56 protein-coding genes and 1 other annotated feature (2 of these 57 cut by a window edge) are annotated in these 57,671 nt (G+C 40.5%); of the genes, 6 read left to right on the top strand and 50 right to left on the bottom strand.

The window, feature by feature from the left end; translation table 11 throughout:
- From AC1Z3S_RS01865 to AC1Z3S_RS01740, 26 genes are all read right to left on the bottom strand, one after another.
- Nucleotides 1-492: the 5' portion of a transketolase gene (locus AC1Z3S_RS01865; protein ID WP_461738931.1), read on the bottom strand. The gene continues 339 nt to the left of window position 1, outside the view; only the first 492 of its 831 coding nucleotides appear in the window; it begins with the start codon at nucleotides 490-492; the stop codon falls past the left edge of the window.
- The gene (locus AC1Z3S_RS01860; protein WP_461738930.1) at nucleotides 489-1,901 is read right to left on the bottom strand and encodes an L-fucose/L-arabinose isomerase family protein; all 1,413 of its coding nucleotides are present in this window, start codon (nucleotides 1,899-1,901) and stop codon (nucleotides 489-491) included. Before AC1Z3S_RS01860 ends, AC1Z3S_RS01865 begins: the two co-directional genes overlap by 4 nt.
- 13 nt (nucleotides 1,902-1,914) lie before the next feature.
- Nucleotides 1,915-2,229 (bottom strand): PTS sugar transporter subunit IIB, encoded by a 315-nt coding sequence (locus AC1Z3S_RS01855; RefSeq protein ID WP_461738929.1) that lies wholly within the window; start codon nucleotides 2,227-2,229, stop codon nucleotides 1,915-1,917.
- A 226-nt stretch (nucleotides 2,230-2,455) separates the two neighbouring features.
- On the bottom strand, nucleotides 2,456-3,475 hold the full coding sequence (locus tag AC1Z3S_RS01850) for a LacI family DNA-binding transcriptional regulator (protein WP_461739415.1): 1,020 nt from the start codon (nucleotides 3,473-3,475) through the stop codon (nucleotides 2,456-2,458).
- 352 nt (nucleotides 3,476-3,827) lie between these two features.
- Nucleotides 3,828-4,475: a FusB/FusC family EF-G-binding protein gene (locus AC1Z3S_RS01845; RefSeq protein WP_461737129.1), complete on the bottom strand. Its 648-nt coding sequence runs from the start codon at nucleotides 4,473-4,475 to the stop codon at nucleotides 3,828-3,830.
- A gap of 160 nt (nucleotides 4,476-4,635) precedes the next feature.
- The gene (locus AC1Z3S_RS01840; RefSeq protein WP_461738928.1) at nucleotides 4,636-5,271 is read right to left on the bottom strand and encodes an endonuclease III domain-containing protein; all 636 of its coding nucleotides are present in this window, start codon (nucleotides 5,269-5,271) and stop codon (nucleotides 4,636-4,638) included.
- Between the two features lie 392 nt (nucleotides 5,272-5,663).
- On the bottom strand, nucleotides 5,664-6,314 hold the full coding sequence (locus AC1Z3S_RS01835; protein WP_461738927.1) for a CBS domain-containing protein: 651 nt from the start codon (nucleotides 6,312-6,314) through the stop codon (nucleotides 5,664-5,666).
- A 3-nt stretch (nucleotides 6,315-6,317) separates the two neighbouring features.
- Complete coding sequence (locus AC1Z3S_RS01830) at nucleotides 6,318-7,019, bottom strand: ABC transporter ATP-binding protein (RefSeq protein WP_461737132.1); 702 nt, start codon at nucleotides 7,017-7,019, stop codon at nucleotides 6,318-6,320.
- Nucleotides 7,019-7,795, bottom strand: coding sequence for an ABC transporter ATP-binding protein (locus tag AC1Z3S_RS01825; RefSeq protein ID WP_461738926.1), 777 nt, complete (start codon nucleotides 7,793-7,795; stop codon nucleotides 7,019-7,021). The genes AC1Z3S_RS01830 and AC1Z3S_RS01825 overlap by 1 nt, the downstream gene beginning before the upstream one ends.
- The gene (locus AC1Z3S_RS01820; protein ID WP_461738925.1) at nucleotides 7,795-8,751 is read right to left on the bottom strand and encodes a branched-chain amino acid ABC transporter permease; all 957 of its coding nucleotides are present in this window, start codon (nucleotides 8,749-8,751) and stop codon (nucleotides 7,795-7,797) included. The genes AC1Z3S_RS01825 and AC1Z3S_RS01820 overlap by 1 nt, the downstream gene beginning before the upstream one ends.
- Nucleotides 8,752-8,760: 9 nt before the next feature.
- Nucleotides 8,761-9,639: a branched-chain amino acid ABC transporter permease gene (locus tag AC1Z3S_RS01815; RefSeq protein WP_461738924.1), complete on the bottom strand. Its 879-nt coding sequence runs from the start codon at nucleotides 9,637-9,639 to the stop codon at nucleotides 8,761-8,763.
- Between the two features lie 108 nt (nucleotides 9,640-9,747).
- Complete coding sequence (locus tag AC1Z3S_RS01810; RefSeq protein WP_461738923.1) at nucleotides 9,748-10,956, bottom strand: ABC transporter substrate-binding protein; 1,209 nt, start codon at nucleotides 10,954-10,956, stop codon at nucleotides 9,748-9,750.
- Between the two features lie 253 nt (nucleotides 10,957-11,209).
- Nucleotides 11,210-12,151 (bottom strand): glycosyltransferase family 2 protein, encoded by a 942-nt coding sequence (locus tag AC1Z3S_RS01805; protein ID WP_461738922.1) that lies wholly within the window; start codon nucleotides 12,149-12,151, stop codon nucleotides 11,210-11,212.
- Between the two features lie 42 nt (nucleotides 12,152-12,193).
- Nucleotides 12,194-13,771: a hypothetical protein gene (locus tag AC1Z3S_RS01800; protein WP_461738921.1), complete on the bottom strand. Its 1,578-nt coding sequence runs from the start codon at nucleotides 13,769-13,771 to the stop codon at nucleotides 12,194-12,196.
- A gap of 716 nt (nucleotides 13,772-14,487) precedes the next feature.
- Complete coding sequence (locus AC1Z3S_RS01795) at nucleotides 14,488-17,106, bottom strand: YfhO family protein (RefSeq protein WP_461738920.1); 2,619 nt, start codon at nucleotides 17,104-17,106, stop codon at nucleotides 14,488-14,490.
- A 23-nt stretch (nucleotides 17,107-17,129) separates the two neighbouring features.
- Nucleotides 17,130-17,801: a signal peptidase I gene (gene lepB, locus AC1Z3S_RS01790; RefSeq protein WP_461738919.1), complete on the bottom strand. Its 672-nt coding sequence runs from the start codon at nucleotides 17,799-17,801 to the stop codon at nucleotides 17,130-17,132.
- Nucleotides 17,802-17,812: 11 nt separating this feature from the next.
- Nucleotides 17,813-18,469 (bottom strand): hypothetical protein, encoded by a 657-nt coding sequence (locus tag AC1Z3S_RS01785; protein ID WP_461738918.1) that lies wholly within the window; start codon nucleotides 18,467-18,469, stop codon nucleotides 17,813-17,815.
- A 21-nt stretch (nucleotides 18,470-18,490) separates the two neighbouring features.
- Nucleotides 18,491-19,579: a WxL protein host-binding domain-containing protein gene (locus AC1Z3S_RS01780; protein WP_461738917.1), complete on the bottom strand. Its 1,089-nt coding sequence runs from the start codon at nucleotides 19,577-19,579 to the stop codon at nucleotides 18,491-18,493.
- A gap of 85 nt (nucleotides 19,580-19,664) precedes the next feature.
- Entirely contained in the window at nucleotides 19,665-20,444 is a 780-nt protein-coding gene (locus AC1Z3S_RS01775) for a WxL domain-containing protein (protein ID WP_461738916.1), read from the bottom strand.
- 30 nt (nucleotides 20,445-20,474) lie between these two features.
- A complete protein-coding gene (locus AC1Z3S_RS01770; RefSeq protein WP_461738915.1) occupies nucleotides 20,475-21,227 on the bottom strand; it encodes a WxL domain-containing protein in 753 nt (250 codons plus the stop codon).
- Entirely contained in the window at nucleotides 21,224-21,592 is a 369-nt protein-coding gene (locus tag AC1Z3S_RS01765; protein ID WP_483548161.1) for an LPXTG cell wall anchor domain-containing protein, read from the bottom strand. The genes AC1Z3S_RS01770 and AC1Z3S_RS01765 overlap by 4 nt, the downstream gene beginning before the upstream one ends.
- 14 nt (nucleotides 21,593-21,606) lie before the next feature.
- Complete coding sequence (locus AC1Z3S_RS01760; RefSeq protein ID WP_461738913.1) at nucleotides 21,607-23,613, bottom strand: WxL domain-containing protein; 2,007 nt, start codon at nucleotides 23,611-23,613, stop codon at nucleotides 21,607-21,609.
- Between the two features lie 240 nt (nucleotides 23,614-23,853).
- Nucleotides 23,854-25,851, bottom strand: a complete 1,998-nt coding sequence (locus AC1Z3S_RS01755) for a pectate lyase-like adhesive domain-containing protein (protein WP_461739414.1) — start codon at nucleotides 25,849-25,851, stop codon at nucleotides 23,854-23,856.
- A gap of 253 nt (nucleotides 25,852-26,104) precedes the next feature.
- The gene (locus tag AC1Z3S_RS01750) at nucleotides 26,105-26,827 is read right to left on the bottom strand and encodes a winged helix-turn-helix domain-containing protein (protein WP_461738912.1); all 723 of its coding nucleotides are present in this window, start codon (nucleotides 26,825-26,827) and stop codon (nucleotides 26,105-26,107) included.
- 1,042 nt (nucleotides 26,828-27,869) lie between these two features.
- Nucleotides 27,870-28,772: a homoserine O-succinyltransferase gene (locus tag AC1Z3S_RS01745; protein WP_461738911.1), complete on the bottom strand. Its 903-nt coding sequence runs from the start codon at nucleotides 28,770-28,772 to the stop codon at nucleotides 27,870-27,872.
- A gap of 27 nt (nucleotides 28,773-28,799) precedes the next feature.
- Complete coding sequence (locus AC1Z3S_RS01740) at nucleotides 28,800-30,071, bottom strand: O-acetylhomoserine aminocarboxypropyltransferase/cysteine synthase family protein (protein WP_461738910.1); 1,272 nt, start codon at nucleotides 30,069-30,071, stop codon at nucleotides 28,800-28,802.
- Between the two features lie 114 nt (nucleotides 30,072-30,185).
- Nucleotides 30,186-30,442 (bottom strand) — a binding site (T-box leader).
- Nucleotides 30,443-30,708: 266 nt separating this feature from the next.
- On the opposite strand from AC1Z3S_RS01740, the gene AC1Z3S_RS01735 reads away from it, so the two are divergent.
- Complete coding sequence (locus AC1Z3S_RS01735) at nucleotides 30,709-30,876, top strand: hypothetical protein (RefSeq protein WP_461738909.1); 168 nt, start codon at nucleotides 30,709-30,711, stop codon at nucleotides 30,874-30,876.
- On the opposite strand, the gene AC1Z3S_RS01730 is transcribed toward AC1Z3S_RS01735, so the two are convergent.
- From AC1Z3S_RS01730 to pplA, 11 genes are all read right to left on the bottom strand, one after another.
- Nucleotides 30,877-32,391, bottom strand: coding sequence for an MFS transporter (locus tag AC1Z3S_RS01730; protein WP_461738908.1), 1,515 nt, complete (start codon nucleotides 32,389-32,391; stop codon nucleotides 30,877-30,879). It abuts the gene before it with no gap.
- Between the two features lie 18 nt (nucleotides 32,392-32,409).
- Nucleotides 32,410-32,796 carry an HsmA family protein gene (locus AC1Z3S_RS01725; protein WP_461738907.1) on the bottom strand — a complete coding sequence of 129 codons (387 nt, stop codon included), beginning with the start codon at nucleotides 32,794-32,796 and terminating at the stop codon, nucleotides 32,410-32,412.
- Nucleotides 32,797-32,982: 186 nt separating this feature from the next.
- The gene (gene gndA / locus AC1Z3S_RS01720) at nucleotides 32,983-34,395 is read right to left on the bottom strand and encodes an NADP-dependent phosphogluconate dehydrogenase (protein WP_461738906.1); all 1,413 of its coding nucleotides are present in this window, start codon (nucleotides 34,393-34,395) and stop codon (nucleotides 32,983-32,985) included.
- Entirely contained in the window at nucleotides 34,392-35,354 is a 963-nt protein-coding gene (locus tag AC1Z3S_RS01715; RefSeq protein ID WP_461738905.1) for a Gfo/Idh/MocA family protein, read from the bottom strand. The genes gndA and AC1Z3S_RS01715 overlap by 4 nt, the downstream gene beginning before the upstream one ends.
- An 8-nt stretch (nucleotides 35,355-35,362) precedes the next feature.
- Nucleotides 35,363-36,520 carry a PTS fructose transporter subunit IIC gene (locus tag AC1Z3S_RS01710; protein WP_461738904.1) on the bottom strand — a complete coding sequence of 386 codons (1,158 nt, stop codon included), beginning with the start codon at nucleotides 36,518-36,520 and terminating at the stop codon, nucleotides 35,363-35,365.
- On the bottom strand, nucleotides 36,520-36,828 hold the full coding sequence (locus tag AC1Z3S_RS01705; protein WP_265456489.1) for a PTS fructose transporter subunit IIB: 309 nt from the start codon (nucleotides 36,826-36,828) through the stop codon (nucleotides 36,520-36,522). Before AC1Z3S_RS01705 ends, AC1Z3S_RS01710 begins: the two co-directional genes overlap by 1 nt.
- Entirely contained in the window at nucleotides 36,816-37,286 is a 471-nt protein-coding gene (locus AC1Z3S_RS01700; protein ID WP_461738903.1) for a PTS sugar transporter subunit IIA, read from the bottom strand. The genes AC1Z3S_RS01705 and AC1Z3S_RS01700 overlap by 13 nt, the downstream gene beginning before the upstream one ends.
- Nucleotides 37,287-37,300: 14 nt before the next feature.
- Entirely contained in the window at nucleotides 37,301-39,229 is a 1,929-nt protein-coding gene (locus tag AC1Z3S_RS01695; RefSeq protein WP_461738902.1) for a BglG family transcription antiterminator, read from the bottom strand.
- Nucleotides 39,230-39,357: 128 nt separating this feature from the next.
- On the bottom strand, nucleotides 39,358-40,314 hold the full coding sequence (gene menA, locus AC1Z3S_RS01690; protein WP_461738901.1) for a 1,4-dihydroxy-2-naphthoate polyprenyltransferase: 957 nt from the start codon (nucleotides 40,312-40,314) through the stop codon (nucleotides 39,358-39,360).
- A 22-nt stretch (nucleotides 40,315-40,336) separates the two neighbouring features.
- A complete protein-coding gene (locus AC1Z3S_RS01685; RefSeq protein ID WP_461738900.1) occupies nucleotides 40,337-41,449 on the bottom strand; it encodes an FAD:protein FMN transferase in 1,113 nt (370 codons plus the stop codon).
- 289 nt (nucleotides 41,450-41,738) lie between these two features.
- Nucleotides 41,739-42,674 (bottom strand): extracellular electron transfer flavoprotein PplA, encoded by a 936-nt coding sequence (gene pplA, locus AC1Z3S_RS01680; RefSeq protein ID WP_461738899.1) that lies wholly within the window; start codon nucleotides 42,672-42,674, stop codon nucleotides 41,739-41,741.
- 462 nt (nucleotides 42,675-43,136) lie between these two features.
- Between pplA and AC1Z3S_RS01675 the strand changes: the two genes are divergently transcribed.
- From AC1Z3S_RS01675 to AC1Z3S_RS01655, 5 genes are all read left to right on the top strand, one after another.
- Nucleotides 43,137-45,107, top strand: coding sequence for an NAD(P)/FAD-dependent oxidoreductase (locus AC1Z3S_RS01675; RefSeq protein ID WP_461738898.1), 1,971 nt, complete (start codon nucleotides 43,137-43,139; stop codon nucleotides 45,105-45,107).
- Between the two features lie 109 nt (nucleotides 45,108-45,216).
- The gene (locus tag AC1Z3S_RS01670) at nucleotides 45,217-45,648 is read left to right on the top strand and encodes a NusG domain II-containing protein (RefSeq protein WP_461738897.1); all 432 of its coding nucleotides are present in this window, start codon (nucleotides 45,217-45,219) and stop codon (nucleotides 45,646-45,648) included.
- Between the two features lie 9 nt (nucleotides 45,649-45,657).
- Nucleotides 45,658-46,206, top strand: a complete 549-nt coding sequence (locus AC1Z3S_RS01665; protein ID WP_461737158.1) for a Gx transporter family protein — start codon at nucleotides 45,658-45,660, stop codon at nucleotides 46,204-46,206.
- A gap of 153 nt (nucleotides 46,207-46,359) precedes the next feature.
- On the top strand, nucleotides 46,360-47,346 hold the full coding sequence (locus AC1Z3S_RS01660; protein WP_461738896.1) for a polyprenyl synthetase family protein: 987 nt from the start codon (nucleotides 46,360-46,362) through the stop codon (nucleotides 47,344-47,346).
- Between the two features lie 141 nt (nucleotides 47,347-47,487).
- The gene (locus AC1Z3S_RS01655) at nucleotides 47,488-47,979 is read left to right on the top strand and encodes a helix-turn-helix domain-containing protein (protein WP_461738895.1); all 492 of its coding nucleotides are present in this window, start codon (nucleotides 47,488-47,490) and stop codon (nucleotides 47,977-47,979) included.
- A 216-nt stretch (nucleotides 47,980-48,195) separates the two neighbouring features.
- Here AC1Z3S_RS01655 and AC1Z3S_RS01650 read toward each other — a convergent pair whose 3' ends face one another.
- The 13 genes from AC1Z3S_RS01650 to AC1Z3S_RS01590 form a co-directional block, all read right to left on the bottom strand.
- Nucleotides 48,196-48,864 (bottom strand): phosphatase PAP2 family protein, encoded by a 669-nt coding sequence (locus AC1Z3S_RS01650; RefSeq protein ID WP_461738894.1) that lies wholly within the window; start codon nucleotides 48,862-48,864, stop codon nucleotides 48,196-48,198.
- A 192-nt stretch (nucleotides 48,865-49,056) separates the two neighbouring features.
- Nucleotides 49,057-49,671: a helix-turn-helix domain-containing protein gene (locus tag AC1Z3S_RS01645; protein ID WP_461738893.1), complete on the bottom strand. Its 615-nt coding sequence runs from the start codon at nucleotides 49,669-49,671 to the stop codon at nucleotides 49,057-49,059.
- Nucleotides 49,672-49,731: 60 nt separating this feature from the next.
- The gene (locus AC1Z3S_RS01640) at nucleotides 49,732-50,082 is read right to left on the bottom strand and encodes a DUF3427 domain-containing protein (protein ID WP_461739413.1); all 351 of its coding nucleotides are present in this window, start codon (nucleotides 50,080-50,082) and stop codon (nucleotides 49,732-49,734) included.
- A 122-nt stretch (nucleotides 50,083-50,204) separates the two neighbouring features.
- Nucleotides 50,205-50,813, bottom strand: a complete 609-nt coding sequence (locus AC1Z3S_RS01635) for a response regulator (protein ID WP_461738892.1) — start codon at nucleotides 50,811-50,813, stop codon at nucleotides 50,205-50,207.
- Between the two features lie 84 nt (nucleotides 50,814-50,897).
- Nucleotides 50,898-52,064 carry a sensor histidine kinase gene (locus tag AC1Z3S_RS01630; protein WP_461738891.1) on the bottom strand — a complete coding sequence of 389 codons (1,167 nt, stop codon included), beginning with the start codon at nucleotides 52,062-52,064 and terminating at the stop codon, nucleotides 50,898-50,900.
- On the bottom strand, nucleotides 52,061-52,822 hold the full coding sequence (locus AC1Z3S_RS01625) for an ABC transporter permease (protein WP_461738890.1): 762 nt from the start codon (nucleotides 52,820-52,822) through the stop codon (nucleotides 52,061-52,063). The genes AC1Z3S_RS01630 and AC1Z3S_RS01625 overlap by 4 nt, the downstream gene beginning before the upstream one ends.
- A complete protein-coding gene (locus AC1Z3S_RS01620) occupies nucleotides 52,815-53,711 on the bottom strand; it encodes an ABC transporter ATP-binding protein (RefSeq protein ID WP_461738889.1) in 897 nt (298 codons plus the stop codon). The genes AC1Z3S_RS01625 and AC1Z3S_RS01620 overlap by 8 nt, the downstream gene beginning before the upstream one ends.
- Nucleotides 53,712-53,846: 135 nt before the next feature.
- On the bottom strand, nucleotides 53,847-54,887 hold the full coding sequence (locus AC1Z3S_RS01615; RefSeq protein WP_461738888.1) for a hypothetical protein: 1,041 nt from the start codon (nucleotides 54,885-54,887) through the stop codon (nucleotides 53,847-53,849).
- A 1-nt stretch (nucleotide 54,888) separates the two neighbouring features.
- Nucleotides 54,889-55,224, bottom strand: a complete 336-nt coding sequence (locus tag AC1Z3S_RS01610) for a PadR family transcriptional regulator (RefSeq protein WP_461737170.1) — start codon at nucleotides 55,222-55,224, stop codon at nucleotides 54,889-54,891.
- Nucleotides 55,225-55,337: 113 nt separating this feature from the next.
- Entirely contained in the window at nucleotides 55,338-55,751 is a 414-nt protein-coding gene (arr, locus tag AC1Z3S_RS01605) for an NAD(+)--rifampin ADP-ribosyltransferase (RefSeq protein WP_461738887.1), read from the bottom strand.
- A gap of 13 nt (nucleotides 55,752-55,764) precedes the next feature.
- Nucleotides 55,765-56,322 (bottom strand): GNAT family N-acetyltransferase, encoded by a 558-nt coding sequence (locus AC1Z3S_RS01600; RefSeq protein WP_461738886.1) that lies wholly within the window; start codon nucleotides 56,320-56,322, stop codon nucleotides 55,765-55,767.
- Nucleotides 56,323-56,418: 96 nt separating this feature from the next.
- Nucleotides 56,419-57,126 carry an ABC transporter ATP-binding protein gene (locus tag AC1Z3S_RS01595; RefSeq protein WP_461738885.1) on the bottom strand — a complete coding sequence of 236 codons (708 nt, stop codon included), beginning with the start codon at nucleotides 57,124-57,126 and terminating at the stop codon, nucleotides 56,419-56,421.
- A 48-nt stretch (nucleotides 57,127-57,174) separates the two neighbouring features.
- Nucleotides 57,175-57,671, bottom strand: partial view of an FtsX-like permease family protein gene (locus AC1Z3S_RS01590; protein ID WP_461738884.1) — the end only. It continues 886 nt past the right edge of the window; only the last 497 of its 1,383 coding nucleotides appear in the window; the start codon falls outside the window, past its right edge; the stop codon is at nucleotides 57,175-57,177.

Raw genomic sequence — 57,671 nt, 5'->3', positions numbered from 1 at the left:
ATTAGCGGCCGCCATCGCCGCTTCCCAGACGGAGCCTTCCGCTAATTCGCCATCCCCCATCAAGGTATAAGTTTTATAATTTTTTTGATCCATTTTACCGGCTAAGGCAATGCCGGTGGAAACAGCCAAGCCATGACCCAAGGAGCCTGTATTCATTTCGATACCATCCACTTGATTATTGGGATGGCCAATCAAACGGGATTTGAATTGAGAAAAAGTTTTTAATTCAGCTTCATCAATAAAGCCCTTCGCTGCCAAAGTTGTCCACAAAATTTCAACAGCGTGGCCCTTACTTTGAATGTAGCGATCACGATCAGGATTCTCAGGATTTTTGGCGTCTACATTTAACACTTGAAAATACAAAGCCGTTAAAATATCGGCACAGGATAAATCAGAGCCGGTGTGGCCAGTTTTCCCTTCATAAACTAATTGGAACGTCCGCTTACGCAGCTCAACAGCTTTTTTTTCTAACGCCTTCACATCAGCGGTCATACAGTATCTCCCCTTAAGTAAGCCTTGACATCTTCTTCAATCGGATCATAGAAGTCCGGTGCCACGCCTAAATATTTACACGCTTCATATAAAATCGGCACAACATTTTTTCTGACAGCCGCCACATGGTGAATGTAAGGCCCTTCGACAAATTTAAATTCCATGCGATTCAGGTTTTCAAATTCCAAATACAGATAAGTTCCTTGATTATAAGGGCCATCTGTTCCATTGGCCGTCCCCATTAAAAGAGAATACTCGCCGTTATCACCGTCAAAACGGCATAAGGTATATTCATCTTTAATGGCTCTAAAGGCAACTGAGCCAGGATAATCAAACACAAAATGACGCGGCGGTAAAATCGGTTTAGTCTCAGCTGTTTGATAAGCAAAGACACCTAAGTGCTGCAATAATTCGGCATTTTCATTTTCTGGATGGCGACAGTTAACATCAGCGAAGATAGCCCGATGCTCGCCTAAAGAAGCGGCCTCCACCAATAATTCTGAAATAGCCCCGTGAACATCAGTCTCACAGACAAAGGGAATTCCTTCCTCCTGCAGTAAAGACAGCGAAGCATAAGGCAAAATCCCAATTAAATCCTGTAAAGCCGTCCAGCACTGAATCACACCGGCATTACAACCATATTTTTCACAGAGACTTTGCAAGGCTACTTTTAAAGCTGCTACCATTTCTAATTGTTCAGCGGTAATTTGCACTTCCGTATTTTCCGCAAAATAATCAATCGTCTGTTGGACTGCCGGATAATTTTCTGCCTTCACCCGCTTGATTTCCTCCATTAATTCCGGCAATGGAATCGGAGAGAGTTGGATGTTAAACCGTTCCAATAATTCACCTTCATTACAGATAACCGTCCAAAAATCAAAAGGTCTTGGTCCCACTTGTAAAATGCGGGTATTGTTAAAAGTTTTCACGACATTACAGACTTTGATGAAATCTTGGACGCCTTGAGCAAAGGCTGCCGAATCAATTTCTGAATTTTTAATATAAGTAAATGGTACTTTGAAGCGGCGCAACACTTTGCCGATTGCAAACAGGCCGCATTGGGTATCTCTTAAACGGGAACCGTCTTCAGCCGGCGGTTCGTCCATTGGTCCCCAAAGCAATACCGGCACATCAAGTTTTTTTGCTAAACGAGCAACAGCGTATTCCGTCCCAAAATTTTCATTGGCGATAAACAATCCGTCAATTTTGGCGGCCTTAAATTTCTCAGCGGCTTTTTCAACACCTTGATCATCGTAAATGAGACCGTCTTCATTAATGTCTAAAATATCAACAAAGTTTATCTTCAATTCCTTGAGCTTTTCTCTTGTTAAATTTGCATATTCAATCGCCGCTTCAGCGCTGAATAAATTTCTGCGGGTTGGCGCAAAGCCAATCGTTACTTGATCCAAATTTTCCATCTCCTTATTTTGCCTGTCTGATAGTTAAACTTGCCATTAGTTGATTCACAATATTTTCAGTGTTCATTTTTTGATAATCCTGATTCTTCATTAACAGGATTGGCTTATCCGGATAAACGCTTTCAACCTTTTTGAAATTAAAACGGGCATGGGGGCTCAATAAAATCACATCCATCTGCTGACCTTTTGAAAAAACATCGGCAATCGGGGCCGCTAATAATTCCGCTTTCAAATTCCGTGCAGATAATTCGTTTTGAAGTTTATGGAGGAGCACTGCTGTCGAGACACCTGCTACACAAAAGACACCAATTTTCAACACAAATTATCACATCCTTTTCGGTTACATTTTTTTGTAACCCTTTACTTGATGAACTAAGAATACCATCACTAAATTTATTTTGCAATATAAAACTAAAAATTTATCTAAAAAATTTAGTTGAAATTTTGTAAAATAATTTTCTAGTAGATTTTCGTGACAATAAAAAAGCTGTACAACCAGCGCTAGAATCTGGTTGCACAGCTTATAAATAGCAATGAATTAATCTTTAATCTACTAAAATTTTTTGAACGCTTTGCCGTTCAACAATCGAAGTACCAACTAAAATTTTTAGTGACGAACTCGTTTGGCCATCAATTTTAAAAATTAAGCGTTGAATTCCCTGCTTACCCAAGTTGACTTTATCAACTTTGATGGTCGTTAATGGCGGATTACAAAATTCCGATAGAGGAATATCATCAAAACCGACAATCGATAATTGCTCTTTAAGGCCATATTCCTCAATGGCCCGCATTGCACCGATAGCAATATTATCATTCACTGCAAAAAAGGCTGTTGGTAATGTAGCTTTTTCTGCTAAACAAGCTGCTAAAAAGTTTTTCATATCATGGTAGGCCCCTTCAAGAGTCGGCTCCACCAAAGCTTCCATCTCTTCATAAAAAATCAAGCCGTAGTCGTTGATGGCTTGAATAAAGCCCTGTTTACGTTCCCGGAAATTATTAATTTGAAAAGCCGAATTGATAATGCCGATTTTTTTATGACCATTGCGGATTAATAATTCGACAATCTCATAGGCACTGTCGGCATTGTTAATGGCGACAAAATCATGCTGCTGGGTGCGAAAGACTGTATCTAAGAAGACCACCGGTTTATTTAGTTGAGAAAATTTTTCTAAATCATCCTTCTCCAGCTCGGTACCTAAAACGAGGACACCGCTGGCTTCTTGATTTAAAACATCCGCAAGATCATCGTCGGCTCCCATGTCCACATGATTAATTGACAGCTCATAGCCAAGACTGCGGCATTCCATTTCAATACCTCTAATCAATTCAGAAAAAAAAGGCGTGTCTCCCACGACATTTCGCTGATTATTTAAAATCACTAGACGGATTTTTAACTCACGGCTCTCGCGATTTTCCTTCTGGCGAAAATAGCCCATGTCCGTTGCAATTTGAATAATAGCCTGTTTTTTTTCTTCGCTGATTCCCTTGCGATTATTTAAAGCATTGGAGACAGTCCCGCTGGAGACGCCAGCCTTTTTTGCGATATCTGAAATTAAAACTTTCATCTTCTTCACCTCTACTGCTCCATTGTAGCAAATTATTTTTATAGCGGCTATATTTTAGCTAAAAACAACTAAATTTTTTAGTGATTTTTATTTTTGTATCTTGGCTGACAAAATGCTTAAAAATCAAAAAGATGGTTGCAATACACGTTAATCCAGCAATGATTTTTTCCGAACAACATTCTCTAAGAATTACAAAATTGTGTAATTTTGCGCCATAGCTCACTAAATCTTCAGAAGACATGTGCTTTCTATCTCGCAACCTTACGGAGCACAAAGATAGAGATACTATTATTCGAATATTTCATTGTAGAAAACTTGTATCACAGCCATCTTTGAAAAAGGCTAATTATCTTTATTTACTCTCCTGCATCTTCACAACAAACTCATGGAGCGGCGCTAATTCAAACAGTTGTCGATTGCATTGGTCACTGTCGACACAGATGTAATTGCCTTTTTTGGTGTAGGTGCCATCACCACCGGATTTTGTGGTGGCTAAAAACATCGCAACATTGCTGACATGATTGCAAATCGTGCAGACATTTTGCAAAACATTCGGAGAAAAGCTGCCGTATATGCCCGTCAACCGCTGATCTTGATAGAGCATCAGATATTTTCTTTGACTGCCGGGATCATTCCAACCAATATAGGTATGCTCTTTTAAATCCAGTTTATCCAAAATCGGCACATGCAGTTTTTTGACTTTGCGAAAAACCTTCTCAACTTGCTTATTGCTAGGCGTCTCAAAGGGAATAACGATGGCCTTCAAATCTTCTAAATAGGCTTGCGCTTTGGCTTTGGATAAGGTCTTGTCCAAAATAAATTCTTTAAGAGCTTCAATTTCAGCAAATTTTTCTGGAAAAATCTGATCAATGCGCTCAAAAATCAGGCTTTGCATTGTCGCAACAGTTTTCAAATCACTCACTGATTGATAAACATTTATTAAATCATCCACCTGCTTTTTTAAAGCAAAGTATTGATGAGGATAGATTTCAGTTTTCATTGGGTTTCCTCTTTTCTGTGGTAGACTGCCGCAGGAAACACCTTCAGCAGCCTTATTTTTCTTTTAGCAACTTGGCCAACTTGATCGATACAGACCGTACCATATGACCACCCCCTTTATTATCTTGTCTTACTATAGCACAATTCAAAGAAAACAAAAGCTAATCCGCTACCAACCAACTTTCATCCATTTCCTTTTGACCGCGAAAATGCTTGCCGTGAACATCAATCACCGCATGCCATTCTTGACACAATTTCACATCGACATCAGCCTCCGCCACCAAAGGCATAAAATCTTGCCGCAACTCACGATAAGTTTTATACGGGCCAAAGCCTAAACGATTAAACAATCGCAGCGCATATTGATCTGCAATGAAGACCTTACGCTTAAAAACATACAAAAGACTGGCATCAGCTGTCTCCTCACCGATACCTTTAATCGCCAACAGCTGTTTGCGCAAATCTTCAGTAGCAACATTCTCAAAGGCTGCTAAGTCGCCACCCTGCTCAAGATAGAAGGCCATAATATTTTTAATATATTGGCTTTTACTTTTAAAAAAGCCCGCTGGACGAATCAACTCCTGCAATTCTTCCATAGGCATATTTAGAAGCAACTGGGCATCAAATTGCCCGGCTAAATTAGTTAGTGCTCGATCTGCGTTGGCAGAAGTCGTCTGTTGGATTAAAATCATTGACACCCAATCTTGAATAAAATTTTCACTGGACCACCAGTCCTGCCTTCCATAATAGGCGACTAAATTATCCAAAACCCGCCGCTTCTCTTGATTTGTCTTCATAGCTAACTCCTTGTCCATCCTCTTTTCTTAATCATAGCTGAGGACACGTTGAATGCCAATCAACTCGCTTTGGTTAATTTTAGATAATTTTTCTAAAGGGAACTTTTTGTAAGTTAAGGTAACGGCTTGTAGAAGTAATTTGTAGGAATTTGATTTTTAGATTTTAGTTCGTTGATAAAATGGGCTGGTTGGCCTGCAGTTAACACTGCTAATTTTTCAGCAATCTCCGCAATTTCTTACAGTTAATTCGTTTTATAATCTGTTGGCTCTAAAATACACTTAACTCTTCTTAAACCAAAGAACCCATCGATAACCACCGATGGGTAAGCAAGTTATTATTGGATCCATTTCAATTCATCAATACACCCAACTAAAATAGGCCAAAAGAAAAACTACTGATGATTATTCGTCAAAACAGCACTTAAGACTGTATAACCAGCCATTTCAAATACCTGCTGCAGTTCGTCTGTACTGCGGGATTCGATTTGCAATTCGATAATTGTTGACAGTTCCATCGGATTGACGACAATTGTAGCAATGCTGTAATTTTTTTCGGCTAACAGACTAGTGATGGCCGCTAAGACACCGGCATGATCATCGGTAATCTGCAGTGTAATTCTTGTTCCACCGGCGTTATAGCCGGTGATTTTTAAAAAGGCGTCAAAAATATCATTGTTGGTGATGATTCCCACCAACTGCGTGCCATCACAGACCGGTAGCACATTGATATTGTTTTCCCGCATTTCATAAATCGCATCTTCTAGTAGCGCGTCTGGCGTCGTGGTTTTCACGTGTTTAACCATCACATCGCCAACGGTGGTTTTATTTAGCAAATAATTCATTTCGTAGACACTTAAGCTGGTGGCCTTTGAAGGTGTCGCCTCCGCAATGGTGCCTTCGGTGATTAGACCGCTCAATTTACCATTATCAATCACCGGCAGGCGATGGATATCATGTTTTTTCATTAAATCAATTGCATCAAAAATTGGTGTAGTAGACGTGACCGTCACCACATCTTTGGTCATAAAATCCTGAACACTCATCGTTTACCCTCCTAAATAAGCTTTTCTAACTTCATCGCTGGCTAATAATTCTTCACCAGTCCCCGCCAAGACAATCCGTCCAGTTTCTAAAACATAACCCCGGTCGGCAATCGATAAAGCCATTTTTGCATTTTGCTCAATCAATAAAATCGTCGTGCCCTGTTGTTGAATCTCTTGAATAATCGAAAAAATCTCCTTGATAAAGATTGGTGCTAAGCCCATTGACGGCTCATCTAACAATAGCAGTTTCGGTTTGGACATTAAGGCCCGCCCCATCGCCAGCATCTGCTGTTCACCACCAGATAGCGTCGAAGCGTCTTGGCTTAGACGCTCTTTTAATACAGGAAACTTTTGGTACACCTGCTCGTAATCTTCTTTGACACCGGCGTCTTTTCTGAGAAAAGCTCCCATTTCAAGATTTTCTTTCACAGTTAAACCGGGAAAGACATGACGTCCTTCAGGCACTTGCGATAAACCAGAGGCAACAATTTTTTGCGGGGCGGCTTTTTCGATAGCTTTGCCTTCAAATTCGACTTTTCCTTGAGAAGGTCGAATCAAACCAGAGATGGTCCGCAAGATTGTGGTCTTGCCGGCTCCATTGGCTCCGATTAACGAAACGATTTCTCCTTGGTTAACTTCAAAGGAGACGTCATGAATCGCTTGAATCACGCCATAATGCACAGCTAAATTTTCAACTTTCAGCATTAAATTTCCCCTCCTAAGTAAGCCTGAATTACCCGCGGATTATTTTTGATTTCCTCTGGGGTGCCGTGGGCAATCACTTGACCGTATTCCAATACATAGATCCGTTGGCAGACCTCCATTACCAAGCTCATATCATGCTCAATCAATAAAATCGTAATCCCAAAATCCTTTTGAATTTTGCGAATCAAATCGGTTAAATCCGCCGTTTCCTGCGGGTTCATACCAGCAGCCGGTTCATCTAGGAACAAAATTTTCGGTTCTGTCGCCAAGGCCCGCACAATTTCTAGGCGCCGCTGTTCTCCATAAGGTAAATTTTTAGCCAGCGTGTCGACCTTTTTATCCAATTCAAAAATTTGCAGCAGCTCATGCACTTTTTTCTCCATGCCGGCTTCTTTTTTATAGAAGGCCGGTAAACGGAAAATCGTACTGAAGAAGCCCTCTTGATTTTTGGCGTTCATGGCAATCAGCACATTGTCCATCACTGATAAGTCTTTAAACAGACGGATATTTTGAAAGGTCCGTGATAAACCCTTGCCGGCAATTTTATAAGGAGCAATGCCGTTTAAACGTTCTTCTTTGCCATTCACTTCAAAGAGCACGTCCCCTTCGCTTGGCTCATACACACCGGTTAACAGGTTAAACAAAGTTGTTTTCCCCGCTCCATTGGGGCCGATTAGACCAACTAGCTCGTTATTTTCCAGAGTCATATCCACATGGGAAACCGCCGTCAGACCGCCAAAATTTTTGGTTAAATGTTTGACTTCAAGTAACGCCATTACGCTTCCCCCTTTTTGGTGAACTTATTAAAGAGACGCTTAACAGAAAATTCCCATGTACCTAATAGCCCGCCTGGTTTGAAAATCATAATAATAATCAAGGCCAATGCGTAAATAATCATCCGCAGATTTCCGAAAGATTGCAGATACATATTCAAGACACCTAAGACGATGGCCGCTACCACCGCACCAGTGGTTGAACCAATGCCACCGAACACGACAATAATCAAAATATCAATTGATTTCATAAAGTCATAATCACTTGGGAAGACTGATTGTTGATAGCCAGTATAAAGACTGCCGGCTGCACTCGCCATCATTGCGCCGAGAACAAAGGCAATAACTTTATACTTGGTCGTATTTACACCCATTGACTCAGCAGCAATTTCATCCTCACGAATCGACAGTACCGCCCGCCCTGAACCAGAACGAATAAAGTTTGAGACTACTAAAATTGTCAACACTGCGAAAATAAAGACGACTTCCCAGCTGGTAAACAAAGCCAGTCCGAAAATCCCAGCAGGACCGTTAGTAACACTGCGCATATTGACAAGAAAAATTCGAATAATTTCTGACACACCTAACGTAGCAATCGCCAGATAATCACCTTTTAAACGCAGGGTCGGAATCCCAACCACTAGCGCAATTAATCCTGCGACCACCATTCCGATAACGAGTCCGCCATAAAAGTTGATATAAACTGGACTATAACGGGTCAAAATTGCAACGGCATAAGCGCCAATCGCCATAAAACCCGCATGGCCCAGTGAAAACTGACCGGAGTACCCAATAATTAAGTTCAGACTAACTGCTAAAATAATATTAATGCCGATATTCACAATAATCGCATCTAAAAATAAATTAACGAAACCAGTATTATAAGCAATAAAGATAACGATGTACGCGACCACGGCAATGGCCAACCAGATTGCATTGTATTTTAAATTCTTTTTCATTGCTGCCACCTACACTTTCTCTTTAATGTTTTTACCTAGAATCCCCGCTGGGCGAACCAGTAAAATGATAATCAAAATACCATAAACCACCGCATCTCGATAATCAGAGAAGCCCAGTGCTGTCGCGATAGTTTCAATCAAACCAATCGCAAAGCCCCCTAAGGCCGCTCCTGGAATAATACCAATTCCGCCGAACACCGCCGCAACGAAGGCCTTCAAACCTGGCACAACCCCCATCGTCGGTGTGATGGAATTATAATATAAGCCAATCAGCATCCCGCCAGCAGCTGCCAGTGCAGAACCTAAAGCAAAGGTAAAGGAAATCGTGCGGTTGACATTAATCCCCATCAGTTGTGCGGCATCCGGATCGACACTCACTGCCCGCATCGCTTTACCCATGCGGCTTTTTTTAATGATTAACTGAAGGACCAACATCAAGAAAACAGACGTGCCGAGAATTAATAATTGAATATTACTCACCTGCAAAAAGCCAAAGTTGAAGGTCTGACGTTCAATCGCCTGTGGAAAGGAACGAACATTGGCCGAGAAGAAGTAGATCATGATATTTTGCAGAAAATAAGAAACACCGATTGCTGTAATCAAAGCCGCAATTCTTGTGGACTTACGTAGAGGCCGGTAAGCCAGAAACTCAATCACCACACCTAAAATCGCACAGAAAAACATCGCCAAAATCATCGCCGGAAAGAAGCCGATATTAGTATAATTCAAGACAAAATACCCAACAAAACTACCTATCATATAAATTTCACCGTGGGCAAAGTTAATCAATTTAATAATGCCATAAACCATCGTATAGCCCAAAGCCAACAATGCATAGATACTGCCTAGAAATAATCCGTTGACTAATTGCTGAATCACGATTTCCATATTTTTTCACATCCAATAACTAATTTATGTAAGAGCTAAAGTGTTTTCTCCGTTAAACTGACAAAAACTGAGACACCCGAGAGCATCTCAGTCGCCAGATTCTATTTGTTAAGCAGGTTCAACTGTTTCAGCAGAGGTTTCTGCTCCATCGGTCAAACCAATGACTACAGCCGATTTTTCGGGATTGTGATCAGCATCGATGGTCATTGTACCTGTTACACCTTCAAAACCTTTTAATGAAGCCAAGCCTTCAGTGATGGCATTTGAATCAGCCGAGCCTTGATCTTCAATCGCTTGTTTAATCATGTAAACTGCATCGTAAGCCAATGCGTTGAAGGCAGAAGGTGTCGTGCTGTATTCTGCTTCAAAAGCTGAGATAAATGAGCTTACAGTATCATTCGCTGGTGCATTTGCCGAGAAGTGAGCTGTGTAATAAACATCCGTTACATTGCTAGCACCGGCGATATCCACCATCTGCGAATCACCAAAACCATCTGCTCCGATAATTGGTTGTGTGATGCCCATTTCCCGCGCTTGCTTGATGATTAGACCAGCTTCTGCATAGTAGCCAGGCACATACAAGACATCAAAATCTTGATTGGCAATATTGGTTAAAACTGTTTGGAAATCAGTATCGCCAGAGGTAAAGTTTTCCGATGAAACAATGTTGCCAGAAAATTCTGCTTCAAAGGCATCCGTCAAACCAATTGCATAATCACTTGAGTTATCTCCCAAGATGATAACATTCTCAGCGTTCAAAGTATCCTCTGCATATTGAGCCAAAACTGTTCCTTGGAAGCTATCTTGGAAACACGATCTAAAGGCGTATTCTTGAACAGAGCCGCTGTCACCCACTGTAATCGCATCGGCCGTTCCAGAAGGTGTCACAATCGGCACCTGTGCGCTAGTCGCATTTGGTAATGCGGACTGAACTGCTCCAGAAGTGGCTGGTCCGATAATTGCTACAACATCATCATTTTCCGTTAAGTTGGCCGTCACTGTCGCTGCCTCGGTATTATTAGAAGTATTATCATACTTCACGATTTCAATTTGCTTGCCGTCAATCCCGCCGTCTGCATTAATTTGCTCAACAGCTAAATCAATTCCTTGTTCCTCAGCAGTACCGTAAGCCGCTACTGCACCAGACAATTCTAAGTTAACACCAATTTTAATAGTATCTCCCGATTGAGCATTGCCGCCACTAGCACTCCCACTAGAATCAGCTGTTCCGCCACCACTACCGCTACTGGACGGTCCCGCACTACAACCTGCCAACAACGTCATACCCATAAACAAAAATGCCAATTTTTTCTTCATTTATAAATCCCCCTCTAATCTTCCTTTAATATTATGTGTATCAATATAACCAAAAATTTTGCCTCTGTCAACAAATATTCTGAAAATTCCATCAATTTTGATTATTCTTTTTTTGTAACCATTTTCTTTGTCAGAAACTATGGAACTTATTGTCTGAGAGTTTGGATTTTCGGCTCTGGTTGTCTAATTAATTGAATCAATAATGTGCGAACGAACTATTTAAACAACAATAATAGACCTTACTGAATTAAATTCATATTTTTTTTTCTATAAAATATTTAGGACGATGTTTCGTTTCCTTAAAAATCTTCCCAATATATTGTCCTACAATACTAATACTAAATAGCATAATACCGCCTAAAAACCACATGGAAATCATGAGCGAAGACCATCCCGGGACAACATCTCCATAAATTTTTTGAATAATTGTATAGATAAACAAAATTATGGAAACAAGTGTTGCAAAAATTCCAAAATAAAAGACTAGTGTCAGTGGAAAAGTTGAAAAAGAAGTAATGCCGTTTAAAGCAAAATTCACCATCTTTTTGAAAGGATACTTGCTGACTCCGGCTACCCGTTTTTTTCTCCTATAAAAAACCTGGGTTGAGCTAAATCCCATCAAAGGAATAAGACCTCTATAGAAGAGATTGTCTTCATGGTATGCAAGTAATGATTGTAGTGCTCTTTGACTTAGCAAGCGAAAATCTGCGTGATTAGGAATCATATCTACACCTAGTCTTTTCATAAGTCCATAAAAACTTTCTGCACTGACCTTCTTAAACCAACTGTCCGTATCCCGATTATTTCTAACACCATAAACAACATCGAACCCCGTGTTAAACCTCTCTAAAAACTTAGGTATAATGGCTACATCATCTTGTAGATCAGCATCTATGGTAATCGTACAGTCCGATTTTAAAGAGGCAGAAAGACCTGCTAGAAGAGCATTTTGGTGCCCAAAATTTCTGCTTAATTTGATACCATGAACATTTTTAAATTGATTAGAAAGCTGTTCAATCAATTTCCAAGTGGTATCTTTGCTGCCATCGTCAACATAAGTAATAAAACTGCAGCTATTTATCAAGCCTTTCTCAACCATTGTGTTCAAACATTGAGACAAGACTTCATTAGTTTTTAATAATGCTTCTTCTTCATTGTAACAAGGTACAATGATGGTCAGAACAGGTTTAGTCATAGATTATATATCTCCTAAGTAAATGATTGTCATTTTAAAGAACTATTTTTTTAACTCAAACAACCAATAGGTGTAATACCTCTGGTCCCTAGATTGCGAGTGTGACATTGCAACATCATAATTTTGTAAATAACCCAGTTCTTCTAAATCAGATTCAGAATAATCGTTCTGTGTTTCTATTACAAAAAACTCAACTCTTTTTTGAGTTATAGCTTCATTTTGACTGTTATAATTTTCAGAATAAACTGAATGATCAAGATTTTGTAGTTCAAAGTGTTTTTCTGTGGGCAATATGTCGGCGGCTAAATAAAAGCCACCGTCAAGAAACCCATAATTCAAGAGCGTTGGTGAACCACTCTTAGAATGCATATATTCAGAAAATAATTGTTGTGCAGTCTGATTAGGTTCATCAGAGTCCGTACGAACCGTTCTGTTATATGGGAATAAAAGCGACTCTTCGATATTAGAATTATTAGCTAAACAGATACAGGTAGATATGATAACTGCCAAAGGGATTATGACTGATGTGCTAAAATAAAAGATGCTTGACAAATCTTTATAGACCATTCCAAAGATTTTACCTAGTAATAATAGGCCAAATATAGAATAACAAGTAAAAAACAAAAAATAGTATTCATAAGTTCGCATACCAATGTACATAAAGCATCCTGTTGAAAAAACAATTAAGGAGAGCATCAGTCTAGCAGCAAAGTTTTTTGATAGAGATTTCAACATAAAAATGATTGGAAATATTGGTACTAAAAAAAATAGATTCAACAAATTGAATTTAATATTTGCAATCAGTTGACTCATTATAAAAATAATTCGTTGTGTGATAGTCACAGCTGCTTGATTATAAGAGCTACTATTAATAAATATATAGACATTGAAGAAGTCGTTTAAAGCACCATTCACTACAAAGTAAATGAACCAAGGTATCGTTCCAGTACAAAAGCCTAACGCTGAGAACAGCACTAGATGAAGTAGCTCATGAAAGTCTTTTTTTATTATTAAGTAGACTACCAGAAACAAATAGAAAGCTATCCAAGGTCCGAGTAGTGAGAATTTAGTAAGAAACACTATCGAAACAAATAACCCCTGTAAGAAATACACACGTTTATCAAATTTAATTATAGAACCAATTTTTAAAGAGTGGATTCTGGTTAAAACCTGATACATAAGTATTAACAGTAGAGGCATACAAAGCTCTTCAGCGCTCCCGCCTTGTCTAAAAAAGTAATAGTTTAAAATAAAGATAGGAAAGAATAAAGTTAAAATCAAACTTGTATTTTTGGGTAAATACAGTTTCAAAATCTTGAACACGCAGATTAAATTAGTTGCCATGGCTATACACTCTAAGAGATAAACCCCAAGAAAACTCTTTAACTTAAAAAAACTACTAATACCATAAACGAAGTACAGATACGGACCTTTTTGCTCGAAAATATCTTTATATGGCACTAAACCATTAAACATACTTTTACCGACTGTTAAAAAGGCATTTGCATCTACCCAATCATTAGTTGAAAATAATGGTGAGTTTTTGCTAAAAATAGCTAATAAAAAAATTGAAAAAAAAGCAAATTCCAGACCCCAGTTTTTTTCTAAAACCTTTTTCATTTTATATTCTCCCTTGAACATTTTTATCAAACAGTGCTCCTGATTAAGACACTTTCATAACTTTCATTTGTAAAAAATCAAACATTAGTCCAGTTTCAAACAAGCTTTTTTTTGAAATTAAGCGACTATTTCCTTTTCTTGATTTCCAATAGGTGAACAGTTGTACAATGCATATTTTGACGCTATAAGTTAGTTGATTGAGCGAAAGTTCTACTTCGACAATCTCGGCTTTATACTGGATTGCCACATTTAATTCTAGCCTTTTTTCAAATTACCTTTGACCCTTCCACAGTGTAATCTTTATCAAAAATCATGTAGTACTTGGCTAGTTCAAGCTGTTTCACCACTAGCAAAAGGGCATGGCGGCATTCACACCCACCATGTGAACAAGTGTCAAACTATTCGAAAATAGATACTGACTGTTAGTAGTAACAATTGAATACACTTTGTAAACATGCAAAAGACATTTTGCCCTACTGTTTTCTTTAATCCTCACTGAGGTCAGATAGGCAACTCTTTTTTGATATCCGATGTTTTCATTCTGTGTTATTTTCCAACATTTAAAAAAAAATCCCTCCTTCATAAGTACATGTCTTCTAGGACAATCAAGTTGTACCTGATGAGGAGGGGCTGTTTTTATATATTTTGAAAATACGGATAGAACAAAAGCTTCTCATTATTAATTTAGCTCAGTTACTTCATTGAAAAGTCCTTCGTTATGTCAATTGGCTGGTCCTCTTCTTTCTTTTTAGTAAGAACAAGGTCCCACCAAATCCGAGCAACGAAACTGCTGCAAGTCCCAAACCCAATTTCAATCCTTGGGGAAAGAACACTAGCTCAATCTGATTCTCCCCAGCAGTTAATGGTAAAGTCAAAAACGCTTCCTTAAAAAGTGGAATTTCAACTTTTTCACCATTGATGTAGGCCGTCCAGCCTTTATCATATGGAATTGTTGTGAACAAAACTTGGTCTGAGTCTACATCGACAGTACCCGTTACTTTGCTACCATCTACGTCTAAATCGACTCCTTTTCCGGCAATTTTTTCGTAACTAGAAACAAACCGTTCTTGATCGATTAGGACCATGTCTGGTTTCACCCATTCAAATTCTTGTTCCTCCCCCTCGTATATCAAGTTGCTAATTTCAATCGTAAACTCGATGGTTTCAGCATCGGAATAACTCCCAAGATTGTAGTATTGACCATCCATCTGAGAATTTCCAAACTCAGTATCACCTAGCTTTATTGTCAAGTAAGGATTACCAATGGAAACACGATTAGAAAAATAAGCGGAGAAATACGCCTGTTTGCCAGCTGGCACCTCTGCTCGATAGGTCAGCTCAATTGGTTCGTCAAAGTCATCCGGCACAAATTCCTGTAATACTGTCGTGTTTACGGTTTCTTCTGTGATGGTCACATTCTCGCTATCGACTAATTCCAATTCTTGAAAATCGAAAAGTGATTGATTGGTCTCGGCCAAATGATTAAACAACTGGGATTGATTTTCCACCGCATTGTCTCCGTAAATGCCATCATCTGTTAAAATTCCTAATGGCAGCACATACTCATTCTCATACAAGCCCAACTCACCTTCCCTGGCAATCTCTTGATAGCCAAATTTCGAGAGTGGCTGATTGGATAAGTTATACTGAATTCCTAAAATACTATCCATCAGAATTGTATTGTTGGTATAACGGATATTTAAGTTCGTATCATGTGAGCGAAATCCTAAACCATCCAGATACGCCGAAGAATGCCGATTCCGAATCGAAGAAAACATCGAAACACCATGATACCCGTATAAGAAAGAATCATTTGGTGTGCTAGCTGTGAGATTCTCCATCCGGAAAAAACCGGGATGCTCTTCCTCGGCAATAGCCACAAGTTCAGAAGTTGAGTCATACGTCTCGGTAAACAGTTCTCTCGTGGCATAATTCCATTCAATCGCCACCCCACGAATAAGGCCAAATGCATTCACTCCCGCCTCGCCAACCATTACCAATGACAAGAGAATCCAGCCGATTTTCTTCCACTGAAACTTTTGATTCGCAACAATAATTCCGAGATAGACCAATAAAAAGCCAATCGTCCAAAGAAAATTATCCGAATACACAAAACTTTCCTCTTGGCGATCCATCCACAGCTTCACACCTGTAAACATGATAACAAGCACGATAATAATGCCACCCAGCTGTTCCCAATCCTCTTTTGTGACAACCTCTAACGCATACGCCGCCAGATTAATTAAAAGAAAGGAAAAAACAAAGCTAAACCGGAATAAAAACATGTTTGGCGCATGCATTCCCTGCCAAAGCAGATTCAACGGCTCTAAATAGAAGCTGAGCAAAATAACACCCAACAAAATACCAAAGGCCACTTTCAGTCGGTAGGAAATTTTTTTACTAATGAAGAAAAAGATGCCAAAAATAAGTGCTACTAGGCCAATCGAAATAAAAGGAATCGAGCCAAACTTGGTCGTATCATAGACACCGACAAAATTTTTCAGCAAAAGATCAAGCGGGCCAGTGGCATCCGTTAATAAATTAGAAATTTTGGTGAATGACTCCCCGTTTTGGGTTAAATCTAAAAAGACCGGCAAGAGAAAGGGCATAGCGGTACCGCCTGCCGCAAAGGCTGTCCCTAAATAGGGTAAAATAGTCGATTTCCGTTGTTTAAAATCAATGGCAATATAGGCGACTAAGTATAAAAAGCTAAACAGCCCCACCATAAAGGCCATATAAAAATTAGAGATAAACATCAGCACATAGCTGACAAAGAGTAATAGCGGCTTTTTCGTTTGAACTAGCCGATGAATCCCCCAAACAATCAAGGGTAGATAAATCAGTGCATCAAACCACATGATGATTTCTGAAGTAGCCACCGTAAAGGCCATTAAGGCATAGGCGACAGATAATCCCACCCGAATAGGCGCACCTAATTTGAAATTATAGCGACTATAGACAGAAAAACTCAGTCCCATCAAGCCAAATTTCAACAGGGTGTAAAAATATAAAAAATCAGGAATCTGATTGTTTTTAAAAAACAATACGAAGGGTGTAAAAATTCCGCTCAGATAATAACTCATAAAAGACCAATTATTGATTCCTAACGATCCTGACCAATTAAAGAGCAAAGACTCTCCATCTTTTATCATTCTGTTAAAAAAGGCATGAAAAACGGAATACTGTGAATAAGAATCACTTGCCATCACAGTTCGCTGACTGCCAGGATAAATACTCAAGATACTATACATTATCACCATAATGATGATAGGAATCAGAAAAGATAAGAGAAAGGCTGGTCCTTCCTTTTTTAAGTAGTGCGACACTTTTTTCATGAAAACCTCCTACAGCCACTTTTTTAAATGGAGCCGATTCTTTGCCAAGGATAAATCACCATTTCTACTACACCCGTAATATCAGTCGCTGCCACGAGACCAAACGTTCGGCTATCGAGACTAAAGGACCGATTATCCCCTAACACTAAATAGTAGCCTTCTGGAATTCGCGTGTAGTACTCCCCAGGTAAATCCCGCATAGTAAAATCTTCGGTTAGTTGAAACCCATCTCGATAGGCTTGTTGCAGCTCCTCGATTAGAAACCGCTCCGTAATTTGTCGACCATCCACCCACAGTTCATCGTCTAGATAACGGATTTCTTCTCCAGGCAACCCAATAATCCGTCGAACCAATTCTGTCTGACGATTAGGAACCCTGAAGGTAATAATCGAGAAGCGATCAACATCTGCATTTTTATTGACTACTAGACGATCATTCGCTTGAATCGAAGGACTCATGCCATAGCCGTCATTTCTTATTAGTCGAAAAAAAGAAAAGAAAACAACGGTAGCAAGGACTAGCGTGATTCCAATTGATACGAGTATCTCAATGGCTAGTCGTTTTCTCCGTTGCTTCTTTTGCTGTTTCAGCCATCGTTGTTTGGCAATTTTTTTGCTGACTTTTTTTCGTCTAACCCTCTTTTTAGGATGACTACTTCTTGCTTTTTTACCTTTATCTTGAATCGTTTTTTTCATAGCTAACCTCGCTAACTAGCCAACGAGGCTTGATCAATCCTGAAATATTCAAAGACTTTTTCTTGAGAGTTTTTTAAACGTTCAATATCCGAAAGATAACTTTTATTTTGTTCAGGAACCTGCAACTGTTGAATCGAAATTCCAGATAAATTTATCCCCAAGCGTTTCATCCTTTGAAACAAATCTGTTAGCAACAACTTCCCTTCCTGTGACAGGCGAGAATCTGGCGTTTCAGTTCCATAACTTGCCAAACGAGCTGCCACATCATAGATAGTAGCCTGCAACTCCTCCGGATTGTCCGTGGTAGTAGCCTCACCAATATTATTTTCAATTTCTTGGGTTAGCATGTAGCCCTGAACTAACGCATCCGAGTTATCTGTCGACAGCGTTGTCGCCTGATAGTAGCGAATATACAGGGAAACGGGCGTCAAGATGGCCCCTAAAATCAGAAAAATCAAAAAAAGTGTCCGAAAGCGTTTCTTCTTTTTTTCAATTTCACGACACGCCCTCCGCCAGCGCTTGATTCGCTTTTTAGCCGGGCGCTTTTTTTTTAACTTCTTTAAGCTTTTCCCATTCGCTATCCAACTAACCAAACAGAAAAGTGCAAAGAGTACACAAAGAATGGCAAGGGAAAGCATAATGATAAACAGCCAATCTAAAAATTCCACATGTTTGCCTCCTCGTGTTTGTTATTTTTTCTTTTTCTTACGACGATTCTTTTGCGCAGTGCGTTTCTTTTTGTTTACCATGCGAACAATAACGAAAATGATGGCAGCCACAATAACCACTCCGGCGACAATCATCGCGATCAAACGCCAATTAACCCCTGATTGCTGGACCAATGATAAGTCCGATTCATTGAATTCACTGGCCTGTTCTTCTGTGATGGTAAACGGTTCTGTCCATTCCCAACGTCCCCCGTCCTCCGTCGTCACAACTACATGAGCCCGATAATCTCCCGGCACCATTTCTTGGCTATTCAACGAAACTGGAAAATTGATTAACGTATTCGGTGCCATCCGCATATTGGTTTTGCGGGCATCATACAAGACTTCATCTGAATCCACCGTCATAATTTGAACTTCTGTCGACATCCCATTGACAAAAATCGGTGCAGTATTTGAGTAGCTGACAAAAATCGCGTTTTGATAATTATCTAAACCAGGATAGGTCTGGTTGTACTGCATATTTTGCTCGATACCATCTGTATTGCCTGTACTTAATAACATCCCCGTCATATAGGCAAACTTATTCAGAATCATCCCTTGTTGGTCGCTAGAAGCTGTTCCTTCATCTGTAATATCCTGCAAACGAATCCCACCAGCGATAAACCCTTCAAAGGAGGCATCCGGCATACTAATATTGATTTCTAATGGGACCATTGAATTAGCTGGAATCTCTACTTCCCCAGGTGCAGTGACAATATCCGCAAAGTCATAAGCCAATGAAGCATCATTTGGAATATCTGTATCAGAATATTCAATGACCCCACCACTATTGGTTTTCCCACCGTATAAGCCTACCGCAACTGTAATCGGCTTTGAAGAATCATTGCTTAAATTAATTAGAACCGTTTGTTGTTGTCCCGGTTCCATGGACAAATCAAAATAACCAGCTGTTGTATCCCGCTGATTATCCGGACGGACAACTTCAAAGCTAAATCCTCCGCCTGATTGATCCGCTGTACTACTCTCACTAGTAGCATAAGCGGGAGTTCCGCTAAAAATAAGAGTAATTATGTAAATAATTATGATTCCAATGACTGCTTTCTTTCGCATCTGTCTTCTCCTTAAAAAATTAACAAGAAATCACAGGAATGTGATTTCTTGTTAAACTTAGCTTACTTTACTTTTTACTTACAGATTAGTTTACATCCGCAATCGTCCAAGTTATTTCGGCATTGTAGACACCATCACGAACTGTTACACCTGGTTGACGGTGTAATGTTACAGCATCATACGTACCATCCGTAACAGAATCTTTGGTACCAAACATAATTTCAAAGGTACCAAAACCAGCATTAATGTTAGTCGCATCTCCAGCCCAGCGTACAACATCAACTGGGGCATCTGCTCTCACAACAGTAGAAGATGCGGTTGGTAATGCTCCAGTTGGAATATTATTTGCATATTCTGCATAAGAAGTAGTTAAACTAGCATCTTTAAATTCAATCGTTGAACCCGTTAACACGTTAGCTGCAGTTCCTGCGTTCGTAAACTGTGAGGTAATTTGTGCTTGAATTAAGTAATTATTCACAGGTACATCGGTCCGCACATCTTGGAACCGAACAAAGTGAGGCATAGAGATTTCGTTCCCACTGACTACTTCAGTAGTAGTAAATACTTTAGCATCGTAATCTGTTTCAGTTTCCAATGCTTGATGCACATCAAAATCAAGATCAGTAACAGAGATTATCCGTTGTTTACCTAAATCTGGATTTTGTGATGGTTCAACGATTTCTGGACCAGTAGAGTCATCTGGTGGACGGTTGGTTGGATTCGTCGTTTGTGTGCCGCCGGCGGTAAATTCAACTGTACCGCTTCCTGTCATACTTGATGCTGCATTGGTTTGTGCAGATAAAACCGCACCCGCTGCTACAGTAGCTAATAATGCTGCTCCAGCAATTTTGTGTGATCGTTTCATTGCTCTTCCTCCTAATTTTTCCCTTTTTTATTATGGCAACTCGGATAAAATCCAAGTTAGCTCCGTTTGATAAGCCTCGCCGGCAACTTTTTCAGTTTGACCAGGTACCGACAATTGTATTGCATTGTTTTGATACAACGGTTTGCCCAGTGTATCATGCAGAACTGGTGACCCGCTTGCGTTCATAATTGGGGCCAAATTGTCCGTAGAGTTCCCAAAAGAAATACTCCACGTCCCAGCCCCTTGACTGGTTTCCGCTGTCGCAATTGTCTGCGTCTCCCCCACACTCATGCGAATGATATCACTAAATAAAACTGGTTCTGCCGTAGTATCAGTCGATGCTGAACTTACCCAAGAATGATCAAAAGACAATTCTGCCCCGTTTAACTCTACTTGGTTTGACGTTCGGAATTGATATTCCTGACGAACACTTAAGGTCCAGCCACTACCTGTTCCCCGCACGTCGGTGATTTGAATAAATTGAGCCCGAGCACTGGTGTCCCCAGTAAAGTTCACTGCTTGCGGATAATAAACACTATCCTGACCAGTACTTGCTTGGGTTCTGAAATTTAAGCTCGGTACATAATCAAATCGCAATGGTCCTGTATTTTCCAACATGCCATCTTCTGGTGTCACGACGGTTCCCGGATTTTCTGGATCACGTATCGTCTGCGGTCCCTCCGTAAACGTTATGGTTCCATCTCCGGATTGACTAGAAGCTAAAACTGTCCCAGGAATGACCGCTAACAAAGCACATGGTATCAATAGCCATCGTTTTTTCATGAGTGGTCATCCCCCTTCTTCCGCCGTTTCCAGACAATCAAGAAGAGACCAATCACTAAGATTGCTATCCCAGCAATTATGACACCTTGACTAACTATTTCATTCGTCTGTGGCAGCTTTCCTCCTGTATCAGGAAGGGTGCCGCTGCTGCTAGTTGTTGTAGAAGTAGAAGTGGAACTTGACGTTGATGTTGTCGTTGTTTCTTCGAATGTAATCGTCCCGTTTGACGTCACTCGTTGAGATTGTTCACCTTGACCTGAGTTACTTGTTGCAGTCACCGGACTTGCCAGTGAGAACACCATCAGAAAAAATGTCAGAACAACAACAAGGAGTCTTACAGGAGTGGAAATTCTTTTCCCTTGCATTTTCAACATCCTTTCTATGGTGTATCACTTAATGTCCAGGTAATCTCTGCTTGGTAATCACCCAGTTGGCGAACAATTCCTGCAGGAACTTTTAGTTTAAAGCCAGATGTGTCCCCGCCCTTCCATTCACTACTGATGTTATAGGTGGTTTCGCCTGTTGCAATATTTCCAGACGCAATTAACTGATCTTCTGTAGTTAATGACTCATCACGACCTGTCCCATCTTGACGATAGTAATAGATAGCTTCAGGGAGTGTTTTACTTGTATCTACTTGTGATGTCATCACTTGAGTTAATTTGGCTTGCAAATACCAGTTTGACCGTGTGTCTCGAGTATCAGAAATAACTAAGTCATCATCGCTCCATGTTGGATCTTCAACTTCTACACCTCGAGTGACCTCTCTAAAACCAAAGTTAATCGTGGTTGGGCGGGTTAAGAGTGCTAATTGCCCTGTTGCGGTGTAAACAATCGTTTGACCATCAACAGTGATTGGCACTGCGGTTTCAAGTTCCCCAGCCGGCGTGGTTAATGTGACTGAAGCATAACCAGCTGCAATTAACTCGACCTTTTTATCTTTGACTAATTGATAAGGATCGTCTTCAGTTAGATTGATATCATCACCAATAAACACATCAGCTTGAATATCATAGGTGTTATCTTGCCCAACGGTTATTGTATCCAGAAGGGTCCCGCCATCACTCCTAAACTCAATAATAAGAGACGCATTCATATTGATGATGAAGATGTGTGTCGTGGCTGAAACACCTGTTATTCCGGTTGTACTATTTGGTGAAATAACTACCGGATAATCTGTTCCCATAGCCCAATTATCCTGATTTGCTAAATCACCTAAATCAGTAACTGTGAAATCAGTTGGGTCTGTCCAAGTAATGCGATCTCCATTTGAAACTGTCCAAGCGAGTAGATTAAGATTAGGAATATTCAATATATGATCTGATAGTCCTGTAGAATCCATTCCACTAATCTCAGAATATTCAATGTCAAATGGCGAATCAACTGTCATGCCAGACTGCTGATCATAGACAACTAATGTTGCGGTAATTGAACTTGTATTTGGTGTAGATAGCACTGTTGTGTTCCCAGCTTCGTCAACAACCAATTTACCATTGCTGTCATACTCTAATTCAGTAGCAAAGTCAGCGATATTAATCGTTATCTCTACACCATCTTCACCAGTTGCTGTGTCTAAATAACTGCTAATATCAAAACCATCAGGAAAAGTAATCGGATAGGTTTCCGCTGTCGAATCATCAACGCCTTTGTCAGTAATTAATTTAGCACCAGAATTTTCATCCTCTGCTACAAAATCACTGGCAGTAGGAGTAATTCCCTCACCAACATAAGTGTAATAAGTTTTCAGGGTTGCTTCAGGTCCAGTTTTGTCAACGACAATGTAGGTTTGCGTGTCTTCTTTACCCCATCTGAAACCACGTACTGTAATAATATCGCCGACATATAGAGTCATACCATCTGGAATCGCTAGAGCATAATCACCATCATCGTTAGATTCAGCATTATACATAAATCTTTCACCAGACAAATAATCATCTTGTCCCGAATCCTGAAGAGTTGTTAAAGGTGTACTAGTTGTTTCGCCTTTTCTGGTTAATGAGATTGCCAAGAACGAATTAGGATTTACCGTACCTGACACCTGACTCCCACTCAGATAATTTGGATTTTGAACATCTCCACCTTGATAATCTGAAACCTGATCAATCGTCACTTCAACGTGGGGCACCTGTTCATAGAGAATTCGATTAAAAGCTGCGGTTGAGTAATTAAGCTTAAAGTCAGCTGCAATATCTGGGTCGATACTGTTTACTGATGTTACAGATGAGCTTGCCCCACTGTACTGTATATTGGCATTGTAAATTGGTGCCCAGTAGTAATCTCTTCCACCAGTCCCAGCTACCGGATCAGGGGCGTTCAGAGATGGGTCTTTGTTGCCTTTATTCCATGCATAAACAATCTGAATATCTGCTACAAAATTTCCATTCATATTAATTAACTGCGCGTTATCGTTTAACTGAGCATCGATATCGATTTTCTTAGCATCTGAGAAGGAAAAAGATCCACTTCCCGCATAAAGCATGTTGCGTCCACCCGTCCCAGTATCATCGGTAAGTTTTAAATTAAACGTGCCATCTCGACCAACACTGAAGGTACCGTTTTGAACATCAATAACATTTTGCGTAGAAGAGATGCTAGCAGTTGTCTTTAATGTGCTAGCAGTTGCTCCCTAGTTGTATGTCATTACCCCCGTTTGGTCAGAAACGTTGATGTTTACTTCACCATCTTGCCGAACTAAAAACTGGGAATTTGACCCTACCATTCGCAGGGCAGACCCCATGGAACCATTCATATTTACGTTGAATACAGCTTGGGTCCCAACAGTTATATTACTTTGTGTATCCATGCGAATAGCTTGAGGTTGGTATCCCCTATTTGAATAATAATCCCAGAAAAATTTGGAGTCATTCATATCAATCGTCATGTTTGCTCCTGCTGAATCTAGGTCTATATCAGAGTATTGGTCCATTGTCAAAGCTGAATAATACGGAATTGTAGTGTTAAGTACATTCGAGATACCCGTCGAACCTGTACTCCACGGTTGTCCAAGTCTTGCACCCGTTTTTATATACAAATCAGCATTTTCAGATAATTCGATACTCGTTCTCCGTGAAGAGTTTCCTCCCGTTAAACGTATACCTGCTCGATGAGTATTTGAAACATCAATACTCATTTTGGCATCTTCTTCCAGAATTAGACTACCGCCATTTTGAATATTGGCACCTGCATTGACCACGCGAGGAGCATTCCAAGCCAAGGATTCCCCACCATCTCCTTCAGATGTTAAATCAATTGAAGCACCTTTTTCCAAATAAGCATAAGGTTTATTGCCTACGTTTTGCGATAGATAAGCTCCAATAATTAAAGCGTCACCAGTTCCACAATTAAGCGTCAGACTACTTCCTTCTTGAAAAATAGCTCGATGTGCTTCAAGTCCAGATGCAACGGAGTTTGTTCCGTTATTTCTAACCGTTGCCGTTGTGGACCCTATTGTATACGTATAGTTTAAGAATGCAGACCTAATAGTATTTGTCCCCTTAAAAATTAAGGTTGCACCATAAGATGCTGTTAACTGAGAACCTTCATAATTAATATTGTCATAGACGATATATTTGTAATATGTTACTTCAGTACAGAAACAACCATAAGGTGATGAGCCATACATAGTTAAATCCTTCAAATAAAATCCAAAGATGTTTCTTGCACTTCCTGCAGTATTCATTCTATAACTTATCTCTTGAGTATTTAACTTATGATTATTTCCATCGACTACTAACCTCCGGCTGGGAATAACTGTAGTTGTTCCTAAGCCTCCTCCAGTACCTTGAAGAGTAGATGGATTATCTATATCCGCCATCAGACGAATATAGGTTTTACCAGAATTCCTCATTGCACTATTAAATTCTGTCCAAGTATAAACCTCTTGATAGGCTGATCCCACTGGTATATCAGCAATATTGGGGTTGTTCCAAACACTTATAGTTTGGTCATCACTATAAGGTGGTTGAGTTAAATCAACTTGTGTTCCAACACTATCAGTAGAAGCTTCATTTGCAGTGGCAGTTGTAGCCACTCCACTTTCAGCAACCTCCGCCTCACCAACAACCATTACCAACTTCTCTGAATCCGTCAGCATAATATTTTTGTCAGCTATACTTAACTCATAGTTGCCAGCAGTATCTGCATACAGTTTCAAATCTAATTCTGTAACTGACACACCTACTGTGATATCTAAGACTCGTGTTTCTTCATCATAGCTAAACATTGGCAAAGCATCATTTGCATCTGCTTCTTTTAACATAGCTGTTTCAGATGCTTCATCAAAAGATATTCCTTCCGGTAAAGTCATCGTCCATTGACGTGTGACAGAAGATGAACCAGAAGCAGTTGCAGCATCAGTGATGTCCCCTGAAATGTCAACATAAGGTACTTCGGTATTTTCCGTTGTTGCGATGTCACCTTCATCGCGACTATCAGAAATTGTTACGACGAACTCATCTCCAGTTTTTAAACTAGTTAAATCTCCCTCTGTAGATAAGCTCAACTCCTTTGGTGCCGCAAAAATTTCCATTGCTCCGGAAGAAAGCTGAACAATAGTTAACGTAACCAAGGTCAGCAATGCAATGAGATTGATTAAACGTAACCAATGTTTTTTTTCATTTTTCATTTCATTCACTCTTCCCTCCTATCTTTTTCTACTTCCAAGAAAAGCATCACACTCCTCGAGAAATTAGCAGCTTGTCAGATAGAATTACAGCTGCTGAACAACCAACAACGCCCCCCTTCCGCTGGTTTAGTAAATTATCTCTATAACCACTAGAGAATTTTTTATTTTTAAACATGACCAGCATGTCTAAAACAAAGTTAAATACTTACCTAGATTCCAGAGATGTTCTTAGTTAGTAACTTTTAAAGAACAATCAGTGAACTTTGTCCTCTTGATACAATTCAACACTTTCGCAAAGCTCTTGATCTAGTGCATAACCCTTATTCCAGTGGGTAATAATCAAGTTTTCATCAAGATTAAATTTTTGCATCTTCTTTTTAAGACGACCAATTATTTGTGATAATTGTGTCAGGGAAGAATTAGATACGTTTTGCTGCCAGAGCTGAGTACTTAATTCTGTGCGGGCTACAAATTCACCTTTTTGAGCGTAGAGTAAATCAAAAAGTTCCCGTTCTTTTCTCGATAGTGCGCTTAATAAAGATGCCACCGCATGAACTGATACTTCTTTAACAGGTTTTGACTGTCTGTTTTGTGAAAAAGTAGCCAAAATCTTAATAGATTTTCCATCAGCCAGTGCTTCTCTTAATTCAGTCGGCGTCATTTGTGAATTTATAAACCGGATACTATCCTGTTTTTCAAGATTCTCCATTCGCTCAGAAAGTTCTTGTTCATTAATTCTAAAATAGTCAGTATTTTCTATTGGCGCCTTTTCAATAATTTTTGCCAATTCTTCATCAGTAATACTTTCGCTGAAAATCACTGTCCCAAAGAGTGAAAACATCGAAAAATCTCTTCTGAAAAGAACTCTCTCTAATACTTGGCTTGAACAAAAAACTTCGTAACCCAATCGTTGAAGTCGTGTTTGCCAATCAGTATCGATAAAAATATTTTTAGTGAGCAAAAGAATTTGATTCATGCTATCACCTTCTCTTTTCTTCTTCTCTATTCTGTTGTGTCATATAACTAAAAAAATCAAAAAAGCAAAAAAAACATTTACTTTAAGATTTATGGTCTAAATTGCATATAAACCTGCATTTTCTTCTTATAACTGTCTCTTATGCGAAATGACTCCTAATCCCTTAGTTCTTGCTAAATTCAAAAAAATATTTGACGGTTTTTTAGACGGCTTAAATAGAGATAATCTTCATTATTAAAAACAGAAGAAAAAAGAGAGGGAAAATTAATAGCTTTTTAGAAGCATTAATTTTTTCTCTCTTTTTATTGATTTTTTTCATCTATATCAACAATTTCAATTCTTTTGGATTCATTTGTTTTTAAATCCATCTAAACAAGCAGTCATACAATATATCTAAAATACCAATGTAAGCTTGTTACAATGATTTATAATTTCAAATTTTTCTTTTTTTCCTTGACCATTTCATGACGGCTGATGACCTCACTGGAAATTCGGAAAAGTTGTGAGGACGCGATTTTTCTCATTATAAAAGGGGGAGATTAATAACCTAGTAACGTTATTTTCAAACCTGAATAAATAATTAAAAAAAGTTATTATGTTTTAATTGTTTTATGTTTTGCTCAAAAAACATAATTTTTTATCCAAAATAGGATTGACAATAAAATTAATTACATTTAGAATTAAATTGTTAATAACAGAACAACCTATAAATATTATTTTCGCATAAGAGACAGTTATAAGAAGTGTTCTATCATTATAAAAAAATTAAACCTGTTATACTTCCATTAGTTTTTTTAGAAAAGTAATTTTTTTATAAAAAAAATAATTAACACTACTATTCAAAATTCTTTTTATATACTACTTCCAATTGCAGAAGTTGAAGCGATTAATCTATCAATAAAATCCATTTGGTTCCAAATTCACCTCTCCCCAAACCCTAAAAACCCTAAATACCCCGATTTCTGCTAAGCGCTAAGTCGTCAATTGACTACAGGATTCTTTAGCAAAAATAGGGGTATTTTAGATTAGATTCAGATATTTTTTACTCCCCTAACCGATAAGGAGTTCGCTGATAGACATCATTCAACCAATTTTGGTAAAGAAGAAAGGCTTCTGAGCGCCAAGTATTGCGAATGATGTTTCTTTGTGGGTCGCCGTGATAATAATTTTGTGGCGGGGCTGTCGTCAGGCCCCGCTCGAGATCACGCCGGTATTCGGTTGCTAGAGTCTCGGTATCGTATTCCATATGGCCGAGGACAAAGAGATTTCGCTGGTCATCAGAAACTGCGACTAGGGTGCCTAGCTCAGGGTGATCGGCAATGATTTTGATGGGTGCTTGTTGCATCTGTGTTTCATTGATGCCAGTATAACGGGACTGGGGCGAATAAAAATAATCGTTAAAGCCTCTGATATAAGGATGGTGGGCGACAATTCGATTTTCAAAAATGCCGAAGATTTTTTCATCGTAGAGAATTTTTTCGACACCATAAAAATGGTAAAGTCCAGCCTGTGCTCCCCAGCAGATATGCAGATTGGAGGTGACATGGCTTTGGCTCCAATCCATGATGGCTTGCAATTCTGGCCAATAATCGACCTCTTCAAAGTTCATTTTTTCTACTGGCGCACCGGTGATAATCAAGCCGTCGTAGTAGCTATTTTTAATATCCTCATAAGATAGATAAAAATCATTCAGATAGGTAGTGCTGGTATGCTTGGCTTGATGGCTGGAGGTCTGAATAAAATCGACCTCGATTTGCAAAGGGCTCTGAGACAGCAGGCGTAAAAGCTGCAGCTCCGTTGCGATTTTATTCGGCATTAAATTGACGATGGCGATTTTCAGCGGGCGGATGTCTTGGGTCACTGCTCGCTTGGAGCCCATCGTAAAAATCTCCTCCTGCTCTAACAATTGGATTACCGGCAAATCTTCGACAACTTTGACAGGCATCTTTTTCCCTCTTTCTGTTTCCCTAAATTAAATTTTAGCTAAGGCTTGTTCCAAGTCCGCTAAAATATCATCAATATTTTCTAGTCCGATGGATAAACGCAACGTTTCTGGTTTGACGCCGGCTTCCAACAGCTGCTCTTCGCTCAATTGCGAATGCGTTGTAGAAGCGGGATGAATAATTAAGGACTTGGCATCGCCGACATTGGCTAATAATGAAAATAATTCTACACTATCAATCAGCTTCTGACCAGCCTGGCTGCCGCCTTTTAAGCCGCAGGTGAAAATCGAACCGGCGCCTTTAGGAAAATATTTTTGGCCGAGTGCGTAATATTTGCTAGTTTTTAGTCCGGGATAATTGACCCACGCAACTTTGGGATGAGCTGCTAGATATTCCGCAACTTTTTGGGCATTTTCCACATGGCGCTCTAAACGTAAAGACAGAGTTTCCACACCTAATAAAATCAGCCATGAATTAAATGGTGAGGCAGCTGCCCCTGTGTCCCGCAATAAAATCGTGCGGGCCCGCGTTATATAAGCGGCCGGCCCAGCAGCCTCGACCCAAGAGATGCCATGGTAGCTGGCATCGGGTTCCACTAAACGAGGGAATTTGCCGTTTTGCCAATTGAATTTTCCGGAATCAATGATGGCTCCGCCAATCGCTACGCCGTGACCGCCGATAAATTTTGTCGTTGAGTACACGACAATGTCTGCACCGTAGTCAAACGGTCGGAAAAGATAAGCCGTGGCAAAAGTGTTATCTACTATTAAAGGAATACCAGCAGCGTGGGCGATGTCGGCAATTTTTTCAATTTCCACAATCGTAATGTCGGGATTACCGAGGGATTCGACAAAAATCGCTTTAGTGTTTTCCTGCAAAGCCTTTTTGAAATTTTCTGGATCATCTGAGTCAACGAAGGTTGTTTCGATGCCAAGATCCGGTAAAGTATTGGCGAATAAATTATGGGTGCCGCCATAGACACTGGCGGCGGAAATAATATGATCGCCGGCAATTGCGATATTTTGAATCGCATAGGCAATCGCTGCTGAGCCAGAAGCTGTCACTAAAGCTCCTACTCCGCCTTCTAATAAAGCCAAGCGTTCTTCTAAAACGCTGCTAGTTGGATTAGTAATTCTTGTGTAGATATTGCCGGCGTCGGTTAAGGCAAAGCGGCCGGCTGCTTCTTCGGCATCTTTGAAGACGTAGGAAGTTGTTTGGTGTAGCGGCACTGCTCGGCTGCCGGTTTCGTCGACAGTTTGGCCACCGTGTAATTGAATTGTTTCAAATTTTTGTTCTGTCATTTGTCATTCCTCCAAGAATAATTATTTTATTTAAAAATTGCGGACATATCTTTTTTCCGCCTGTTAAATCCCAAGTCGCTGAAACAAAAAAATCCCTAGAAGAGTCTCTGCTCTTCTAAGGATGTAGCTGCTACATGGTACCACCTTATTTTGTAAAAGTTGCCTTTTACCTCTGCTCCAATGCAACACTTGTTTGGACTAAGTGTGATATTGGGATTTCAGCTAACGGGAATATCCGTGCGCTCTTAAATTAATTCAGAGCACCCGCTCAAAAGCCATTTTCAAATCTGCTTACTCACACCTCTTTTCAGCTACCGAGGCTCTCTTTTAGTCAGTGGGCGAGATTTTACTTTCTTTCTCAACGCGTTTGGTTATTTTTTTACAATATTACGGTAGTTATCTTTAAAAAGCAAACCTTCTTTTGTCCATTACCTATAGTTAGTTTTTATTTTAAGTGATAGTTTCTAGCTATAAGGTTGGTGTGAAATCCTTGTCATCCTCATTGTCATCAAAAAAATGATAGAAAATTTTACAGCGTTCACGAATCACTTGTGTTCTAACTCACATCATTTTAAGTTTTTGTCACCTTGCTTGTGGTAGACTAAATAAACTATCGCAAAAATAGGAGGAACACTTTATGAACATTACCAAAGAAAGAATTGATGCCCTCAGCTTCTTTTTAGCTGCCCTAGTCTTATTAGCCTTTACGCTGATTTTCAATGAGATTGCCATTGGCCTTGTACTGGCTGCCTTAACATTTCCCAGCTGTCGTTTTTTAGCGAGCAAATTTTACAAGCGCAAGTAATTATAATTTCTTGCGCCGCAGATACCAACCGCCGACAAAAATAATTGCTGCGGCCCCAACTGCTGCTAAAAATAAATGTTGGTAAGCCGTTGCAGCTGTCGTTTGAAAGAGTTTAACGGCTTGTTCCCGCAGACTGCTGTCGCCGATGTTTTGAATTTGGATATATAAATCTTCAACGGATTGTTGACTGTCTTTGATATTCACACCAGAAACTGTGTCTAATTTAGTTGAAACAAAATTAGCAAAGCTGCTTTGGACTAACGTCGCATAAATCGTCGGTGCAATCGTAATCCCCACTTGGCGGCTGACGGAAAGGGTACCCAAGGCTACGCCATTTTCTTTGGTGCCGGCAATTTCTGACATCAGGACAGAGAATGGTGCGCCCATTAGCATCCCGAAGCCAAAGCCAGCAATAGTTGAGGCGATTAAAAACCAGATGGTCGTTGGTGTATATAGAGCAATGAAACCAAAGCCGACGACTGAAATCAAACCGGAAATTTGAATTGTCCGGGTAGCCCCTAATTTAGAAACCAACATCCCGCCAAGACCTGCCCCTAAAATCGAGCCTAAACCGATACCGCTCATCCAAACGCCACTGCTGTTAGCCGCAATCCCATAGCGATGTTCTACAAAGCTTGGAATGAAGACAAAAATCGCAATTAATGTTCCGGACAATAAGCCCATTAGAAGAGTTAAAAGAAAACCGCGGCTACGAATTAAATTATATGGTAGGAATGGATCAACCTTAGCTGAGACTTTCTTTTCCACCATTACAAAAGCTGCGAATAAAGCAATGCCGAGTAAAATAAAACCCCAGACAGAAACAGTTAATAAGCTAGCCAATAATGCATCACTTTGCAAATTCGTAATAGCCAACATAAAGCTTAAAATACCTAATGTTAACAAGCTCAAGCCTTTGTAATCCAACCCGTTGCTACTAGCATTTTTGGTTTCAGGAATGGCAATGAAACCGGCAATTAAAACAAAGACAGCAATTGGCAGATTGATTAAAAATAACCAACTCCAATGACCCGTTACATTTAAAATTAAACTGCCGAGATTTGGACCGACGACTGAGGCAATCCCGTTAATCGCACCTAATGCTCCTAGCAGAGCACCTTGTTTTTCTTTAGGATAAGTCGACAAGATATGACTGGAGGCGATAATAAATAAACCGCCGCCGCCAAGAGATTGCAAGACCCGCGCCGCTAAGAAAAAAACAAAGGAAGGACTTAAAGCGACTAATAAAGAACCTAGCGCAAAGACACTGACTTCAATGAGAAATAGTTTTCTGCGGCCAAATTTATCGGCTAATTTACCAATGATTGGCGTTGAGACAGCCATCCCTAAGGTGTAAAGGGTAATACCCCAAGTCCCTTGAACTTCGCTGATATTAAATGAATAAGTAATAGTTGTTAATGCACTGGAAATGATTCCGTTGTCCAGAGCTGACATAAAGACTCCGACAATAAAAATAATTAATGCGAATGTGCTAGTTTTTGCTTTTTGTGTCACTTGACTGCGCCTTCTTTCTTAATTTCCCATGCCGATAACGATGCCGGCTACGTAAGGAATTAACCAAAAGAGCCAGACAACTAAGCTGAATTTGTGGAATGTTTGTTTTGCTTTGACGTTTCCTTTAACTAAGACATAAATTGCCCAGATAAAATGAAAGGCCATCAGTAAGATTGCAATCACACCGGTCACCTGATGCAAAGACAATCCGCTAGTTGCGGCTTCCGCATTGGCAATCGAGGACATTATCGTGGTTCCTGTTGTATCAAAGACTAATCCTAAACCAAAGAAAAGCAAGTGTTTTGGTTGTAAGACTCCAGACCGTCTTTCTGAAAAGACCCCGATTGTATAAAAGACCAAGGCCAGACTAATTGTGATAATCGCAAATACTAATTTTGTATCCATTTTTTATTTCCCCTTTTTAAATTATTGAAGGACTTCCTTCTCACTGATGACGAGTATAGGCCGATTGTGACACGATGTCACCAAAAGCCGATTAGAAGTGAACAGTTTTTTAGAAATTGATTCTTGAGGCTGAGAAAACAAAAAAACCATGAAGATAATTCTTCATGGCGTCGGAAAACTTCATTCTTATTGATACCAATCGTAATGAAAGATGCCCTCTCGATCAGTTCTTTGATAGGTATGGGCGCCAAAGTAATCCCGTTGTGCTTGGATTAAATTGGCGGGTAAACGTTCAGCTCGATAAGAATCAAAATAGGCAATCGCTGCTGAAAAAGTCGGTGCCGGCACACCTGCCTGCAAAGCAATGCCGACAACATCCCGAACCGCCTGTTGATATTTGGCGGTAATCTCGACAAAATAATCATCTAACAAGAGATTTTTCAACTGCGGATCTTTGTCATAGGCATCGGTAATCCTTTGTAAAAATTGCGCTCGGATAATACAACCGGCCCGCCAAATTTTAGCAATCTCGCCGAAGGGCAATTCCCATTCATACTCACCTGAGGCCATTCTCAACTGAGCAAAACCTTGAGCATAGCTCATAATTTTACTAAAGTATAAAGCCTGTCGGATTTTTTCTAACAATTCAGATTGCTCTCCGGCAAACTGATAGTCCGCTGGTTTTGGCAATCTTTGACTAGCGGCTACCCGCTCATCTTTATAAGCAGAAATATAACGAGCGAAAACAGATTCCGTAATCAAGGACAATGGAACGCCTAAATCCAGTGCATCTTGGCTAGTCCACTTGCCCGTCCCTTTATTGCCGGCGGCGTCAAGAATTACATCCACAATTGGCTGCCCCGTTCCTAAATCATCCTGACGAGTTAAAATATCGGCGGTAATTTCAATCAAATAGCTGTCCAGTTCGCCTTGATTCCACTCTTTAAAAATTTCAGCCATCTGCTCCACTGACAACCCTAAAATATTTTTCATCAAATCATAGGCTTCAGCAATCAGCTGCATATCACCATATTCAATTCCATTATGAACCATTTTGACATAATGACCGGCGCCATCAGGACCAATATAGGTAACACAAGGCGTCCCATCTTCTGCCTTGGCTGAAATCTCTTCAAGGATCGGGGCCACCAGTTCATAGGCGGCTTGCTGACCTCCCGGCATAATCGACGGACCTAACAGGGCACCCTTTTCACCACCAGAAACACCGGTCCCGATAAAATTAATTCCCGAATCGGCCAATTCTTGATTCCGGCGAATGGTATCTTTGAAAAAAGTATTGCCGCCGTCGATTAAGATATCACCGGCTTCTAAATGCGGCAAGAGCGCTTGGATTGTCGCATCGGTTCCAGCGCCGGCTTGAACCATCAAAATAATTTGCCGCGGCTTTTCTAATGAAGCCGTAAAATCGGCTACCGAATAACTGGGATGCAAGATTTTAGTTGGATTTTCGGCAATGACTGTCTCAGTTTTTTCTCGACTGCGATTATAGATAGCGACGGAATAGCCGCGGCTTTCAATATTTAAGGCGAGATTTTTCCCCATCACTGCCATCCCGACAACGCCAATTTGATTTTTCATACGTCAACTCCCACTCTGCGATATAAATCGTCAATCACTTGAATTGCGGCTATTGTGACCGCTGGTGTCATCAGCGGACTAGTCAGCTGGCCGGCCTGCAGACATTGATTGACATGATTGATTTCATAAACAAATTCTGATTGCATTTCAAACAGGTATTCTTTAGTCTCACCGGCAATTTCACTGATTAAACGATTGGTCTTCCAAAAATTCGGAATCGTAATTTTTCCTTTTGTGCCGTAGATTTCGATGCGGCTTTGGTCGTGAATATCTTTGGTGATGAGTAGACTGGCTAAGATTTGCTTAGGTAAAGCCAAATTAATCACCCAGCTATCATCAGAAATCGGTGGCTGCATACTGCAGTTGCCGGCATAATTTTCCAAGGGTCCCCCAAAGGCTGTCAATAAAAATTCCAACGCATAGGTACCGGCACCTCTGAGAATACCGCCGCCTTTTTGCACTTCTTTAAACCACTCTCCCCGCTTGGCTCCCGTGTGACTGCTGATAATATTGACCCACTGAATTTCTCCTAATGCTCCTGCTTGTATCAACTGACGGGCCTGAACTTGGGCCGGTAGAAAAACGGCTTTTTGTGCTTCCATTAAAAAGAGATTTTTGCTGGCAGCTAACTGAAAGACTTCCTCAGATTGAGCTTTTGTTAAACACATTGGTTTTTCACAGAGGACAGGTTTATTTTGTTCTAAAGCGGCTTTGATACATTGATAATGCCCGCCATTGTAATTGGCGATATAAACCAAATCGACTTGCTCATCTTGGTACAGCTCTTGATAGCTGCCGTAATAATGAGGAATTGCTAACTCATCAGCCAGTGCTTTGGCTTTCATTAAATCCCGGCCGGCAATTGCGATTACTTCGCCGGCCTCACTTTGATTGATGCCTTCGACAAAACGGGTGACAATCGTGGCGGTACTGACAATGCCATAACGAATTTTTTTCATAGGACCACCTAGACTTCATTTTCTTTTGCGGTTTTTTTCAAGAAACGATCCCGCAAACGATTTTTAGTTGAAATCAACATGCCTTCATCAGCCGCTGTCTCTTCAATTTGAATTTCCTCAACTGATAATGGCTTTTTAATGGTGGAATAAATCAACGCCGTTGCCAGCGAACCAATGAGCCACGCCCCGACAAAACCTAATGGATTCGTCATCATCGGAATCACGAACACACCCCCGTGGACTGCTGGTGATTCGGTTCCAAAGACCATGCCTAGACCGCCAGCTAAGGCTGCCCCAGGAATCGTCGCACATAAAACACGAATCGGATCTTGCAGCGCAAAAGGAATCGCTGCTTCAGTGATGTAACAAAATGATAGTGGTACTGCCGCTTTGGCATTTTCAATATCGCCACGGGTAAATTTGCGTTTTCTAAACAAGACGGCTAAAGCCATTCCTAATGGCGGTGTCATGCCAGCCGCCATTTTTGCTGCCGTCGAGGCAAAATTCCCCTGAGCATTGAGAGCTGTCGCAAAGGAGGAAGCAATTTTGGTAATCGGTCCACCAAAATCGACGCCCCAGAAGCCGCCTAAGACTGCCCCGAAAACAAACCGCGAACCACCTTGTAAAGAATTTAAGAAGGATTCAATCGTGTTGGTAATCCAGGCAATCGGTTCGCCTAATAAAAATTGAAACGCACAGCCAACTGCTAAGGTTGCTAAAACGGGAATCACCAAAATCGGAATCATGCCGTTCAACCAAGAAGGCACCTTCCAAGTTTTAATCCACTTCACTAAATAGCCGACTAAGAACCCGCCGAGTAAGCCGCCGATAAAACCAGCATTAATTTCATTGGATAACAAACCAATTGCCAGCGCTGGCGCAATCGCTGGACGGTCGCCAATTGTGTAGGCAATCCCCGCACATAAAACCGGTGTGGCAAAGACAAAGGCCGAAACTCCAATCTGATTAATTAGATAAGCAAATGTGCCCGCCATATCTGGATTGGTGGCAATATCGTAGCCTCCCAGCGCTTTACCGATTGCTTGAATAATTCCGCCAGCGACAATTACCGGAATCATGTAAGAAACACCGGTCATAAAAGAAGCTTTAATCTGATCTTTTATGGTTAACTTTTTAACTTTTTTCTTCCGCTCGATTTTCGCCATTATGCAATCGCCTCCATTAATTCTTCAATTAATCCATCCGCGTCTTTAACGGCTTCCTGCACCCCACATTCCAGCGTTGGGACGTCTTCAAAACGCTCAACATTTCTAATCGTAATATCTGACGCGATAATCATGCCATTGGCCCGTTGAATATCGGCATCCGTAATTTGATTTTCCGGACCTTGAGCACCTTGCGTTTCCACTTTAATTTCAACACCTTTTTTCGCCGCAGCTTTTTTCAAATTGGCTGCCGCCATATACGTGTGGGCAATTCCTACGGGACAACTTGTAATCGCTATGATAAACATAATTTTTCCTCCTCGGTTTTAAATAACTCAATAATTTCTTTCACACTTTCTGCCTGTTGTAACCCTTCTCTAAAGTCATCCTCCATCAACAGGGTTGATAATTGCGATAATAATTTCAAAAATTCTTGTTTAGCAGAATCCGGCACCGCCAACATGATTACATAATTGACTGGCTTATCATCTAAGGACTGCCATTCGACTTCACGGGCTAATCTGACTAAAGTAAAACTAGTTTCTTTGACACCACTGCTTTTAGCGTGGGGAATGGCGATACCCATGCCAATCCCGGTGGTACTTTGTGATTCCCTTGCCAGTACATCTTGGCGGTATTGCTCTGGATCAGTTAAGACTTGATTCTCTGCCAACAATTGAATCACTTGGTCGATAACTTCATTTTTTTCGTTGGCTTCTAATTTAAATTCAATCAAATTTTGGTTAATTGATTCACTTAATTTCATTTTTTCACATCCTGTCACGTCAGCAATAAACGTCTGACTTCTTTCTTTGTTGGTGCCTGAATCACTTGCTTGACCTTATGTAGATCTTGTGTAAACAGGGCTAATTCTTCAAAAATACTGGCAAATTGCTGTTGAATTTGATTGTCAATTGCCAGTAGAAAAACTAACTGCACCTGTTCTCCTGACCAATCAATTGGTTTAGCTAATTGTAAAACGGCGATGCCTTGTTTTTGGACACTCCCTTGATAAGCATGGGGAATTGCTACCAGATTGCCGATGGCGGTGGCTGATAATTTTTCCCGCTGTAAAGCCGATTCTACAAAATCGGCAGTGACAAAGCCGGCTTTTTCTAGTAAAGCCGCACCGAATTGGATAATTTCTTCAACAGAGTCTAGTTCTACTTGAAGATTGATTAAATCTTCTGTCAGTAAACTTGTCAGACTCGATTCTTTTTGGCCAACTTGTTGAATTTGCTGTTGTAAACCAGCCTTCTCAGTAGCATTCAGTACCGGTGACACATAGACTATCTTTTTTTGGGGCACTTGTATTGGCACGGTGCTGATAATTAAGTCGGCTGTAGTCTGTGCCAAGCTTTGGTCCATCGCTGAGGAAATTCCAATAATTTCCAGTTCAGGGAAAGCCTGTTGTAACTTTGTTTTTAAAAAGTAGCTAGTCCCCATCCCGGTTGCGCAGACGATAATAGCGGTTACAGAATTATTGACAGCTTGCTGTTGTCGATCTAGGGCAGTTTCAATATGCAAAACGAGATAACAAATTTCGTCTTCATTTAATAATAAGTTGGTCTCCTGATAAATCAGCTCTGCATAGGCAACCCCAATCTCATAAGCCCGCGGATATTTCTGTTTCAATTCTCGACTCCAAGGATTTTTAATGTTGATGCCGTAGCTCAAACGATTTAGCAAAGGTTTCAAATGGAGCAGAAAGGCTGTCAGAAATTGCTGATCTTGCGCCAATTGTGTTTGAAAGGTCTCATCGATTGCTGTCGTCCAAGTAATCAGCTTGTCTAAAAGCTCTTGATCAATTTGCTGATAGCCTGAAAGTTCAGCTTCTTGCCAAGTTTGATTTGCTAAATTGGCGCCTAAAAGATGGATGGTTAAATAGCCGACTTCTGATTTTTCAAAAGCTAAATCAAAATGCTCCGCCAGCTTTTGGTAAAGCTGACTAGCTAGCTGCCATTCCTCTTTAGCAGTTAGTACTGCTAACTCATCCGCTGTCATCTCAATAAATTGATTATTTTGAAGACGTTGCAACGAGATGGCAATATGGATAATCAAACCCTTTAAGGCTACATCTGAAAGTTTGAAGGCCTGCTCCTGTTGAAAATCAAACAGGATGGCTTTAATCGCCGCCAATGAAATTTCAGGGAAGGTCTTTTGAATTTCGACAAAATCCAGCAGCGCTGCCTCCACGCTAGTCTCCTGCTTTAGTAATTCCGCCTTAATAATCCGCAGGGCAATTTCACTCCCTAACAGGCGGATGCCTTTTCTTGGAGCCCGCTCAATTTCTAGATTGAATTCCTGCAGATAGTCTGCTAAAGAATCTAAGTCCCGCAAAATAGTGCTGCTGCTGGCAAAGACTGCTTCTGAAATAGCGCCAACCGACAGATAATTTTGCTGATCTAACAGCAGGTGCAGAATTTCAAAGCGGCGCAATTCGGTTTCTTCAGGAGAATTTTCCTGTTGAAAAGCCGTCAGCAATTGCAATTCATTGCGCTCGTCTTCAGAAAATTCTAGCCAGATGCCTTTGCCCTTTTGACTGACAATCTGATAGGATTTATCTGCAAATTCTTGATTGATTCGTTTGACATCATTTTTAATTGTTTTTGAGCTGACCGCCAAAGCGCTGGCTAAAGTTTCCGACGTTTGCTTAGTTTGGTTAGCCATTAAAAGTTGTACAAGTTTTTTTTCACGTAGCTGCAGCATGTGATCACCTTTTTTCTTGTAATTACAAATATAGTATGCCATCAAAACAAAAAAAGATACAATCCATTTCTTTCTTCTGACAAGGGAAGTCGCTGAAAATGAATTGTATCTTTTATTTGATTATTCGATTAATTAAACCAGTTCCATAAAGCGGTCAGAGCTAGTCCGATGACATAGCTGCTGTTAAAGAGCACCATATTTTTAATTGCGTAGCCAAAACTGCGAGGATGGGGCAGGACTTCTTTGTATTCCTGCAGATTTTTATAAATAATCGGCAAGGTCAAAAAGACCACCAACATCGGCCAAGAAAAGACTTTAAAAGGCAACCCAAGTAAAACTACGAGATAGCAGCTATACATTAAAGCTTGAAATAAAACTTTCCCCACTGGCCGACCAATGTAATAGACCAAAGTATAGCGATGATTTTCAATATCCGTATCTAAATCCCGTAAATTATTCGCTAGCATAATATTGGCAATGGTGAAAATCATCGGAAGCGATGCCCACACTAGCGCAACAACCGACCAGATATTTCCCGTCAAAGCAAACGTCCCCGCTTGTAAATCCACCGCCAAGAAAAATGGCTGAAGGCTATAAGTGTTGATATAAACCACCATCGAAAAAATGCCTAAGCCCATCGTCACGCCGCTGAAGATTTCACCTAATGGCATTCTCGATAAGGGAATTGGTCCATAGGTATAAAAAATACCGATAAAACAACACACGCCACCAAGAGCCAATAGCAGCCAGCCAGTTTGACAAGCTAAATAAACACCAATGACAGCAGCAAAGGCCAGCATGCCTAAAATCATATTGCGAACTAATTTAGGATTGACTTGCTCTCTGCCAATCACATTTTGTTCAAATTTGTATTGCTGGGAATGGGCTTTTTGAAAGTCCATATAATTATTGATGGCAGTCGTCATCATATCAAAGACAATCATACCGATAAAGAAAATAATTGTGTTCAACCAATTGACTTGCCCAAAGTAGCTTAAGGAAAAGAAGACTCCCGCTAAAAACGGAAAAATACTGGCTACTTTTGTGCGAATCTCTACAACCTCTAAAAAAACCGACACACTCATACAGGCACTCCTTTTTGTAAAATTATTCCAGTTCGCTGCGATCACCCATCACATAACCAGAATCCTCAGATAAAACAAATTGGTCCTCAATATCTGAAGTGACATAAACTTTATCTTCCTTGGTAACAAAGATGGCACTTGTCCCATCATCTAAACCTTCCACATAGTCCAAGCCATCTTTAACCCCCATTGAAAAGACCGCTGTCGACAGACCATCGCCATCGATGGAATTATCAGTAATGATGGTCACTCCTGCGATATCATTGTCAAAGGGATAGCCGGTATCTTTATCAAATAAATGGGAATAGGTCACGCCATCCACTTCTAAATAGCGTTCATAAATTCCAGATGTCACCAATGATTTATCAGTTTCTGGAATCGTACCTAACACAGTGCCACGGGATTGATTGGGATCTTGAATTCCCACAGTCCAAGGCTGATCTTCGCCTCTAGGACTATGACCAAGAACATAGACATTCCCGCCTAAATCGACGATGGCCGTTGTCACATCATTGTCTTTTAATACTTTAACGACTTCATCAGTAATATAACCTTTAGCAATGGCACCTAAGTCAATAATCATTCCTGGATCTTCTAAGTACACGGAATGATCCTCGTCATTTAAAATGACTTTGGTATAATCGACTAATGGTAAAGCCGCATCAATTTCTTCTTGAGCAGGTTTGCGGGCATCGTCAAAACCAATGCGCCACAGCTGTGTGATGGCGCCAATTGCTAAATCAAAACCGCCTTCTGAATCCTCGCTGTACTCATAAGCTTTTTTAATCAAGGAATAGACGTCTTCTGAAACCACCACCGGTTGAATGCCGGCATTGGCATTGATCTCATCCACCTCAGAGCCTTCTTCATTAATCGTGATTTCGTCTCCCAGCTCCCTCACTCGCGCAAAAGCTTCGTCTAAAACAGATTCTTTGCCGTCATCGTAAATCCGGATTTGCACGTAGGTTCCTAAAAGAAACTGCTCATCTGAATAAGGATCAGAATTAATGCTATTGGAGCTAGTCGTACTGCTGCTCTCTTGGGTGCTGCTATCTGAGCTGCAGGCACCAACGACACCGACTACGCCCAATAATAAAATCGCTAAAAGCCACTTCTGTTTGAAAAATTTCTGCATTTTACTTGCCCTCTCTATCCTAACAGACCGATTTTTTCGGTCAGAAAAAAGTTTCTTAGTCTTTTATATACCTCTCTGTGTCATTTGTCACTAAAAATAATAATTCCATGAAAATTTTTTTAGAAGGATTTCGCTTTTCAGTAATTGTTTTTCAAAGCTGCTGTCTAGCGTCAAACACAGCCGATTCCTTCTCAGTATTTATAGAGAGAAACTAAAAAAACGGCATAAAAGAAAGGCGAAAATCAAGAGTGATTTTCGCCTCAAAGGTTTCAAAATAAGAAACTAAAGATTATTCAGTGACAATGTTGTCAATTTCAATCTTAGTAGTGTCGCCTTTTTCAGCGGCATTGATTAATTGTTCAGCATACATGATGAAGCTATGAGTGCTGTGAGTTGCTCCAGTTACTACATCAACATCAGCAGCCGTGCCATCTTCTTCAGCCATGGCAGCAACTAAAGCTTCATTTAATGCAGGAATAAATTCTGATGGATCAGTACCAGAAATTTCTTTCATTTGGGTGTTGTAATCTTCATCGTCAGCTTTTGATTCGCCAGCTTCGTTGATGTTGTCATAATTTGATTCAGTCACAACGCCACCTGCTACAGTAATTGAGAAGACTGTGCGGTATCCATTATAATAGTTTAATTCTTCTAATTCGTAAGTGCCGTCTGTTAAGTCAGCGCCATTGTTGATTTCAATTGTTTCAGTATTGCCAGCTTGTGCTGCTTGAATCAATTGTTGTGCGTAGTTTTGGAAGCTTTCACTTGAATGTGTCGCACCAGTTACGACTTCAACATCCCCAGCACTTTGAGTTGCTACTAAAGATTCGTTTAACGCTGGAATAAATTCTGATGGATCTGAACCAGCAGCTTCCTTCATTTGGGTATTATATTCTTCATCATCGGCTTTTGATTCGCCAGCTTCATTGACGTTGTCATAGTTTGACTCAGTAATTTTGCCGTCCACAACTGTAATAGAGAAAACAGTTCTGTAGCCATTTGAATAATTTTGTTCTTCTAAATTGTACGTACCGTCTTCTAAAGGTGCACCGGCAACGATTGTTGCGCTGCTTTCAGTTGTTGCGCTTGAAGCAGTTGTGCTGCTTTCGGTTGTTGCACTAGAGCTGCTAGTTCCAGTTGAACTATCATCTGAACCACATGCTCCTAAGATTAATGTTGAGAATGCTAATACTGCGACCCCTGTTACAAACTTGCTTGCTTTCATCTTTCTTCCACCTTATCTTTCTTCAAAATTATCTCTCTAATTAACAAAAATAACATTGTGATACAATATACATTGTAGTGAAATCAAAAAGGAAGTCAATCGTTTTCATTGTTTTCTCATAAAGAAATTACACAAATCCAATAATTCACATTTATCAATGGCTTTTTTCAATTTCCCGTTCCCTCGGCTGATACATCAGCCTTTCCTCCTTGAATAAATCAGAAAAACTCTGTGAAATCTCCTTTAAACAGAATGCTAAAATTAGTTGCTGCTTTTAGCAAAAAGGCTCCAGTTGGTCGTGACCGCTTTCTCAGAAAATGACAATGGCTATTTTATGAGAATTACCAAAAAAAATAATTAAAACGGTAAAAGAGGTTAGACAAATCAGCTAAACCTCTCTATAATGAGAGTTGTTTGTGTATTTATTATCTAATTTATTTTTTATACTAAGGAGCGATTTCAATGGCAAATCAAAAAATTGTCGTTGTCGGTGCGGGTTATGCTGGAGTTTCAGCTACGAAATTTTTAGCTAAGAAACTTAAAAAGAACGATGTCGATATTACTTTAATCGATCGTCATTCGTATCACACTATGATGACAGAACTACACGAAGTGGCTGGTGGCCGGGTGGAACCTTCCGCTATCCAGTATGACTTACAACATTTATTCTCTCGCAAGAAAAATGTTCAATTGGTAACAGACACCGTTACTGGAATTGACAAAGAGAATAAAGTCGTTACAACTAAAGAAGGCTCTTATGCTTTTGATCACTTGATCTTAGGTATGGGTGGGGAACCAAATGATTTTGGAACACCCGGTGTTAAAGAACACGGCTTTACTTTATGGTCTTTTGAAGACTCATTAAAGATTCGCGAACACATCGAAACAATTGTTGCTAAAGCAGCCATCGAACCTGATGCAGAATTACGCAAAGCAATGTTAACCTTTGTGGTCTGTGGTTCCGGCTTTACCGGAATTGAAATGGTCGGGGAATTAATCGACTGGAAAGAGCGTTTAGCAAAAGATTACAAGCTTGACCCTTCAGAAATCAGCTTAGCAGTTGTCGAAGCAATGCCAACTATCTTGAACATGTTGACCAGAAACGATGCTGCCAAAGCAGAACGTTACTTGGAAAAGAAAAACGTTAAAGTGTTGAAAAACTCACCAATCGTTGAAGTATCTGCTGACCATATCAAATTAAAAGATGGCACTGAAATGCCAACTCATACATTAATTTGGACAGCCGGCGTAAAAGCAACTTCTGATGCCGCTGACTTTGGTTTAGAAGCAGCTCGTGGCCAACGTTTAGTTGCCAATGAATACATGCAAGCTAAAGGTTATGAAGATAAAAATATCTACATCATCGGTGACCAAGTGTTCTACGAAGAATTTCCAAACACACCAACACCACAAATCGTGCAGGCAGCTGAACAAACAGGTCACACTGCAGCAGCCAGCATTGTTGCTGATATTAAAGGCGGCGAAAAACATAAATTCAAAGGAAACTACCAAGGCTTCATGGTTTCCATCGGTTCTAAATGGGGGGTTGCTAACCTCTTTAACATGATTCACTTAAGCGGCTTTATGGCAATCGTCATGAAACACATCGTCAACTTGAAATACTTCTTTGATATTCGTTCAGGCTACTTGATGTTCCAATACATCATGCATGAATTCTTCCATATTAAAGATGACCGCAATGTAACCCGCGGACATTCATCTCGTTATGGTAATGTTTTATGGAGTGTACCTTTACGGGTCTTCTACGGATTTGTTTGGTTAGTTGAATCTATGAAAAAAGTTGTCGGTGACGGCTCTTACTTCAAACCAAGTACTTGGTTTGGCGAAGGTTCTTGGTTCACTGGTTCAAGTGTCTTCCCTTGGGCTTGGAGCTATCCAGTTCCCGGTGCAGAAGTAACATCAGCTGCTTCTGGTGCGGCTGATGCTGCAACGGCTGCCTCTGGTGCTGCCGATGTCGCAACTGCCGCTTCTGGTGCTGCTAGCACAGCAACTGATGTTGTTGCCAGCGTTCCACATTTTGGTTTGAGCTACGCTTATGGCGAAGAACCAATGGCTGTTTTCGATGCAGCACCTAACTGGTTTAACAACTTGATGGGTTGGATAATGCCTAACTATGATGTGGCAATGTTCTTCCAAAAATTCATGGTCTTCTTTGAAATTGCCCTAGCTCTTGCTTTAATTGCTGGTTTGTTCACTTGGTTGGCTAATGCGACAACGATTGTTTTAGTCATCACCTTCTGTCTGTCAGGGATGTTCTATTGGGTAAACATCTGGTTCATTCCAGTTGCCTTTGCCTTGATGAACGGTTCCGGTCGTGCGGTTGGGTTAGACCGTTGGGTAATTCCATGGTTGCAACGGACCCTTGGAAAATGGTGGTACGGCAGTGAAAAAGCCCGCTACGGCGAGTCCTAAGCACCACTCAAAAAAATAATGAAAAAGTCCTGGGAAGCTTATCGTTTCCTAGGACTTTCTTTTAGGGTTATGTTAAAATGAAGCCTGACAAATTAGAAGGGGTGGTATTTTGAAATTTAAAGAATTCGCCCGCAAAAGTTTCCTCAAACCTTGGGACCTGATTATTATTTTCTTCTTGTTTTTATTATCTTTTACGCCCATTGTCATTTTTGGCTACCAACAAAACCAATTAGCGCAACAGGCAGATGCTATCAATTATCAAGCTGTCTTAAAAGTCGATGGCGTTGAGATTCGCAGCTTCGACTTGACCGCTGACCAAGCCTCTTATACATATACTTACGAAGATGAAGACGGCGATTATAATATTATCGAAATTGATGGTGAACGGGTGCGGATTTCTGAGGCGAACTGCGGCGATCAGATTTGTGTCCGGCAAGGCTGGATTTCCAAAGCCGGTCAGTCAGTCGTCTGTCTGCCCCATCGTCTAGTTTTAGAAATTCAAGCATCAGATGGGAGTGAAGACGGCGCTTTGATTTACTAGCGCCTGATTATGAATAAACTGCAAAAAACAATCTATATCTCCCTCTTAGTTGCACAAGGCGTTGTGATTGGCCTGATTGAAAACATGATTCCCTATCCCTTTGCCTTTGCCCCCGGTGCTAAATTGGGACTGGCTAACTTAATTACGATTATTTCGATTTTTACTTTACGCAAACGAGACAGCTTCACTTTAGTCTGCATGCGCTTAATCTTGACCACGCTGCTAGGTGGAACTCTTTCTACTTTTCTTTACAGTATGAGTGGCGCCATCCTCAGCTATTTTGGAATGCTGTTGATGAAATCACTCGGACCTAAACGGGTCAGTATTATCGGGATTAGTGCCACCGGCGGCTTTCTCCACAATGTCGGCCAATTAGTCACAGCCTCCTTTATCGCCCAGTCGTGGCCGGTGATGATGTATCTGCCGGTTCTATCCTTTTTGGGAATTCTCTCCGGCATTGCGATTGGCATTGCCGCCAATTATCTATTACGGCACGTGCGCACGATTCGCCAATTCCAAAAAGATCAGGAACGCAGAACTAAACAAGTCTGGAATTAATTATTTGTAAGACAGCCACTAGACTGACTAGCAGAACATTAGCTTTTCTATTTTATGAAAATTCTTAGCCAGCCTGACTTTCCCACGGGAGAACTTTAAAGCGACCGGACTGAGAGTCCAAAAATTATTACGTATTATACAAGGAGTAACCTTATGAAACTTCACAGCATGTGGCAGACCTATCCCGAACTGGCCAAAGAACTGAAAATGACCTCAAAGTTGATGGAAAGCTCGGTTAATTTAAAAAATAAACCGGTTGAAGAAGCGATTTTGGCGATGATTCATTCCGGTGGCAAGATGCTGCGCCCTGCTTATCAGCTATTGTTTTCCCAGTTTGGTCCAGAGCGAGATCACAAAAAAGCCACTGCTTTGGCTGCCTCAATTGAAATGCTGCATACCGCCACTTTGATTCACGATGATATCGTTGACCGCTCTAGCATGCGCCGCGGTGTCACAACAATCAACGCCAGCTTTGGTAACGAAGTGGCCGTCTACGCCGGCGATTATTTATTTGTCCTCTGTTTTAAATTATTATCCGATTACGCCGGTTCTCTGCGGAGCCTACAGCTTAACTCCCGCAGCATGGAAAAAATCCTCGGCGGTGAATTAGGTCAGATGGACAGCCGCTATCACTATGAAATAGGTGTTGAACAATATTTAGAAAACATCTCTGGAAAAACCGCTGAACTCTTTCAACTGAGCTGCTTTGTCGGAGCCTACGAAAGCGGCAATAAAGAGACCTTTGCTAAAAAAAGCGGCGAAATCGGTTTAGCCATCGGCATGGCCTTCCAAATTATTGACGACATTTTAGATTATAGTCAATCTGCCACTGACATCGGTAAACCCGTCTTAGAAGATGTGCGCCAAGGGGTTTATTCTTTACCTCTGTTGATTGCCTTTGAAAAAAATCCGGCAGCCTTCAAGCCGCTTTTAAATAAAAAAGCGGAGATGACTGACCAAGATGCCCAAGAAATTTTCCAATTGGTGCAGCAATATGACGGCGTTGCCGGCGCTCAGGTATACGCTGAGCAATACACCAATCAAGCAATTGCCAAGATAAAAAAATTGCCCGCCAACCAATACAATACTCGGGAAAATCTAGAAACGATTACCAAAACTATTTTGACTCGAGAAAATTAAATGGTGCAACCTCTGCATGGTAGTGATTTACTGCTATGTGGAGGTTTTTTATTTTAGAATGCGGTCATAGCAAGGTGTCAAATCACGCTTGCTAGCCAAGCCAGATAAAATCGGCTAAACTTTCCTTAAGGAGGTGCAATTATGTTCGCTGAAATTTTTAAAAAACATCGCTTAGAATTAGGTCTGACTCAACAACAGGCGGCTGATCAATTTCATGTAACTCGTCAAACGATTTCCAATTGGGAAAATGGTCATAATTTTCCAGACACTACAACACTGCTGAAAATCAGTGATGTCTTTGAGATTTCTTTAGATTATTTATTAAAGGGTGATCAAGCTTTGTTGAAGACTATTCAGCAACGGGAACAAAACTATTCCTTAAGTCAAATTCGTCTGCGCTTTGGTTTTATCGGTAGTTTTTTGTACAACCGATTTTCTCAAAAATCTTGGTGGCAAAAACCCGGTTATATCGGTGTTTTATTTGCCGCTGCCTTTCTTATCCTTTATGGTATTCCTTTTTTTATCCTCTTCAAATTTATTTCGACAGTCTCTAACCTATTATTGTTAGTTGCTGTTATACTAAGCATTCTCTATGGTTGGTGGGCCAATGATTATTTTGGAAAAAGACTATAGAAAATTTTTGCCTGTGACATTAGTTTATTCAAGCGAAATTTCCGAATTGAGCAATAATGGTATGTAATACTCACTGGTGGATTGTATAGTTGTACTCTGAACTTGCTGGATTGCAAAATACAGATTCTTTTTATCTCCTGAATTTACTAGGTCAAAAAGATAGACACCAGATATCTCGGAATTTCAGCTGTTAATCAGACGAATGCACAGGCTTTTTTATTTTGCCTGCTGCCACCGATAGATTATTTTAACCAGCCAACAATAGAAATAAACTAAAGCGACACTCAACAAAATCCCACCGATAATATCCGTCAACCAATGGACACCTGAGAGCAGCCGGCCCACCACAGTCAGTCCACTGATAAGGATAAAAAAGACAATCAGAATTTTCTTTAAAGTTGGCTGCAAGCTCGTCTTTTTCAACTGGCAAATACTGGTCAATAAAATTGTCAGCAGCAGCATTGTGTGACTGGAGGGATAAGAAGCCTCCAGCAGGCCATCGATTAAAATCGGCCGATAGTTTATAATCAGGACTTCAAAGAAAAGATACCAGAAGATGGTCACCAGATAAACTATGCCCATCGCTAAAATTTCTGCATCAACTTGCCATAAACTCCTACGACGGATTAATTGAAGTAAGCCGCCCACGCCATACACGAGTGCCACTAACAACGCCACCACTCCAAACAAATCTGTCAACAAATACCACGTCTCATTCCTACCCAAAATTTCAAAAACCTTTTGATTCAGGTCGGCAAAGCCAACTTTTGAACCCTCTGGTCCGATACTTTTGACATCGATGAACTTAAGGGACAGTGTGAATAGCCCAAAAATCATGAAAGAAAGTAAGGTTTTTCTTAGCTCATTTTTTTGTTTGTGCAACATATAAATTCTCCAATCTATTTGATTTGCGATACCCTTTGAAGGTAGCAAGCAAGTCATTTTTTTTGAAGAATCTATCCGTCACATTAGTGTGACTTATCGTGTCAGCCTTGTTCTACCAAGGCTGGTGCCTTTTTGAAGCAAAAAAAGCATCTGAACAATTGCTTAACTGTTCAGATGCAGAAGGTGCTTTTTTTATTGATTTTTCAAAGGCTTTATCATTAAGACAATTTTTATCATTAGAAATAAAAAGAGTAGCGTCGTCGGATAAGGTTGCCGAGTGGCGATGAAAATTAAGACACAACCGGCTGCGATAAAAATAGATGCTAAGCGCAGCTGCTGCCAACTTTTGCTGCTGGAAAATCTGACGGCTAAGAGCTCGCAAATCCCGATGATAGCCATGACTAGTGGAATCGCAAAATAAATCACCCATGTTACGTCGCTGACATCTGGTTTGGCAAACAGACTGACGGTGCGGACCATATCCTCGTCTTGGCGAATATACAACGGTAGAAACAAAAACGTCAAGACCAAAATATCCAAGCTCCCGTAGACAAGCGTGGTGAGTCGATTTAAGTTTGACCGATTCTCCTCCTGAGCTAAATCCAGTAGCTCTTCGTTAGATAATAAATCATCCAGTGAAACGCCAAATAACTTAGACAGGCTTTTCAGTGAATCAATATTAGGATAGCCTTTGCCGTTTTCCCATTTTGAAACGGCCGTGCGGGAGACCAGAACTTTGCTGGCTAATTGCTCTTGTGTCCAGCCCTGTGCTTTGCGCAAGTGCTGCAGTTTTTCATTAAATTCCATTGTTGTGCTCCTGGGTAGTGTTCGTTCAATATTAGCAGTTTAGCTTCTCTATATTTACTGTCAATTTAAATATTTGAACAGACGGTTTTCAATGGGGTCTAAAAAACGTAAGTCCATTTCCACCACGCTTTTTTTAGTCCCATCACTAATCGGTTTTTGTAACTCTTTGATGGTTTCTTGAAGTGGTTTGACTTCGCCTAGATAATAAAAATCGGTTCCTTCATCGTCAGATTTTTTTACAAAGACCCGAACGTTCCAGTCTGCCGCCTGCTGCAAAATTTTTACTTCTGGGGAAGTGATTTTTCTGGGGGACTTCGTAAACCAGCGCATGGTGGACTCATCAATAAATTCATCTTCATAAGCCATCAGTGCGCCTTTAAAATCCTCCCCCTTCATTAAGGTGACGAAGATAACAAATTCACCATCTTATATATCTCCTCAATATCAAAATAGTAGCTGCTAGATAAGTATACCCTTTGTCCTAATGAAATTGTATTCACGGACTGGTTAGTTTTTATAAATTTTAAAAACCCCTACCCCAGCCAGCCATTCGCCATCGCCACATTAATGGCTTCAATCCGCGATTTAGTTGCGGTTTTGCTGAGGATGGAGGAAATATAATTGCGGACTGTGCCTTCAGAAAGAAAGACTTGCTGGGCGATTTGGGTGGTGTTGGCTCCCGTTTGGATGATTTGTAGAATCTCCATTTCTCTTTTGGTGAGAGGATTTTTTTCGGCTTTGAGGACACTTCTGACTAGCTCCGGAGAAAAAATAGTATCGCCTGCTAACACTCGATTGACGCTTTGAATTAAAACTTCACTGGGGCTGTCCTTCAATAAATAGGCATTGACCTCACTAGATAAGGCCTGTTGAAAATAACTTTCTTTGGCAAATGTTGTTAAAATGACAATCTTGATTGGGCGTTTGAGGATTCTTAATTGAGCGGCTATTTCTAGGCCGGTCATGTCAGGCATTTCAATATCGAGAATGGCGACATCTGGTGCTAACTGCAGAATTTCCTGTAGGGCAGCCGCTCCCGTCAGGCTGCTGCCGATAACTTCAAAATTGTCTTCTAAATTTAAAATAGTTTTTAAAGCGGTATTGAGCATTTCTTGGTCTTCTGCTAGATATATGGTTGTCATTGATTTCCCTCCAAAGCCTGATTGTCTACAAAAATAGCTGCAGTTTATCTAAAAAAATTTATCTCGAAAAATTTTGCGCTGGAGCTAACTCGAAACATCTTGATTGTCTTTTTTGATTTTTCCATCAGCGGACACTTCTGATAGCTTCGGTAAGCTGAGAATCAGCTGGGTACCCTGACTAGTCTCACCATCAATCTGAAGCTCGCCCCCGACTGATTCCACACGATTGGTCATCCCCTGCAAACCAAAGGACCCTGCCCGTACTGTTTTAAAACCAACGCCATTGTCAGTAATCTGCAGCTGATATTCCCGTTGACTTTCGTTAAAAGTTATCTCGGCAAAACTGGCTTGACTATGGCGGATAATATTGGTGATGGCTTCTTTAATAATTGCTGAACAAACATCCTGCACTGCCAGCGGCCAATTTTCTGCCAGCTCCTCCCTCTGAGTAAAGAGGGTTGTTTCTGTCACCTGCAGATTTTTTTCTTCTTCGATTAAAGTTTTGGCAATACTGCGCTCCTGTAAATTTTCCACAATGGTGCGGACCATTGTCAGATTGTTGCGAGAAGTAGTAGCAATCTCCTGTAATTCCTGAGCCACTAGCTCTGGCTTTTTCTCTAGTAACTTTAAGGCCACTTCACTTTTCATCGTAATAATCGAAAAGACCTGTCCGAGATTGTCATGTAAATCCCGGGCAATCCGTTCTCTTTCTCCTTGGCGAATAATCGCCTCTAAGCGCTGATTGGTTTGATGCAGGCGATAATTTTTACGATTGCTTTCATTCACCGAGCGGGCGATAATCGGTGAACTGATAGCAAACAGCAGGGCAATTAAAGTATTATACAGCGCTGCTTTATTGACCTCATTTAAATACAAAAAACCTAGCAGCAAACTGATGGCACACGCCAGATAATATCCTTTTAAAAATTGATAGTACCTACTCTTTTGAATCGGTAGGGAGCCGATTTCCCAGGCAGTAAAGACAAACAAATAGCCATTACTCAGAAAAATCCCAAAAATTAGGGCAATGATTAATTGTAGAACAATTGCGATATTTAATTTTTCTGTCACCTCGTAACCATCCCGATAGGCTTTTAAAAAGACCAGTAGCAGGACTGCCAAAAACCACTTAGCCGGGCGGTCAAGTGGTAGTAGCTGAATAACAGTTGGAATTAAAAACGTCAGGATAAAATATGGCATCAGACCAAAGCGCTGAGGAAATAAAATATGCTGTTGGAAAAATTTTTTCATATCGTTTGCAGCTCCTTGGCTTTCCGATAATATAATGTGACGCCAATTCCCGCCAGACCAATCACACTCCAAGCCAATAGCCCCCAGAGATTGCTCCAATCAAAAGGCTCTTGATGGATGAAGCCGCTGATTAATTGACTGCTGAAATAAGTCGGCAGTTTTTCACCAATCGTCCTTAGCCAGTCTGGCATTATGGAGAGGGGCCACCAAAGCCCGCTGGCAATCGCCATTGGAAAAACGATTAAATTGCTTAATAAATTGACCACATTGCTCGTTCCCATTAATGATATCATAATTCCTAAAAAAATTAAGGGGATGGCGGTCAGCGGCACGGCAAGCAGTAAAATCAACCAAGTCGTTAGAGAAAGGGCCACCTGATTTACTAAAATCCCCACGATTCCTAGCGCAACCACCCCTAACATATTTAAAGACCAAAAGACTAACATCATGGAAGCATAATAACGCCATCTGGGAATCGGGCTCAGCTCAATAAATAAATCAAAGGAGTCCTCTTGGTCATTCAAAAGCGTGCTGGAGACCGTCAAAACTGAACTTAAGAGCGAGCTATAGAGCACCATGCTGACTAAATAATCAGCATTCCAAGTTTTTAGCATTTCCTGAGGCATACCACTGGTCATCACCTTGGTAAATAATAAATAAAAACCAATCGGCAGTGCTAAATTAAAGAGAAAAAAGCGCAGATTGCGAAAGACAATCCGTTTGAAATTGATTGCCACTTGATAGAAAAAATTAGCCATGAATAGCGCCTCCTTCATTGATTGTCGTAAATAAAGATTCCAAAGAATTCTGCTGGATGCTTAAATTTTCAATCCCCGATAAGTAGGGTGTCAGCTGCAGCATTAGCTGATTGACATTATTGGTTGTTAACCGGTAAAAAGCGCCGGTTGTGTGCATTTCAGAAACTTCTGGGAGGCTTTGGAAAATTTTAGGTGACAGCTGCGAATGGAAACTAATCTCCGCTGCTGCTGTTTGTCGCCGCAGCTGTTCCAAACTGCCGTTAAAAATTATTTCCGCCTCTTTTAAAATCAAAATTCTCTCAGCAAAGTTTTCCAGCTCTGCTAAATAATGACTCGTCACAAAAAAAGTTTTCCCCTGCTGTCTTAATTCTTCAATCAAGCGCCAAAGTTTCTGACGGCTACCGCTGTCCATGCCGGCTGTCGGTTCATCTAAAAATAAAATATCGGGATTTCCCGCTAACGCTACGGCAAATGACAATCGGCGTTTTTGACCACCGGATAGCTTAGCGACAAATTGTTGCTCATCGCCTTGCAAATCGGCAATTGCTAGCAATTCTTGGTAAGGCAATGGTGCTTGATAATAACTTCTCGCTAAATTCAGTGTCTCTTTCACCGTCACCCGGGCAAGCTGCATATTTTTTTGCAGCATCACACCGACACGTTGTCTATTTACTTTTTGATTGGCTTTACCGTCAAAAAAAGTTACCTGACCTTCATCTGCAGGAATTAATTGATTGATGATATTAATCAAAGTCGACTTGCCGGCGCCATTGTTGCCCACTAAAGCGACAATCTCACCAGCCTGCAAGGTAAAAGAAATATGATTTAAAACCGGTTGCTGACGATAAGTTTTACAAATATTTTTAATGGTTAAGATTGGTGTCTTCATTGTGTTGCCCCCTTTAATAACTCAAGCTTAAACCTTTTGCCGGTAGTCCAGTAGTCATGGCTGTCACAACTTGACTATGACAAGTGTCATAAAAAAGCCTGCCTAAAAATCTAGGCAGGCTGATACTTATTGTATTTACGCTTCAACGCCAAAGGAAAAATTCTTTTCGACTTGACGCTGCTTGTTATAACGATAGAGAGAGATGCCAATTGAAATTGCAGTGGCCACAAGACAAATTGTGGCAATCCCACTGAAAATTGGTGCTGGCAAACCTTGGCCGTTGCTGTTTTCATTGAAGAAACGTAACAAATCGCCATCCGCCCAATCCCGTGTTGCTAGAAACTGACTGATTTCTGTTGAAAAAATCAATTTTTGACTGCAAATCCAAATGAAACCTAAGCCGCTAACTAACGATGAAATAATGCTGCTGATAGTCACCAGACTTGTCCAGCGGCGATAACGCAGCTTACAGACAATCGCAAACACTTCAACTAAACAGCACAGAATAATTACCATCACAGCAAAGTCGGCAAAGCTCTGTTCAAAAACAGGTACGACAACGCGAGTGTTTGTTTGAATAAAAGTGAAGCTGGTAAAGTTAGCAAATAGTAAAAAGCCGATTATACCAATTTGAATGACCAATTCGGCAATTGTATCCCCTAGAGGAATTTTTTTAGCAACCGGTGTTTTGATTAAGCTATCAACTTGCCAGTCATCTTTTTTAGGCTTCAACATACCAGTCCGTTCTATGATGACAAAGCCGATAGTCGTCCAAACCAAACCTTGTAATGCCAAAGAAATTCCCGAACCGATGGCCTCTGAAAGCACCTCAGTAAAAACAGCGATGCTCATGCCTTCAATAACTTGTTCAAAATACGTGACGATACCGCCGATGATTGCGCCGACTGCCGCCGTTAGCGGAATAATTATTTTTAAGGTCCGCAGATAGTCATCATAGACAGCTGGCCCAATTAGATAGCGGGGATGCTGCCGATATTTTTCCGCTAATTTGCGGGGATTGCCCATCTCCATTAAGACTGATTTAATTTCTTCCTCCGTCGCATCATCTGGCAACATGTCCATAATGTTGCTGTACAATTCTTTTTTGACTTCTGCCTGTTCCCCATCAGGCAGGTAGCCGATAACTTGATTAATATAGGCTTCAACCCAATTCATTTTACTCATCCTCTCCTTGAATCCTTTGTAAACTGACCGACATTTTTTTTGACTCCACTAATAATTCCCGAAAAATTTCTTCCCCCAATGAACTAATCTGATAATACTTACGGGGGCGGCTCTCAGTTGTATCCCACGTGCTAGATAGTAATTCCTGTTTTTCTAATCTCCGCAACAAAGGATAAAGCGTGTTGGCTTCAATGGCGACACCTACATCCTGTAAAACCTCTAACAATTCATATCCATAATGGGGCTGATACAAAGATGCTAGCACCAACAAAGTTAAATTGCCCCGCCGCATTTCCGTGATAAAAGATTGCGATAATGATTTTTCCATCGAATCACCTCATAAATTTATTATAGTGTGTGACGCACAATATTGCAAGAATAAAAATATTTTTTTGAATAAAATACAAAAAAATTCCTGTAGCAAAAGCTACAGGAAAATTATTAATCAATGATTTCAGCTCGACCTTCTGCTTTCAATTGAGCGAGGCCTGCTTGCATTTTCGCAATCATTTCTTCGGGATGACGCTCCCACGTCGCAAATTCCGCCACAACCTTTAGCGGCTCTTTTGACCGATAAGAACGGGTCGGATTGCCGGGAAACTTTTTATCAGTGACATTCGGATCATTTTCAAAGGAGCCTTGTGGTTCGACTAAATAAATTCGTTCCTTGCCCGTACCTTGAGCTAACTCTGCTCCCCATTTGGCAGCTTCCAGTGTCGCTGTAAAATAAATATAATTGGAGATGCGCTGAGCCTCATAATTGGATTCATGGCGGGGCACCAATAAATCTCCCAAGGCGAGTTCAGCCTTGGTTCCGTGAAAAAAAGGTCCGCGATCTAAAACTGATTCTGTCATTTTACTGCTACTCCTATGCTTGAAATTCTGAACGCAATAATTCATATTCGTTCATATCACGAAATTCTCCATACATGATGATGTCTTCTCGATGACAGCCGACTAAACTGAAGCCGGCTTTTTGTGCCACTAAATTACTGCCAACATTTTCCTTATCCGCAAAAATAATCAATTTATTTAAAGCTAACGTGTCAAAGCTAAATTCACAAATCTTTTTGACCGCATCTGTCATAATCTTGCGTTTCGTATACTCTCCAGAAAGCCAATAACCGATTTCAGCTTTTTTATTCAAGCTGTCGATTTTGTGCAAATCAATCGTACCGATAATTTTCGACCCCTCCGTGATGATAAACAGACGATCCGTGCCATTAGCCGTACCGGTCAGCTTCATTTTAAGAAAATCCGTTTGATTTTCTGGACCGGTGACCGTCTCGACAAAATTTAAGAAGGTGCCCAAATGTGCTTTCTGAGCATCAACTAGTTGATACAATTCTTCAGCCATTGAAAATTCTGGTGCTACTAAAAATAAATTCTCGCTTTCCCGTAAAGGCATTGAAAGATAACCCTTCATAACTATTCCTCCAACAATTATTTTTCTCAACAGTATACCATGATTAGCTAATTAGCTGGCTATAGAAATTATGAAAGTCAGAAAAAATTGCGTCGCCTAAAATACCAACGTCTCCAAACTCGGCGCCTCCACCATTCGCAGCATCTGCCCGTCCTTCATAACCAGCGCCCGTGAAGATTGAGCAGCTAATTCTAAATCGTGGGTGACCATAACGACAGTCTTACCTTGGGCAACTAATTCCTGCAGTAACGCCATCACCAACTTTCGGGAATGGGTGTCTAGGGCACTGGTGGGTTCATCTAAGAATAAAATATCTGGATCTGCTAAAATTGTCCGACCAATCGCTACCTTCTGCTGCTCGCCACCGGACAAGGCGTCGATGGACTGATGTAGTTCGGCATGCAATTCTAAACGAGCAGCCAATTCCTCGACGGCTTGTTTTTTAACTTTGCGTCTGTTGAGCGTGCCTGGCAAAACTAGATTATCATAAGCCGATAACGAGGGAATCAACTGAAAATCTTGGAAGATAAAACCAATTTCTTTGCGGCGGAATTTTGCTAATTTGGTTGGGTTCCATTGGTAAGGTGATTTGCCATTTATTAAAACTTCGCCATTGGTCGGCGGTAATAAACTGGAAATACAATATAGCAAGGTTGTTTTTCCTGAACCTGAGGGACCCACGATTGAAATAAACTCGCCGGCTTTTACCTCAAAAGAGATATCCACCAACACCTGTAATAAATTCCCTTTAGCCAGCTCTATTTCCTTTGCTAAATTACTAATCTCAATAACTGTCTGATGCATCATAATCGCTCCTTTTCTACTGAAAATATAAATTTATCTTTTCCTGCTCTAAGCTGTTTTCAGGTAGGCCTTAGTTGATTTTTTTTCGATAAAATTTAAAAAGACCAGGCAAATAAAAAACAGTAGGAAGACACCAAGGATAATCAATATATTAAAACTCCAATCGGCCTTAAAAATTTCGCTGCCTCCCAAAGCGGCTACCCGCAGTAATGGAATTGAAAATAAGAACGTACCCAAAAAGGTTATCAAAATCGAAATTCCAGCGGCCAGTCCAATTTCTATGACTTTCAAATTAAAAATCCATTGGGGCGTACAGCCAGAGAAAAAGTAGCGACCCGCCTGATCTTTCGTTTTGATTTTAAACAGACAAGTCGAGGTAATAATATTGGCCAAGCTGATAATAATTGGGGCACCGAAGAGAAAAATCAAACTAATCAATAAATCAGAGAGGTTGGTGCTATTGTTGCCACCATCAATCAGCAGTTTAGTGTTAAGAAATAGAGCGATAAAGTTGCCCACCAGTAAAATAATCACAACTAGCGGCC

The sequence above is a fragment of the Enterococcus sp. LJL90 genome (genome assembly GCF_056924355.1).
This window is presented reverse-complemented; position numbering and strand designations above follow the sequence as displayed.

Bases quoted from the DNA above. Each gene is read 5' to 3' on its own strand.
- AC1Z3S_RS01850 (WP_461739415.1), bottom strand. From the start codon at position 3,475: ATGAAAGTTTTAATTTCAGATATCGCAAAAAAGGCTGGCGTCTCCAGC.
- AC1Z3S_RS01770 (WP_461738915.1), bottom strand. From the start codon at position 21,227: ATGAAAAAACGATGGCTATTGATACCATGTGCTTTGTTAGCGGTCATT.
- AC1Z3S_RS01685 (WP_461738900.1), bottom strand. From the start codon at position 41,449: ATGCAGAAATTTTTCAAACAGAAGTGGCTTTTAGCGATTTTATTATTG.
- AC1Z3S_RS01635 (WP_461738892.1), bottom strand. From the start codon at position 50,813: ATGACAACCATATATCTAGCAGAAGACCAAGAAATGCTCAATACCGCT.
- AC1Z3S_RS01615 (WP_461738888.1), bottom strand. From the start codon at position 54,887: ATGAATTGGGTTGAAGCCTATATTAATCAAGTTATCGGCTACCTGCCT.
- AC1Z3S_RS01630 (WP_461738891.1), bottom strand. From the start codon at position 52,064: ATGAAAAAATTTTTCCAACAGCATATTTTATTTCCTCAGCGCTTTGGT.
- AC1Z3S_RS01780 (WP_461738917.1), bottom strand. From the start codon at position 19,579: ATGCGAAAGAAAGCAGTCATTGGAATCATAATTATTTACATAATTACT.
- arr (WP_461738887.1), bottom strand. From the start codon at position 55,751: ATGACAGAATCAGTTTTAGATCGCGGACCTTTTTTTCACGGAACCAAG.
- AC1Z3S_RS01815 (WP_461738924.1), bottom strand. From the start codon at position 9,639: ATGGAAATCGTGATTCAGCAATTAGTCAACGGATTATTTCTAGGCAGT.
- AC1Z3S_RS01715 (WP_461738905.1), bottom strand. From the start codon at position 35,354: ATGAAAAAAATTCGTTATGGCATTGTCAGTACCGCCACGATTGTCACC.
- AC1Z3S_RS01625 (WP_461738890.1), bottom strand. From the start codon at position 52,822: ATGGCTAATTTTTTCTATCAAGTGGCAATCAATTTCAAACGGATTGTC.
- AC1Z3S_RS01745 (WP_461738911.1), bottom strand. From the start codon at position 28,772: ATGCCTGTCAAAGTTGTCGAAGATTTGCCGGTAATCCAATTGTTAGAG.
- AC1Z3S_RS01600 (WP_461738886.1), bottom strand. From the start codon at position 56,322: ATGAAGGGTTATCTTTCAATGCCTTTACGGGAAAGCGAGAATTTATTT.
- AC1Z3S_RS01595 (WP_461738885.1), bottom strand. From the start codon at position 57,126: ATGCATCAGACAGTTATTGAGATTAGTAATTTAGCAAAGGAAATAGAG.
- menA (WP_461738901.1), bottom strand. From the start codon at position 40,314: ATGAGTGTGTCGGTTTTTTTAGAGGTTGTAGAGATTCGCACAAAAGTA.
- gndA (WP_461738906.1), bottom strand. From the start codon at position 34,395: ATGAAAAATCAAATTGGCGTTGTCGGGATGGCAGTGATGGGGAAAAAT.
- AC1Z3S_RS01840 (WP_461738928.1), bottom strand. From the start codon at position 5,271: ATGAAGACAAATCAAGAGAAGCGGCGGGTTTTGGATAATTTAGTCGCC.
- AC1Z3S_RS01845 (WP_461737129.1), bottom strand. From the start codon at position 4,475: ATGAAAACTGAAATCTATCCTCATCAATACTTTGCTTTAAAAAAGCAG.
- AC1Z3S_RS01755 (WP_461739414.1), bottom strand. From the start codon at position 25,851: ATGAAAAATGAAAAAAAACATTGGTTACGTTTAATCAATCTCATTGCA.
- AC1Z3S_RS01750 (WP_461738912.1), bottom strand. From the start codon at position 26,827: ATGAATCAAATTCTTTTGCTCACTAAAAATATTTTTATCGATACTGAT.
- AC1Z3S_RS01725 (WP_461738907.1), bottom strand. From the start codon at position 32,796: ATGGATACAAAATTAGTATTTGCGATTATCACAATTAGTCTGGCCTTG.
- AC1Z3S_RS01710 (WP_461738904.1), bottom strand. From the start codon at position 36,520: ATGGCGAAAATCGAGCGGAAGAAAAAAGTTAAAAAGTTAACCATAAAA.
- AC1Z3S_RS01765 (WP_483548161.1), bottom strand. From the start codon at position 21,592: ATGCAAGGGAAAAGAATTTCCACTCCTGTAAGACTCCTTGTTGTTGTT.
- AC1Z3S_RS01675 (WP_461738898.1), top strand. From the start codon at position 43,137: ATGGCAAATCAAAAAATTGTCGTTGTCGGTGCGGGTTATGCTGGAGTT.
- AC1Z3S_RS01830 (WP_461737132.1), bottom strand. From the start codon at position 7,019: ATGCTGAAAGTTGAAAATTTAGCTGTGCATTATGGCGTGATTCAAGCG.
- AC1Z3S_RS01835 (WP_461738927.1), bottom strand. From the start codon at position 6,314: ATGAGTGTTCAGGATTTTATGACCAAAGATGTGGTGACGGTCACGTCT.
- pplA (WP_461738899.1), bottom strand. From the start codon at position 42,674: ATGAAAGCAAGCAAGTTTGTAACAGGGGTCGCAGTATTAGCATTCTCA.
- AC1Z3S_RS01645 (WP_461738893.1), bottom strand. From the start codon at position 49,671: ATGGAATTTAATGAAAAACTGCAGCACTTGCGCAAAGCACAGGGCTGG.
- AC1Z3S_RS01810 (WP_461738923.1), bottom strand. From the start codon at position 10,956: ATGAAGAAAAAATTGGCATTTTTGTTTATGGGTATGACGTTGTTGGCA.
- AC1Z3S_RS01655 (WP_461738895.1), top strand. From the start codon at position 47,488: ATGTTCGCTGAAATTTTTAAAAAACATCGCTTAGAATTAGGTCTGACT.
- AC1Z3S_RS01805 (WP_461738922.1), bottom strand. From the start codon at position 12,151: ATGACTAAACCTGTTCTGACCATCATTGTACCTTGTTACAATGAAGAA.
- AC1Z3S_RS01775 (WP_461738916.1), bottom strand. From the start codon at position 20,444: ATGAAACGATCACACAAAATTGCTGGAGCAGCATTATTAGCTACTGTA.
- lepB (WP_461738919.1), bottom strand. From the start codon at position 17,801: ATGAAAAAAACGATTCAAGATAAAGGTAAAAAAGCAAGAAGTAGTCAT.
- AC1Z3S_RS01800 (WP_461738921.1), bottom strand. From the start codon at position 13,771: ATGAAAAAGGTTTTAGAAAAAAACTGGGGTCTGGAATTTGCTTTTTTT.
- AC1Z3S_RS01665 (WP_461737158.1), top strand. From the start codon at position 45,658: ATGAATAAACTGCAAAAAACAATCTATATCTCCCTCTTAGTTGCACAA.
- AC1Z3S_RS01735 (WP_461738909.1), top strand. From the start codon at position 30,709: ATGAACATTACCAAAGAAAGAATTGATGCCCTCAGCTTCTTTTTAGCT.
- AC1Z3S_RS01740 (WP_461738910.1), bottom strand. From the start codon at position 30,071: ATGACAGAACAAAAATTTGAAACAATTCAATTACACGGTGGCCAAACT.
- AC1Z3S_RS01705 (WP_265456489.1), bottom strand. From the start codon at position 36,828: ATGTTTATCATAGCGATTACAAGTTGTCCCGTAGGAATTGCCCACACG.
- AC1Z3S_RS01660 (WP_461738896.1), top strand. From the start codon at position 46,360: ATGAAACTTCACAGCATGTGGCAGACCTATCCCGAACTGGCCAAAGAA.
- AC1Z3S_RS01825 (WP_461738926.1), bottom strand. From the start codon at position 7,795: ATGGCGTTACTTGAAGTCAAACATTTAACCAAAAATTTTGGCGGTCTG.
- AC1Z3S_RS01700 (WP_461738903.1), bottom strand. From the start codon at position 37,286: ATGAAATTAAGTGAATCAATTAACCAAAATTTGATTGAATTTAAATTA.
- AC1Z3S_RS01760 (WP_461738913.1), bottom strand. From the start codon at position 23,613: ATGAATGGAAATTTTGTAGCAGATATTCAGATTGTTTATGCATGGAAT.
- AC1Z3S_RS01610 (WP_461737170.1), bottom strand. From the start codon at position 55,224: ATGGAAAAATCATTATCGCAATCTTTTATCACGGAAATGCGGCGGGGC.
- AC1Z3S_RS01650 (WP_461738894.1), bottom strand. From the start codon at position 48,864: ATGTTGCACAAACAAAAAAATGAGCTAAGAAAAACCTTACTTTCTTTC.
- AC1Z3S_RS01820 (WP_461738925.1), bottom strand. From the start codon at position 8,751: ATGAAAAAGAATTTAAAATACAATGCAATCTGGTTGGCCATTGCCGTG.
- AC1Z3S_RS01695 (WP_461738902.1), bottom strand. From the start codon at position 39,229: ATGCTGCAGCTACGTGAAAAAAAACTTGTACAACTTTTAATGGCTAAC.
- AC1Z3S_RS01620 (WP_461738889.1), bottom strand. From the start codon at position 53,711: ATGAAGACACCAATCTTAACCATTAAAAATATTTGTAAAACTTATCGT.
- AC1Z3S_RS01795 (WP_461738920.1), bottom strand. From the start codon at position 17,106: ATGAAAAAAGTGTCGCACTACTTAAAAAAGGAAGGACCAGCCTTTCTC.